The organism is Comamonas testosteroni (assembly GCF_000761245.1).
GTDB lineage: Bacteria > Pseudomonadota > Gammaproteobacteria > Burkholderiales > Burkholderiaceae_C > Comamonas > Comamonas testosteroni_C.
The window spans coordinates 1-57,671 of sequence record NZ_AWOR01000053.1 but is presented as its reverse complement, the minus strand read 5'-3'; the positions used below and the strand labels follow the sequence as shown (position 1 = coordinate 57,671).

Below are 57,671 nucleotides of genomic sequence, written 5' to 3'. Positions count from 1 at the left end.
CGTTGCGGCGTTGCCCAACCGCAGTTGACCCCAATCCTGACTAGAAATGCCTACCCAGCTCGCGCGCGCCCAGAACGGATCAGTCTGCACGTTCACCGGCGGACCGATGGCGTCACTACGACCGGCAGAACCAGTGTCGTTTCGAAAAAAGGCAGAGAGCTCGAAGGCGACGCCGACGCCCCCCCCCAGGTCTTCTCGGCCACGCAGGCCGAAATGGCTGGTTGACATACCGCCACTGTCCGCCTTGGTGATTCGGCGATCCAGCGCGCCCACACCTGTGGCATTCCCCTTGAAACTACCAACGCTGGCGTCGACTAGCCCATACAAGGTAACGTGAGATTGCGCTAGCACCGCGCCACCTGTGGCGGCCAGTAACAAGGCAACTACAAATTGGTTTGTGATTTTCATATTGCCCTTTGTTGTGCTGCTTTGGTCAAATCCGGCCCATGCCCCCTTGTGCTTCCTCCACAGGAGCACGAAATAAGGCGCACGGCTTCCCCTGCCGCTCGATACGTGCGGTTTGGACAAAGAGATATGCGGTGTGGAGGCTGTGCGCTATGGCCTTGCACCATTCCACATGCAGGCCAGCAAGTGAAAGGGCTGCCCATGTGCAGCTCCTTTCATGGAGTCGTCAACGACGCGACTGGATAAGTGGCAGACGCATCAGGTCTTCGCCCACGACAACCTGCCCCTTAAAGGTTTCACGTGCCTGTTCCCAATGGTCACGTGGTGCATCACCCGGCACTAGGTGCGACAGCACTAGGCTATGTACGCCAGCACGCGTGGCGATTTCGCCCACTTCACGTGGTGTGGCGTGCGCTTCCAACAGTTGCTTGGCGAGCGCCTGCTGACGAGCATCCCATGGCTTGGGGCCGACGATGTGGCTCACCCAAGCTGGGTCGATGGCTTCGTGCACAAGCACATCGGCACCACGTGCCAGCTTCACTAGGTTATCGCTGGCCGCTGTATCGCCGGAGAACACAACCGATCCGTGTGCAGTATCGAAACGGTAGGCGAAGTTGGGAAATACCAGGCCATGTGGAACCAGAATGGCGCTAACCTTAACGCGTGCGTCTTCCCATACCTTGAATGGCTCCATGGCCGGTGCCGAATTGGTGTTCGGGTCTACCTCCAGTCCAGCAGGCAAGACAATGTCGTGTACACGAAAGAACTGACGCACATCCGGTACGCCCTCGCTGCGCACCCTGATGTTCAGATCCGACGCCATGCCGGCGAGCATGGCATCGACCAGGTCGACCGTTCCAGCGTTCGGGTTCTCGGGGTGCACAACTACATCACCACTCATGCCATCTGCCAGCGGCGGTAGCACGCCACGACGACCAGGTCCGAAGATCTCCAACTGTGCTTTGGCACGGCGGCGTGCACTTGGGTCATACATGAGAACGCTGGCTAGGTCGATCACATGGTCGGTGTGCAGATGGGTGAAAAACACAGCCGCCTCATCGCCAGGCTTGATGCCCGCACGACGCATCTGGCGATAAGCACCAGACCCCAAGTCGACAATGTATGCCTTGCCATCAACCATCAATGCGGAAGAAATGCCATGAGGCGATTCTTTGCCGTACCAAGTCGGCCCACCGGCCACACCAAGTAGCACCAAACTTGCTGATGACTGTGTGGATGACACAGGCAATTTGTCAGCAGCTTGCGCTTGCCCGGAAACGCAGCCGGCTATCAGCGTCAATGCCACCGCGGCAGCGTTCCAATGCTTGTGCAGACGCATTAAGATCAAAGATGATGTAGTGTTCATAATGACGTGTTTTCCATGATTGCCAGATTGATATGGGCACGTGGTTGTTCGCAGGACATACAACGGGAAATGAGTCTGAACAATCCAAAGTGGCTTTGCTGAAGCGCTCCGCTTATGGGGTCACAGATGAGAGTGACGAATCACGCTCATTGGCCAGGAATGTCGTTGCCTGGACGATATCTAGATCGTTACGGCGGTCTCGCTCGAGATATGGGACGGACTGGCGGAATTTTCGCCAGAACGCCTTTGTACCGTTGCCCAATACTTGTGCAGGCTGCTGTGCTTGGCGCAGATCAACTGCCTGTGCGGCGTGCATCAACTCCACCGCCAACAACGTAGTGAGCTTGTTGATCTGATTGGAAACTCGACGACCAATAAAAGGAGCATTGGTACCGACGTCCTCGATGTTGCCCGTCTGCGGCTGAACATCGGTGATCACCGGCTGTGACAGCGCCCGAACATCCGCGGCGAGCGAAGATACTGTCTTCTGGATCGGTCCGTAACCAATCGCCCCTCCGCCGGGGCTGAGAAAGCGCGGCAGCTTTGTGAAACCTGGATCTGTCAAGCGCAGCGTGCGCTGCGCCGACGATTGCGCAATTTGCGACAGCGCAACCGACATACCCTGCAACGGGAGCGCCCAGGCGCTGGGATCGAAGCCTGCACTAGGTAATACAGCACCTCGCACAGGTCCTTCAGTAACGTAGTACTGCAACTCGTAGGCCTGAGTGCCCTCAAGTGGTCTGACATCCAGGGCAACAGTGGGATTGTCGTCCGAGCTGTTAAGTTGCAACGTGAGTTGACGCTGCAGTAGTTTCAGCATATCGCGCGCTGCGCCGTGAACCTGTGCAGTCGTGCGAAAGCTTAACGGGTCTTGAAGTGCACGTTGCGGATCGGGCTCCCACAATGAACTGCCTCGCAGGAGCTCTGCGATATGACCTGCCGAAACGCGCTGCCCATCAAACGGCCGCTGAGACTGGGTGACTGCCAGTAAGGGGGCCAAGTTACCATTCAGCCCCTCCAGCGACAGCGCTGCCACGGAGTCGGCTTGATCGAGTAACGCTCGGATGTCTTGCACCGCCAGCACAGCCAGGGCCGCCCCGTATGCGTTTGAGCTAACCAGAGATAAGGCATCCTTACCAAACGGACGAACAGAGTCCAGACCTGCCGCATTGAGCGCCTCCGCTGCGAGCATACGCCGCCCGGAGAAATAGACTTCGCCCTCGCCCATCATCGCGAGTCCAATCTGCGGCAGGATGGTAATGTCTGCTTCGCCCACCGACCCCTCCCCAAATAGAACCGGAGTGATCCCCTTATTCAGAAATGCCTCATACTGCCGCAGCACCTCAGTCTGCATACCTGTGCCACCAAATAGCGCGGTATTCAGACGAATGAGCATCGCAGCGCGCACCACATCCAAGGGGGCTTCGTCACCGTAAGCTGCACTGTGCGAGCGCAACAGATTGAGGTTGAATTGCTCTGACAATGCACGCACCTCAGACGAGATATCCCCACCTTGAAAAATGGCTTGATCCTTATTCAGCCCCACACCTCGGTTCAAGCCATAGACTGGTTTATCTGTCTTCGCATAGGCCAATAGGAGTTCAAATGACCGTTTGGCTCGGCGGAGCCCCTCGCCGTCGATCTGCACAGCGCATCCATGACGTGCCACAGCCTCTACTTGAGCCAAGGAGAGTGTTCTGCCATCCAACTTAACTGGCGAACACGCGCGGGCTGCCTGATCTGTACCTACGTTGGGTACCACCTCATGGGCATGTGCCTTGGAGGGCGCTGCTAATGCCCCCGCCAGCAACAACATCGCAGTAACAGCCAGCTCCTTGAGCTTGCTTGCAGAAGGACTAAGTCTCATGGTGTATTTCATCTTTGGCTCCTGTCTCCAAGACCTTCGCAATCTGTCAATACCGTTACAGGTCACTCCCGGTTAGCAGATACTTCAGTCCGCAGCACGCTTAGGCAGAAAGCTGATCGCAATCAACGCGACCACGGCAGCGGCCATCACATACAGCGCCGGTGCATAGGCCACGCCGGTTTTGTAGGTGATCCACGTGAGCAGGGCTGGCGCAAAACCACCGATCACCGTCACCGCCGCGTTGTACGACAGGGACATGCCCGAGGAGCGCACTGCGGTTGGGAAGATCTCGGACAAAGCGGCAGGTGCAGCTCCCACGAACAGAGCTACCATGGAGCACATGGCAGACTGCACGACGATCAGCGCCATCGTGGTGTGATTGCCATGCAGCCAGGCCATCAGCGGGTAGGCACCGACCAGCAGCAGGATGGCACCAAAGCGCAGCATGTTGCGGCGGCCGAAGCGATCGGACAGCGTGCCGGAGATAAGGCAACCGGCCACCAGAAAAATATTGCCAATGAACGCAGCGGTAAATGCCTGCGAACTCTCGAAGCCCATATTCTTCTGCACATAGATGGGCAGGTAGATGATGAGCGCGTAAGGTGCGGCCGCCCACAGCACGGAGAGGCCCAGGCCCGTCAGCAGCTGGCGTGGGCATTCACGCAGCACCTGCAGCATGGGAGTTTTCTTCTCGGCTTCACCAGACGCTGCGGCGCGTTCTGCCTGCTCCTTGAAATGCGGAGTTTCATCCAGCGCGCGGCGCATCCACAGGCCAACGGGGGCAATGGCCAGGCCGATGATGAACGGAATGCGCCAGGCCCAGTCATGCACCTGCTGCGTGGTGAAGAGCATGGTGACAGCGGTGGCCACCAGCGCGGCCATCATATTGCTGATGCCCATGCTGGCCTGCAGCCACGAAGCATAGAGACCACGCTTGGCCGGTGGGGCGTGCTCGACGAGAAACGCGGTGGCGCCGCCCACTTCGCCGCCGGCGGAGAAGCCCTGCAGCACGCGACCCGCCACGATCAACAGCGGCGCGCCGATGCCGATGGCCGTATACGGAGGAGCGATGGCAATGAGCAGTGTGCCTACGGCCATCAGCATGATGGTCAGGGTGAGCGCCGCCTTGCGGCCCTTGCGGTCGCCATAGGAGCCGAGGATGAGCGCTCCCAACGGACGAGCGATATAGCCGATGCCGAACGCGATGAACGATGCCAAGAGCTGTACCGTGGGGTTCTCGTTCTGGAAGAAGTTCTGGCCGATGTAGACGGCGAACAGCGCGTAGACCGTGAAGTCATACCATTCCAGTGCATTGCCGGTGGAGGCAGCAATCACGGCGCGCTTGCTGGAGCGCTCATCATGGGCTGCGTGCTGAGTGGTGCCGACCGAAGCCTTTATGGCTCCTACTTGAGCGGAGGCAGTAGGGTGGGTCATGGTGGTGGGTTGAGGTTAGATTGAAGAGTGGATAGGCCAGAGTCAGCCAGCCACCCAGCCTCCGCACGGCATCGGAATGCATGCGTTGGCATGGGTGCTGTCAGGCCGCTCCCGGGCTGGCCTGGAGCGTCAGGCGTGGGCGGAGGTGTCGATGCGGGCGATGCCCTTCTTCTGCACTTCGTCCAGCGCCTCTTCGTAGCCCGCGTCGGCGTAGCGCAGCACCCCGCTGGCCGTGTCGTTGGTGAGCGAGAGATTCAGTCGCTCATCCGCCTGTGCGGTTCCGTCGGCCACCACGGTGACGCCGGCGCTGGTCATGTAGCCGCTGTAGCCGCCACCACCGGAGTGGATGGCCACCAGGTCGGCGGAGGAAGAGCAAGTCAGCATGGCATTGAGCAGCGGCCAGTCGGCAATTGCGTCGGAGCCATCACGCATGTTCTCCGTCATGATGTTCGGGTGCGCCATAGCTCCCGCATCGAGGTGATCACGCGTAAAGGCGATGGGGCCACTCAGCTCGCCGTCGCGCACCATACGGTTGACCTCAAGCGCCAGCTCCGTACGCTCGCCGTGGCCCAGCCACGCGATGCGCGCCGGCAGGCCTTCGAAGGGCACGTTCTCGCGCGCCAGGCGCACCCAGTTGGCGACGATACGATTGTCCGCAAAGCGGCGCAGCAGGAAGTCGTCGATCTTGCGGATGTCGTCCGGATCGTTGGAAAGGGCAATCCAGCGGAACGGGCCGATGGCGCGTGCGAACAGCGGGCGCAGGAAGGCTTCGGTGAAGACCGGGATCTCGAAGGCGCGCTCCACGCCACCCTGCTTCGCATGCGTACGAATGAGGTTGCCGTTGTCGAACACCACAGAGCCCTTGTCCTGGAAGCCCACCATGGCCGTCACATGGTTCACGATGGATGCGCGGCTGGCGTCCATCAACTTCGTGATATCGGTCTTGCGCAGCGCCGCCACTTCGTCGAGCGTGTAGCCTGCGGGAATATAGCCGTACACCAGATCGTGGGCCGAGGTCTGATCGGTCACGATATCGGGCGTGATGCCACGAGCCAGGATCTCGGGGAAGATCTCGGAGGCGTTGCCCAGCAGGCCCACGGAGATGGGCTCACGCCTGTCCTGCGCTTCGCGGATCATGGCGAGCGCTTCGTCCAGCGTGTCGGCACGTTTTTGCAGGAAGCCGATCTGCATGCGCTTTTCGATGCGCTCGGGGTTGATTTCCACCGTCAGGATCGCCGCGCCCGCCATGGCGCCGGCGAGCGGTTGTGCACCACCCATGCCGCCCAGGCCAGCCGTCAGAATGAAGCGGCCACGCAGATCGTTGTTGAAGTGACGCTCGGCAATGCGCGAGAAGATCTCGTACGTGCCCTGGATCACGCCCTGCGAACCGATGTATTGCCAGTCACCGGCGGTGAGGCCGCCCCAGCAGATCAGGTTGTCCTTCTCCCACTGGTAGAAATTCTCGGCCTTGGCCCACTGGCCCACCATGTTGCAGTTCGCCATGATGACCAGCGGCGCGGCCGCGTGCGTGCGCAGCACACCGATGGGCTTGCCCGACTGCACCAGCAGCGTCTGGTCTTCTTCCAGGTTTCGCAGCGCGTGCACGATAGCGTTGTGCGAAGGCCAGTCGCGCGCGGCGCGGCCGAGGGCCGCATACACGATGAGGTTGTCGGGGTCTTCGCCCACGGCCAGCACGTTCTCCATCAGGCGCAGGAGCGCTTCCTGGCGCCAGCCCTTGCAACGCAGCTCGTTGCCGCCGTGTACCTTGAAATCTTCGCGGCTCATCGTTATTCCCTGCCCAGTGCGTAGTTGCTGATGTTGATGCCCAGGGCCTTCTCTACGGGCGGATACACGGCCGGATCGCTGATGCTGGAAGACAGCGGAATCAGGCTCTTGCCCACGTGGAAGATCAGGATCTCCATGCCTTCGCGCACCTTGCCGGCACTCACCGGGTTGCCGTCGGTATCCAGCGTGGTGATCACGTCCGGATAGGTGGCGATGCGCTGACCATCGGCGTCTTCCACGGCCATGTGCTCGTTCATCACATGGATGCGGCGCTTGTGTGCGCCTTCGCCGATCTCGATCACGCCCACGTCGAACGCCTCATCCGTGTAGCGCAGCGTGTTGGCCGTGACCTTGCCGCTGCCGATGATGCTGCCGCCGGTCTGCTTGCAGATGGCGTCCACGATGGCCGAGCCGCCCTTGCCTTGCGCGGCGATGATGGCCTCGCCCAATGCCAGTGCACGGCTGATGCCACCCAACGCTGCATGCTGGCGCACGTAGGAAGCCCTGATCGGGTTGCGGCAGCTGGCGATGAAGCCGCCGGACATGTCGGAGGCCTTGCGCAGAATCGGCGAGACCTTGGCAGTGGCGCCGCGTACCACCAACTCGATGTACGAGTTGTTGGCGCGCTTACCGCCCACGGCTGCCTGGATCATTGGCTCCGGGCTGCTGGCCAAGCCGAGCGAGCCCATGTCACCGGTGGGGTGTGCACGCAGATCCCCAACAGCATCGATCACCTTGGTGCCTAGCACGGCGGATGGTAGCCAGGCGTTGAGCGTGCTGGACATACCGTTCTGGCCAATGATTAGGCCGTGCAGTGGCGCGCCCAACTCTTCCTGCACCAGTCGGGCGGCCTTGACGTAGTCCATGCCCAGCATTTCCCAGTCGGTCAATCCACCCGGCGCCCCAATGGCAGCCGCTGTGGCGATCCAAGCGTCATCCGCCACTTCGGACATATCCACCAGTTCCGGACGGCCTATGGTCACCGCCATCGTGCCTAGTTCGCGACCATGCTCGGCCCAGCCACCACCACCGCATGCGAAAACGGAACCGCCGCGCACTGCAGATTCCACGTCTTTGAGAGTCAAGATACGTCCCATTGCTACTCCTGATTGATCATTCGAGGACTTTGTCCGTGACGCCTACAGAAACTGCCGGAGGTCACGTCAAAGAGCTATTGAATGCAACGGATGCTAGAGACGACAATCAACAATGTCGCATTACTTTTTATTGCGACAACTTAACATCATGTTAATGAGTAAATTTGGTGCTTCACATCGTTTTTTAGCCAAAGCCTTTGAAACAAAGGAAAAATCGCCTGAAATTCGTTCCGTCAGAGTGCCCTCATGCACCAACTTGGATCAGCTGCGCCCCACCCCGTCTAGGGAAAGTCCCAGGGGCACCAACGGGACCTAGCTCGCTCAGAGCAGGCTCGAGAGTCTGTTTGAGTGCTCAATCAAATCGATGCAAGCAGTTTTAAGCGCAGTTCAGCGCTTGGCCTCATCCAAGGATTTCAGTACTCCAACAAACTCCTGAGCCAAACGCGACATAGGTTGCAAGGCTAGATTGAAGGCATGGATAGGGGCATGAACCATCGGCGCCACTGGAATGGCCACGATGTTGGACCAGGAAGGACCTCGAATGGTGAGCTCGTCGACCAATGCAACCCCCACCCCTGCTTGCACCATGGCACATGCCACGTGAGCCTGCTGAACCTCCACGCGTGCAGATGGCTGGTTCTCCTCGCTGCCAAATATCCGATGCACCAATTGACTGAAAGGGATATCGCTCCCGTAGCCAATGAAGCGCTCTCCATGCAAGTCACGGCTAGATATCTGATCACGCCCAGCAAGCGGGTGGTCTTGCGGCAGTACAGCAACGATGCGGTTTTCGTATAGCGGTTGCATAGCCAAGCTTGGGTGTGGAATTGGCATATAGGTAACGCCAAGCTCGACTTGCTGTGTAAGCAGCGCTTGCAGCATGACATGCGGTATGTGGGTGTGCAGTACCACTCTCACCTCTGGGAAGAGCTGAGTAAACCGAGCCACCGCTCGAGGCATGAGGGACTGCCCAATATTAGGGCTGCATGCGATACGGATATGCCCCTCCCTGTTAAGCGATAGGTTATCCGCTACTTCATTCACTCTCTGCACGTTTTGGTACAGAGCCGTCACTTCCTCGAAAAGCCGGTGCGCCTCTGGTGTTGGATGAAGGCGACCCTTGATGCGCTCGAACAGCTTGAACCCAAGTCGTTGTTCCGTGTAACCAATGAGGCGACTCACTGCAGGCTGAGAGACATAGAGCAACTTGGCTGCCCCACTAATGGATCCGCTGAGCATCATGGCTCGAAATACCTCTATCTGGCGAAGATTCAGCTTCATATCACCAATAACCTAATGTTAATTTCAATGAATATAAAAGCATATGACATTTCTTTATGTGCACTCCTACACTTTTCTCATTTGCAGTGATTAGGAGACTCAAGATGAGTGACTTTGACCTTGTCGTTCAAGGCAATATCGTTGACGCACGTGGCGTTGTGCAGGACGGCTGGCTGGGCGTGCGCGACGGCAAGGTCGCGGCCCGCGGCCAGGGCACAGCCCCGGCAGCCCGTGACAAGGTGGACGCACGCGGTCAGTGGATCGTGCCGGGTGTGGTCGATGGCCAGGTGCACTCGGGCAGCCAGGCCGGCCAAGAAGGACTGGGCTGGGCATCCCGCGCCGCCGCCGCAGGCGGCGTGACCGTGATGGTGGACATGCCCTATGACGATCCGGAGCCCGTCGCTTCGCGCCCGCAGCTGGACGCCAAGATCGCCGAAGTCGAGCGCAACTGCCATGTGGACGTGGCCCTGTTCGGCACGCTCAATGCGCAGCACGGCCTACAGGCTGCCGCTGGCCTCATCGACGGCGGCGTGTGCGCCTTCAAGTTCTCCACCTTCGAAGCCACGCCGGGCCGTTTCCCGCGCGTGGATGAAGACGATCTGTTCGAAGCCTTCAAGCTCATCGCTCCTTCGGGCCTGGTGTGCGGCGTGCACAACCAGATGCAGGAGCTCACCCGCAAGAACATTCGCCGCCTGCAGGAAGCCGGCGACACCGGCTGGGATGCCTTCATGCGTGCCCATACACCATTGATCGAGAACTTAGCGACCGGCATCATCTACGAACTGGGTGCTGAAACCGGCGCCCGAGCGCATGCCGTGCATGTATCCACTTCGCGAGGTTTCGAGCTGTGCGACATGTACCGTCGCAGCGGCAATGCATCCACTATCGAGACATGCATCCAGTACCTCATGCTCAACCATGAGGAACACACCCGTCGCTTTGGTGCCAAGACCAAGCACTATCCCCCCATCCGCCCCAAGGCGGAAGTCGATCTGCTGTGGACGCATATCGCACGCGATGCCTGCACTTTCGTCTCCTCCGACCATGTGAGTTGGGGCCTGGAGCGCAAGGGCAATCCCGATGTCTTCAAGAACTCTTCTGGCGGACCAGGCTTGGAAACCCTGCTGCCCGCATTCTGGACTGGCTGCGAGCAGCACGGCATAGAGCCATCAATGGTAGTACGCCAGCTATCGCGCAACCCAGCGCGCCACTTCCTTCTGGATGACCGCAAAGGAACGTTGGATGTGGGCATGGATGCGGACATCGTCATTCTGAAGCCCGAACGCCATGCGTTCGACCCATCCTCCAGCCTTTCCGCCGTACAGTGGAGTTCGTTCGAAGGCATGGAATTCACCGTGCGCGTGGCAAGCACTTGGTGCCGCGGTCAGCATGTGTACGACGGTGCCAGGGTATTGAACCAGCCAGGCGACGGCCGCTTCCTGCGTCCACATGCAGCAACCGGCGTAGCCCCTTCATACGATGACTGACCCGACTACCCACAGCATGACTTCCCAGCCTCTTCTCCCACCGCTGAATGCCGAGCGTCTATGGCGCCGCATTGAGACCCTATCCACGTTCACGCTACCCGAAGTTCCCTGGACACGCCGAGCCTTTTCACCCGAGTTTGAAAAGGCTCGTGAGTGGCTCGCTAGCGAGTTCAAGGCAGCGGGCATGCAGGTGCACCTCGACGCAGGCGGCAACCTTGTGGGCCGCCTGCCTGCGGCTGCAGGTGCTCCAGAACGATCCCCCATCGTGACTGGATCGCATTGCGACACGGTAATGATGGGTGGCCGCTTCGACGGCATCATCGGAGTGCTTGCAGGCATTGAAGTGGCTCACGCGCTCCACGAAAACGGCATCGCCCTACAGCACCCATTTGAAGTGATCGATTTCCTCTCCGAGGAGCCCAGTGACTACGGCATCTCCTGTATCGGAAGCCGTGCCATCTCTGGCAAGCTTGATGCAGGCATGTTGGCCGCGAAGGATCCTCAGGGTGAAACACTGGCGGAGGGCATGCGCCGCATCGGTGCCAATCCGGATGCACTGAACCAGCCACTGCGTAACAAGGACAGTACGGCAGCCTTCGTTGAACTACACATTGAACAGGGCCCCGTGCTAGAGCAGAAGAAATTGCCGATTGGTGTGGTCACCAATATCGTAGGCATTCGCCGCGTTTCCTTCATCGTGCATGGCCAGGCAGATCATGCAGGAACCACGCCCATGGACATCCGCCACGATGCGCTCGTGGGCGCATCACGCATCATCGATGCAGCCAATCGCAAAGCCTCTGCACTCGCGGGAAAGCCCCATTACGTGGTAGCCACGGTGGGGCGCCTTTCGCTCACGCCCAACGCCTCAAACGCCGTGCCCGGCATGGTGGAGATGATGATGGAAGTGCGCAGCGATGCGCAAGGCGTTCTCGACACCTTTCCCGACGAACTGTTTGCAGAAGTTCAGGCAGGCCTTGCCGAATTGCGCGTGCGCGCCGAAATGAACGATGTAAGTCGCTCCCTGCCCACGGATTGCCAGGAACTGGTGATGAAGGGTATCGAACAGGCTTGCTATAACCTCGCCTACGCCAGCATGCGCATGCCCAGTGGCGCGGGCCACGATGCTGTCTACATGGCGCCAACCGGTCCTATAGGCATGATCTTCATCCCTTGCCTCAATGGCCGCAGTCATGCTCCAGAGGAGTGGATTAATCCTGGTCAATTGCTCGATGGCACACGAATTCTGTACGAAACAGTGCATATTCTTGACAGGTCTCTTGCAAAGAGTCATTTAAACGAGATGCAAGACTGCTAGGTTTCATCGGCTACTTGATGAGAGGGTGTTTGCAGCACTACCATCGCAATAGCCCTCCCCAGGAATCCGAATGGAACTAGATCGCTGTTACGTCTTTACAGAAACTCAGAGCTTCAAACGTACTAGAGATATCTAGGAGGCTAGGCGTCAGATGGTGAGTGCTCAACAGACGAGTCATTGAATCGCTACCGGCAAGCGGACAGCCTCCACCATAAGCACAACGTGCGCCAACGTAAGGATCCTCATCGTGACCTTGCTCGTATGACCGCTATGGAGGACGGATTCAACCGGTCGCGATACGGCTACGAGCAGCAGCAATACGCACAGCTTGCGAACACTACTTTGGCCTCAGACAGGCACGGAGTTGCCTTTCCAGATACCTAAATAAAAAGCGCTTCAACGAAGCGCTTTTTTTAACATCCAAAATGGTTCTGACGAGTTGTGAACCGTCAAGAGGTTATTTGCATGGACATCGGAGCGATGTGATCAATGCCGCTGTGCAGCCTGTGCCAGGAGTAGTAGTGCTGCCAACTCGGGCATGGGTGCGCTTAGCCAACTTCTGGTACCTCCAGCCATGGGCCCACTCTCGTAGCGCTGACTGGATGAACCGCTCAGCCCTTGCCGTTGGTCTGCGGCCGGTACGGTCTGGTGAACTTGTGCTGCACGCCCAAGACTTTACAGGCAGCAGCAAATTCCTTGGAACGGAAGGCTGCCCCGTTGTCAGTCCGCAGGCGGTTGATGCACACACCCAGCCCCGCGTTGTGCACAAACGCGACTGCTTCTTCTCGTCGCGACGCATGGCGGTGAAGGCGATGCGCCCGAGGTCGTCCATAGCCACAAACAATGTTTCCCAGCCTGCCCCCTCGACCGAGTCACGCCGGCTGCCAGTCACTCGATGGCTGGGTCTGACGATGCGCCCGAGCTTCTTACAGCATGTCACCCGGAGCCTCGTGCTCGTAGAGAATCACCGGCTCAGCAAGCTGCAGGTCACTGAGGCGAGACAGGCCAGCACACAAGTTCGTGTGCATCAAATGGCTGAACATGCAGATTTTTGAGAGAACACATTTACACGATGCTTTATCGCAGCGACTGGATTAAGACCTACAGCAAAGCCGAGAGCGACTTTGCGCCTTCCAGTAGGTGGGGCAGCAGCCGTTCCACCATCTGCTCGCGTGTCATACGGCCCGACTGCACGCTGGCCGTCATCGCCACATCAACACGGCCATGGGAATTGGGCACAGGCACGGCGATCGAGCGCAGACCGACCTCGTACTCCTCGTCGCTGATCGCATAACCCTGGGCCCGCGCTTCGTGCACGGCGTCCAGCACGGCGCGCGGCGTGGCCCGGGTATTCGGCGTGAACTGCGTGAGCGGGCTATGTCCGAGCAAGAGCAGAACCTCCGCGTCGCTACGAAAAGCCAGCAGCGCGCGGCCCGCCGACGAACAGTAGGCTGGCAACCTCGTGCCCACGCCGACGGTAGGCGAAAACACTCGCCGGCTCTGCGAGCGCGCAACAAACACGACCGCGGTCTCATCCAGCACCGCGACCGAGGTCACCTCGTCGGTCTGCCAGCCCACGGTATCGAGCACCGGCTGCGCCTTGCGCGGCAGCGGCGCCCCAGACAGCAGGCCATATCCGAGCCGCAGCACTCGCAGGTCTAGCGAGAAGTACTTGCCGTCGTAGTCGGCATAGCCAAGCTTGGCCAGCGTCAGCAGGTAGCGCCGCGCCGCCGCCCGCGTGAGCGAGGTCCGCTGCGCCACCTCGGTCAGCGTGAGACGAGGGTGCTGCGCGTCGAAAGCCTCGATCACGGCCAAGCCGCTTTCTAGCGAGGCTACGAAGTCACGTCTCTCCAGCTTCATACCAGCTCCCCATAAAAGTGCGCATTGCGGACTTTACTAGATTCTGCATTGCGCATGATCAAACATGTACTGATAATTTTTCCAAGCATTCACCGAAATCATTCAAGTTCGCAATGCGCACTTTTTTGAAAACAGGAAATGTCCCCCGCGACAGAGTCGCATCACGAACAAACTTCTGGACCCCATGCAAGAAGCCATCATCGACACCAGCGGCCTCAAGAGCCCGCGCACCTGGCCCGAAGGCGGGCTGACCCGCATTCCGTACTGGATCTACACCGACGAGTCGATACGCCGCCGCGAGGAGGAAAACATCTACCGGGGCGCGACCTGGAACTATCTCTGCCTGGAGGCCGAGCTGCAAAAGGCCGGCGACTACGTCAGCACCTTTGCCGGCGAAACACCGGTGGTGGTCGCAAGAGACCACGATGGCGAGCTCTATGCCTTCGAGAACCGTTGCTCGCACCGCGGCGCGCTGATCTGCCTGGAGAACGCGGGACACGCGGAAAGCTTTGCCTGCGTCTACCACGCCTGGTCCTACGATTTGCAGGGAAACCTCACGGGCGTGGCCTTCGAAAATGGCGTCGGCGGCAAGGGCGGCATGCCCGATGGCTTCTGCAAAGAAGCGCACTCGCCGCGCAAGCTGCGAGTATCTACCGTCTGCGGCCTGGTGTTCGGCAGCTTCAGCGACGATGTGCCGACGATCGAGGACTACATCGGCGAAGCGGTGCTCGGCCGCATACAGCGCGTGCTGCGCGACAAGCCGCTGCAAATCCTGGGCCGCTTCACGCAGGCCCTGCCCAACAACTGGAAGCTGTACTTCGAGAATGTCAAGGACAGCTACCACGCCAGCCTGCTACACCTGTTTCTGACCACGTTCGAGGTGAACCGATTGACACAGCGCGGCGGCCTGATCGTGTCGGAGGACGGTGGCAGCCACGTAAGCTACTCCATCATCGACCAGGAGGCGGAAGCCGGCTCCGAGTACCGCGACCAGGGCCTACGCTCCGATAACGAGCAATACCGCCTCAACGACCCGAGCTTCCTGACCGGCACCGACGAGGTCGGCGACGGAATCACTCTGCAGATTCTCTCGGTGTTCCCAGGCTTCGTGCTGGGCCAGATCTGGAACAGCATCGTGGTGCGCCAGGTGCTGCCGCGAGGCATCGAGGAAACCGCGCTGAACTGGACTTACATCGGCTTCGCCGACGACACGCCCGAGATGCGCTACGCGCGCCTCAAGCAATGCAACCTGATCGGCCCGGCGGGTTTGGTCTCGATGGAGGACGGCTGTGTCGGCGGCTTCGTGCAGCGCGGCACGGTATCTGCGCAGGACGACACGGCCATCGTGCAAATGGGTGGCACAAGCACCGAAACACAGGACACGCGTGCCACCGAGGCTTCGGTGCGCGGCTTCTGGAAAGCCTACCGCAACCACATGGGACTCTGAGACACATGAACCGCTTTGAACTCCACATGGCCGTGAGCCTGCTCAACGCCGCCTACGCGGACTGCATCGACAGCGACCGGCTGGAAGCCTGGCCCGACTTTTTCACGAGCGACTGCTTCTACAGCATCACCACGCAGGAAAACCTCGCGCGCGGCTGGGAAGCCGGCCTGATCTTTGCAGACTCACAGGGCATGCTCAAGGACCGCGTCTCAGGCCTGCGCGAAGCCAACATCTATGAGCGCCACAACTACCGCCACATCGTATCCATGCCGGCGGCCATCGATGCCGACGGCGAAGACACGGTGCGCGCCCGCACCCCCTTCGCGGTCTACCGCGTCATGCGCAACGGCAGCAGCGAGGTCTTCGTGACCGGCTGCTACCAGGACGAACTGCGCGTGCAGGACGACGGAGAGCTGAAGATCGCGCGTCGCGTGGTGGTCTGCGACAGCTCGGTCTTTGACATTCTTCTGGCCATTCCGCTATGAGTGGCACCGTTCACCACATCGTCACCGTCGACGATGGCCTAGCCTTCGAATGCGGACCGCACGAGTCCATCATCGCGGCGGCCGAGCGCGCTGGCTGGGAATTGCCGGCCTCTTGCCGCGCCGGTGTCTGTGGCAGCTGCGAGGGCGATGTGCTCAGCGGCCGCTTCGTGACGCCCTCGCGCCAGGACCTCGGCCCGGAGCGGCAGGGTCCGCTCAGTCAGGTCAAGCTGTGCCGCGTACGGCCCTGTTCCGACCTTCGCATCGCACCACGAGAAATCCGCCGGCGCGACATGTCCAGCCAGAAAGTGATCATCGCAAAGGTCCTGCGCATCGAGCGCCCCGCCCCCGAAGTGGCAGTGCTCAAGCTGCGCTTTCCCGCCGGCGTGCGTGCGAAGTTTCGCGCCGGCCAGTACCTGCGCGTATTGCTCGACGATGGCGAAGAACGCAGTTTTTCCATGGCCAATCCACCGCAGCAAAGCGATGGTGTCGAGTTGCATGTGCGCTACCTGGAAGGCGGCCGCTTTGCCGAACAGCTGTTTCACCAACTGCAGCCTGGCGACAGCGTTCGGCTGCGCTTGCCGCTGGGGGACTTCTATCTGCGCGAGAGCGAAGCGCCGGCTATTTTCATCGCCGCAGGAACGGGCTTTGCTCCCGTGCAGTCCATTCTCGAGGAACTGCTGAAAAAGGGAACGCAGCGCCCGCTGCACCTCTATGTGGGCGCGCGCACTCCCGAGCTGCTGTACCGCCACACGCTAGCCCAGCGCTGGGCGGATGCCGGCCGGCTGAGATACGTGCCCGTGGTCTCCTCGGCCGGCGCCGGCTGCGGCTGGATCGGGCGCAGCGGCCGCGTGCACGAGGCCGTGCTCGAAGACATGCCGGACTTGAGTGGCCACGAGGTCTATGCCTGCGGATCCCCGGGCATGGTGGCGGCGGCGCGCGCGACCTTCGAACAACACGGCCTGTCTCCAGCGCACTTCTTCTGCGACGCCTTCGCGCCATCCCAGGAGGTGTCCACCTAGCCCACGACCTCCCTTGCCCGGCAGGCCGCAGCGCCTGCCGGGCACCCGCTCCCTGCCCACGATACGCACCTACAACAACGGAGACAAACATGAAACAGTCCCTCATCCGCATCGCGCTGTGCGGTGCCGCCCTGCTGCCCATCACCATGCCCGGCGCGGCGCAGACCCCATACCCGAACAAGCTCATCAACATCGTCGTGCCTTTCCCGGCCGCGGGCACGACCGACTCAATCGCGCGCATTGTCGGTGACAAGCTGCGTACCCGCGTACACCAGTCCGTGATCATCGACAACAAGCCCGGTGCCGGCGGCAACATCGGCGCCGCCGCCGTGGCGCGTGCCGCACCCGACGGCTACACCCTGTTCGCCAGCCCCCCGGGGCCGCTGACGATCAACTTCAACCTCTACAAGAACATCAGCTACGACGCACGCAAATTCGTTCCAATCACCACCATCGCCAACATGCCGAACGTGCTGGTGGTCGGCCCGTCGGTGAAGGCGCGCACACTCCAGGAGCTGATCGACTACGCAAGAGCCAACCCGGGCAAGCTCAGCTTTGCCTCGCAAGGCAACGGCACCACCTCGCACCTGACCACGCTGTATCTCGAGAACCAACTGGGCATCAAGATGGTGCATGTGCCTTACCGCGGCTCGGCACCGGCGCTGAGCGACCTGATGGCGGGCACCGTCGACCTGATGTTCGACAACCTCACCACCACCCTACCCTTCCACCAGAGCAAGCGGGTGCGCATCCTGGCCTCGGCAACCAAGGAACGCGTGGCCACGATTGCGGACGTACCGACCATGCACGAAGCCGGGGTGCGGAACTTCGAGTCGAGCACCTGGGTCACGCTGGCGGCACCGGCAGGCACTCCCGCGACGGTGGTGCAGATGCTGGCCAGGGAGGTGAGCGACATCGTGAAGATGCCCGACGTCATCAGCCAGTTCGCCACGCTCGGCGCCGATCCGGTGGGCAGCACGCCCGAGGCGACTGCGGCCATGCTGCGCGAAGAAACGGCGCGCTGGAAGACGGTTATCAACGCAGCCCAGATCACGCTCGACTGAGCTATCCGCGCAAGGCATACCAATGACCCAAGCTTTGCGGGCTGACGCCCACTCCACGGTTCGCACCGAGTCCGTCGCCGAGGCTTTCCTCGTGCTGCTCAAGGACCGCGGCGTCGACTACTTCTACGTCGGTGCCGGCACCGACACCGCACCGGTGATCGAAGCCTATGCACGCGCCGCCAGCGCCGGGCTGGCGCTGCCCGAGCCGATACTGATCGCGCATGAAAACCTGGCCATAGGCATGGCCCACGGCTTCTATATGGTGGCACGCCGCCCCCAGGCCGTGATGCTCCATGTGAGCGTGGGAACGGCTAATGCCGTATGCGGCCTGTTCAACGCGATCCGTGCCCAGGTGCCGCTGCTGCTGGCGGCGGGCCGAACTCCTTGGTTCGAGCACGGCCGCACCGGCTCACGCACGCATGAAGTCCATTGGGCGCAGGAGATGTTCGACCAGGGCGCGATGGTGCGGGAACTCGTCAAATGGGACTACGAACTGCGCGACGGCATGCAGGTCGCCGACGTGGTCGACCGTGCGCTCGGCGTCGCCACCACCGAGCCGCGCGGCCCGGTCTATGTGACGCTGCCACGCGAAGTGCTGGCCCAGCCCAAGGACAGCTGCCCCGTCGGCCACAACGTGCCCATTGCCTCCTCCGCCCATCCCGATCCATCGGCGGTGCAAAAGCTGGCGCGGGCGCTGGCGTCGGCCGAACTGCCGGTCGTCGTCTGTACCAGCAGCGGCGCAGACCCGCAAACCGTCGCTCAGCTGACCGAGCTCGCCGACCGCTTTGGCATTGGAGTGGCAGAGAACCGGCCCCGCTACGTGAGCTTTCCGTCATCGCACCCGCTGCACCTGGGCTATGACATGGGCACGGTGCTGCCACAGGCCGATGCGCTGCTGTTCCTCGAAACCGACGTGCCGTGGATACCGACCGCCATGGAGCCCCGGGCCGGAGCCTTTGTCGCGCTGGCCGGCAGCGACCCGCTGTTCGCGCGCTATCCGATGCGCAACTTTGCTTCCGACCTCTGCATCACGAGCAACGCCAGCGCCCTGCTCGCCGCGCTGATCCCGGCACTGGAGGCCGTAGGCGCGCAGCGCGGCGCGCAAGCGCGCAGCCTGCGCGCCCAGGCTATGAGCAAGGCCGTCCGCGCCGGCGTCGCGGAACGAGCACAGCGCGACGAGGCCCGTGGTGGCGCCATCAGCAAGCTGTTCCTTTCCCGCTGCCTAGAGGCCGTGCGACCGCGCGACGCCATCGTGATCAACGAGTACTCCGCCATGCGCGAGCAGATGGATTTTGAAGAGGCCGGCGGCTTCTTCCAGCTCCCCTCCTCCGGTGGGCTAGGCTGGGGTCTGCCTGCCGCGCTGGGCGCCCAGCAGGCGGCCCCCGGCCGCACCGTGATCTGCGTGCTCGGCGACGGCGCCTACCTCTTCGCCAACCCCGCCGCCTGCCATCATGCGGCCGCGATGCACCATCTGCCGGTGCTCACGGTGGTATTCAATAACGAAGCCTGGGAGGGGGTGCAGAAGGCCGCCACCGGCATGTACCCGCAAGGCCATGCCGCGCATCAAGCCCGGGAGCGCCAAGCCCAGCCATTGTCATCGCTCAGGCCAGTGCCCGACTTCGAAAGGTATTGCGAGGCCTCGGGCGGCTACGGCGAGCGCGTCACCCACCGCGAAGACTTGCTACCGGCGCTGCGCCGCGCCTTGCATGCGGTGCAGGCCGAAGGCCGCCAGGCCCTGCTCAACGTCATCGGCGAGTAGATCCCCTCCTGCGGGGCTCCAGCCCCGCCCCCCAACTGAAAGGATTCCCCATGGAGCACCTGACGCGTGCGGATGCGCTGCGCGCGCTACGCCTTGACGCATCGCCCCCGATGCTGTCCATCGACGGCCGCGCCATTGACGGCGCCGGCCGATATGAGGTCATCGACCCTGCCACCGGCGAAGCTTTTGGGACCGCGCCCGAAGCCTCGCCGGCCCAGCTGGACCAGGCCGTCGCCGCAGCAAGGCAGGCCCAGCCGGCTTGGGCCTCGCGGTCCTGGGCCGAACGGCGCCACAGCCTGCTGCGGCTCGCCGATCTGCTGCAGCAAGACCTGGATCCACTGGCCGCGTTGATCACCCTGGAACAGGGCAAGCCGCTGGCGCGGGCACGCGACGAGGTGTTGCGCGCCGCCACGCAGTTGCAAAACCTGGTCGCAGTCGAGGTGCCGATGGAAGTACTGCGCCATGACGCCGACGGCCGCGTCGAGCTGCACCACCGGCCGCTGGGCGTGGTCGGCGCGATCACGCCCTGGAACATGCCCTTGGTGCTGTGCCTCCCGAAGATCACGCACGCGCTGCTCACCGGCAACACCATCGTCGTCAAGCCTTCCCCCTACACGCCGCTGAGCGCACTGCGCTTTGCGCAAAGGGCGCAGTCCGTGCTGCCCCGCGGCGTGCTGAACATGGTCTCGGGAGGCAACGCGCTGGGCCGGGCGCTGGCCGAGCATCGCGACATCGACAAAATCAGCTTCACAGGCTCAGGCGCCACCGGCAAGAAAGTCATGGCCAGCAGCGCGGGCACGCTCAAGCGGCTGACACTGGAGCTCGGTGGCAACGACGCCGCCATCGTACTCGCAGATGCCGACCCCGAGGCGATCGCGCCACAACTGTTCCATGCGGCCTTCGCCAACAGCGGCCAGATCTGCATGGCGATCAAGCGCCTCTACGTGCACGACAGCCTGCACGCTGCGTTCTGCACCGCCCTGGCGCGCCTAGCGCAAGCCGCGCCGGTGGGCCACGGCTTCGAAGCCGGCGTGGCCCTGGGACCGGTGCAGAACGCGGCGCAGTACCGCATCGTGCTGGACATCCTCGCCGATGCGCGAGCGCGCGGCGCCCGCTTCCATTGTGGCGGGCATGCAATCGAACGCCCAGGCTACTTCATCGCCCCCACCGTCGTTAGCGACATCGCCGAAGACAGCCGCCTCGTGGCCGAAGAGCCGTTCGGCCCCGTACTGCCCGTGCTGAGCTTCTCCGACATCGACGAGGTGGTCCAGCGCGCCAATGCCAGCCCCTACGGGCTGACGGGTTCGGTCTGGGGCCGCGACACCCAGGCCGCGGCGCGCATCGCGGCGCGCCTCGACGTAGGCACCGCCAGCGTCAACCGCCATCTGTGGCTGGACGCGCAGATTCCTTTTGGTGGAGCCAAGCAGTCCGGCCTGGGCAGCGAGTATGCCGCGCAAGGCCTCAAGCACTACATGCAGGCGCATGTGCTGAAAGTACCGGCATGAGGCGGACACATTCATCGGCCACCACAAGGCGATCACCCTCCCACCAACGCACAACCATCCGGAGACACATCCACATGAGCTTCACGAAACTCAGCGCCATGCCCCTGGCCCTGCTTCCCTTGATCACGGCCGCGCAGACATCCGGCGTCGAGCTGTACGGGCGCATCGACCTGAGCCTCAACGCCATCAAGTACCAGGGCGAAGCCGGGACGCGCAACACCTTAAGCAGCGATACCTCGCTATTCGGCCTGCGCGGCACCGAACAACTCGGTGGCGGCCTCACCGCCTATTTCAAGCTCGAGAACGGCTTCCAGGCCGACACCGGCATGCAGACCAACCCCACCACCTTCTTCAACCGCGAAGCCTACGTCGGCCTGCGCGACAACTCGCTCGGTTCCGTCCAGCTCGGCGCCCAATGGAGCCCCTTCATCTTCATCACCGGTAAAAGCGATCCGTTCGCGCGCTCGCAAACCGGTGCCCAGTTGTCGATGCTGCAAGGCAATGCGGTACGCGGCTACACCGCGCAGCTACCCAACGCGGTGCAATACCTCTCGCCGACGCTGTTCGGCGGCCTGAACATACGCCTGCTGGCGCAGATGCGCGAAGGTACGGCAAACAAGAACATCGCCGCGAGCGCCGAGTACACGGCCGATCGCCTCTACATCGGCCTGGCGATGGACCGCATCGAAGCCGCCGTCGGCGCCATCGGTGCCCAGGGCACGGGTTCCGTGTCCAGCCAGACCACCGGCCTCGGTGCCACCTACCGCTTTGATCATTTCAAGCTGTTTGGCTACCTGCAGCACAACAAGGCTGACTCCCTGGAATCGGCCAAAGGCTACCTGGTGGGCGCCACCGTGCCCCTCGGAGCAGGAGAGTTCCGCGCTTCCTGGATCCAGAACAAGCGCAGCCTCGGCGACGCATCGCTGTTCGCCGTCGGCTATGCCTACAACCTGTCAAAGCGCACCATGCTGTATACCTCGGCCGCCTTGCTCAGCAACAAAGGGAGCAGCCGCATCGCCATGTTTCCCTCCAGCCAGGACATGGGTACGCGCGCACCGGCCCTTGGCCAGGACCTGCGCGGCATACAACTCGGCATGCGACATACTTTCTAAGAGTCCAAAGCACGGCGACGGCACAACAGCACAGCCAGGTTATGCGGATCCCGCCTTCTGTGACGCGGGCCTGGCGTTACGTACCTCAACGCGCCGTGGCGATGCTCTTCGTTGTGCCAATCCACAAAGCACAGCACCCATCGCCTGGCCTGCTGCACGCTGTCGAAGGGACGCTCGGCCAAAGCGGCCAGCATTTGGCCGTGCGGAACAGGGCCTCGGCGTAGGCGTGTCGTTACTGACCCGAGGCCGGCTGTATGACGGAACCACGCCCAGGGCCTGCATTGCCATCAGCAGATCCGAGCCATTGCCCGAGTCAGGTACCAGCGGGCGACCTGCCGTTTGCTCACGCAGGCAGGCCTTGTGCAGCAGTTGCGATGCCTGCTGCGAAGCTTCGGCTTCGTGCACTTCGTTGGCCACCAGCTTTCTGCTGTACATGTCCTTGCCCATGTAGCAGTAGAAGAAGCAGCCTTTGACGGGCAGGTACGCATGACCGCCTTGGCGAGCTGCTTCGCGCCACGTACGCAGGGTGAAGGCGGTGATACTGGTTTCTTTAGTCAACTCAACCACGGTCCGGCTCAGAGGTGGCTTCATTTGCTCGAGGGACCAGAGTTTCTGCTCTGAGATGTAACGGATCTGATTCATCTTGTGCTCTATGGTGCCGCCTGCTTTGCTAAGGAAGGTCCGCACAACACACGCATGACCGAGCAAATACGCTGACCCATTGATCCACAATACGGACGAAGCATGTTCCTTCTCAGTTCACGTGCCTGCAGCACCGGATTAGCGAACCGCCCAAGCCCAAGCGTGCTGCTTCATGCTGCGTATCGTCTCAGTGCTTCACGACGATGCCAAGCAGGTCGTCAGGCGTTCTATGCAGACCTTCCCTAACGGATGATTGAACAAGGCGCAAAAACCGGAGGCAGTAGAAAAATAGCAAGCAGCGACGGTCCGGAATGGCGTGAGCGGCTTTAAGGTGAGGTGTTGCTCCAAGTACGTCGCCTGCTCATTCCAGTATCAGTCGTCCCCAATCAGGATTCCCTGACAAGGATCAATCCATATCCCCGAGCAAGCTCAGTAACGGTGCAGTCTCAGCTTTGAAGGCGGCCCCCTTCCGCACTGAATCAACCTAACAGGTGTACCAGACGAAGCGGGAGCAACTCTCAGATCAAATCAGAGCTTCTACATGTCAGCCTACACGCTGATGCAACGCAAGCACATTGGCCTCGCCATTACGCAGTCGATCAAGGTAATCAGCCCACTGCTGAACCTGATCAAAGCGCTTTGCCAAGTACTTGGTGCGGTTGTAGCTACGTCCATTGGCATCCTTGACGGCATGTGCCAGATTGGCCTCGATGGCCAGAGGATCCAGATCTAGCTGATCGACCAACATGGTTCTGGCACTGGCCCGAAAACCATGCCAGCTTTGCTCATCGCCAAACCCGAGGCTATACAAGGCTGTACGCACAGAGTTATCTGACATGGGCCGGTCATGGTCTCGCTGGCCAGGGAAAACATAACGGCCACGCCCACTGAGAGGCTTCAACTCACGAAGCATTGCTACCGCCTGTTTGGGCAACGGCACAACATGCGGCTCGCCGTTTTCCTTCTCTTGCACAGAACGCTTCATTTTTGCGCTAGGAATCGTCCACAGTTGCCCATCCAAATCAAGCTCTTCCCACTCCATCATCCGCAGATTGCCTGGGCGCTGATAAAGCAGCGGCGCCAGCAAAAGTGCCGTTCGCACAAACGGGCCGCCTTTGTAGGCATACATCGCCCTCAAAAGTTCGCCAAAGCGCTCCGGCTCCACGATCGCTGGGAAATTACTTCCACGATAAGGGGTCAACCGTGCCTTCAACCCCTCTGTGATGTCACGCTGAGTATTGCTGGCCGTTGGTAGCCAATAGCGCCAGACCTGCCGAGCTAGCATCAAAGCACGGTCTGCAGTCTCAATCGCACCACGCTCCTCCACCTTTTGAAGCACCGCCAAAAGCTCCATGGGCTGAATCTGTGACATTTCCCTATCACCAATCCAGGGGAACAAGTCGCGCTCCAACTGCCGAAGTGTGCGCTCGGCATGCCCTGGACTCCAGCGAGTGACCTGCCGTCCATGCCATTCCAAAGCCACTGATTTGAAAGAATTGTCAAACCCAGTCGGATTAACCAGCTTTTCAACCTTGCGCGCTTTAGCAGGGTCAATGCCTTCAGACTTTTGCAGCCGAGCAATGTCTCGCGCTTTGCGCGCAGCTGACAAGCTGACCTGCGGGTAACTTCCCAGTGCCAAACGACCTTCTTTGCCATCTTTACGGTACTTCCAGAACCAACGCCGTGATCCTGCGGGACTGACCTCCAAGTACAAGCCTCCAGAGTCAGAAAAACGCTCTCTCTTCGCGCCGGGGGAACAAGTGGCATTTCTGCACTGAGCATCGGTCAACATGGGGGAACAAACCTCTCAAAAATCACCTTCCCCAGAGGGAGGAGGGGGAACAATGGAGGTAAATCTACCATTTCAATCGTCTGTTCCCCCATCCGTTCCCCCTCTCGTTATTGGCAGAAGTGGAATCTCTTTAGACTCAATTGCACTCTAAGTCATTGATTTCTAAAAATAAAAAGGGGTTCAATGAATTTCATTGAACCCCTTTGGATGGGTGGATGGTGGAGCTGGCGGGAATTGAACCCGCGTCCGTAAGCCTTCGCCGGACAGATCTACATGTTTAGTGCTCTGTTTTAAATCTCGCCACCCAAACCCCGCAGGCACACGCTGCTTGGGTAGCCAGCTCCCTAAAATCTCGCCAAATACCAAGAAGCCCGGTATCCAGCCAGCTAATGTAAATTCCCTTGCAGCCGGGAGGTATTGCTACCCCCTTGCCCAGCCCACTAGCGTGCTGTTGCAAGGCTCACCGGATTAAGCGGCGAGTGCGAAACGTTCGTCGTTTGCAGTTAGTTTTTTGAATGGAGATTTACGAGCATCACTCAAGCTCGACATGCACCGCACCGGTCCCGAACCCACGTCGAAACCAGGACAGCCCCTTAGTTGCCTATTCTAGCCTCATCCCAGCAACTTCAACAACTCAAGCGGTGAATTGATATGCGCATCAGCCCCCCAATGAACCGTATCTGCTGTCGCCCCCAGGTAGCCATAGCGTGCAGCTACAGTTTTCATACCCGCTGCGGCACCCGCCTGAATATCACGCTCGTCATCTCCGACATAAATGCAATGCTCGGGAGCAATCTGCATACGTCGGGCAGCCTCAAACAGAGGTTCGGGATGAGGCTTGGCATGCGGCGTCGTATCCCCGCTCACCACAGCTGCAGCCTGTGCAAACAAGGGCATTTGCCGTGTCAAAGGGTCAGTGAAGCGCATGGACTTGTTGGTCACCACGCCCCATAGAAGCGGGCCGGCCTCCAATGCCCGGATCAACTCGGGCACGCCATCAAAAGCATAGGTACGCTCGGTCATGCATTGTTCGTAGTTGCGAAAGAACTCCTCCCGCATTTCCGCAAAGCCGGCAGACTCAGGCGTCATACCGAACGCAATACCCAGCATTCCGCGCGCCCCAGCCCCGGCCATATGGCGGTAGGCATTGAGCGGCAGCGACGGCATGCCGCGATCCACACGCATTTTGTCCGCTGCAGCACCCAGATCAGGAGCGCTGTCAATCAAAGTGCCATCCAGATCAAAAAGAACGGCTCTAACGTGCTTCCACATGGCTGTCACTCCTGCGGGCGGCGTGTTGCCAGCATGTAATTGACCGAGGTGTCATTGCTGAGCCAATAGCGGCCCGAGATCGGGTTGTGCTCCATGCCTTTGCTGCCTTGCACATCCAGGCCGGCTTCGCGCGCAAAGCGAGCCAACTCGCTTGGGCGCAGCAACTTGGCGTACTCATGAGTGCCTTTGGGAATCATCTTGAGCATGTATTCGGCAGCCACGATCGCCAGCGCAAAAGCCTTGGCATTGCGATTGATGGTGGAAAAAAACACCCAGCCACCAGGCTTGACCAGCTGGGCACACGCCCGCACGATGGATGCAGGATCGGGCACATGCTCCAGCATTTCCATGCAGGTGACCACATCAAAGCTGGCCGGCTGCTCCTGCGCCAGCTGCTCGACGCTGACCTCATGGTATTGAATATTGGGCGTTCCTGCCTCCAGAGCATGCAACTGCGCGACGCGCAAAGCCTTGGTTGCCAGATCGATACCCACCACCTTGGCCCCTTTGCGCGCCATGGAGTCCGCCAAAATGCCTCCGCCACAGCCCACATCCAGCACACGCTGGTTCGCCAATGGCGCCTGGGCGTTGATCCAGTCCAGTCTCAGAGGGTTGATCTGATGCAGTGGCTTGAATTCACTCTCGGGATCCCACCAGCGATGGGCCAGGCTGGAGAATTTTTCCAGTTCTGCCGGGTCGGCATTGATAGTGTTGCTCATGATGCAATTGTCCGCGATTACCGCAATGGATCAGGCATAAAAAAAGCCCCGTTACCGGGGCTTTTTGTGTAGCAATCGAAAGATTACTGAGCAGCCTTGGTGCCCACAACTTCGATTTCCACGCGACGGTTTTGAGCGCGACCAGCAGCAGTCTTATTGTCTGCCACGGGTTGCTTCTTGCCCTTGCCTTCGGTGTACACGCGGCTCTTTTCGATGCCCTTGGACACCAGATAAGCCTTCACAGCTTCAGCGCGACGCACCGACAGCTTCTGGTTGTAAGCATCGGAGCCGATGGAGTCAGTGTGACCCACGGCGATGATGACTTCCAGGTTGATGTCCTTGATCTTGCCGGTCAGGTCATCCAGCTTAGCCTTGCCTGCGGGCTTCAGCACGGACTTGTCGAAGTCGAAGAAAGCGTCAGCAGAGTAGGTAACCTTAGATGCCACTGCAGGCTGGGGAGCCACAGGAGCGGGAGGCACAACGGCGGGAGCGGGAGCAGCAACCTGGGCCTTCAGAGCACCGTCGCAATCAACAGCGGCAGTAGCAGGAGTCCAGTTGGCATCGCGCCAGCACAGTTCGTTCGTGCCGTTCTTCCACACCAGTTCGCTGGTGCCGTTTTGCCAGTTGTCGATAGTCTTGCCACCGTCAGCAGCCTTCACTTGTGCGCCAGCGGCTGTCACGAGGGCAGCAGAGGCAAACAACATCGCCACTTTGTTCAGTTTCTTCATGGTTCTCCTCTTGGGGAAAAAGCCGCAGCAGGGCTGCGAATCTGTGGACGTCATCAGTGACCATCACCAAAAACGTTGAAATGATTGTGCCATACGTAACATGCAAGAGTGTTGTCAACTAGGCACCAACAAGTAGGACAGCTATGTAATTCCTCAGTTATGTTGCTCTGCTGCCACACGCCATTCGACCTAAAATGGCTGTTTTCCAGCCGTCAAAGTATCACTAGACATGACCCAGTTTGCTAAAGAAACTCTGCCCATCAGCCTTGAAGAGGAGATGCGTCGCAGTTATCTCGATTACGCCATGAGCGTGATCGTGGGCCGGGCGCTTCCTGATGCGCGTGATGGCCTCAAGCCCGTGCACCGCCGCGTTCTGTACGCCATGCACGAACTCAATAACGACTGGAACCGCCCTTATAAGAAGTCGGCGCGTATCGTCGGTGACGTGATCGGTAAATACCACCCTCACGGCGACAGCGCGGTCTACGACACCATCGTGCGTATGGCGCAGGACTTCTCGCTGCGCCACATGCTGGTCGATGGTCAGGGCAACTTCGGCTCGGTGGACGGCGACAGCGCCGCTGCCATGCGTTACACGGAAATCCGCCTCTCCAAGATCGCTCATGAAATGCTGGGCGACATCGACAAGGAGACCGTGGACTTCGGCCCCAACTACGACGGCTCCGAGAGCGAGCCACTGGTGCTGCCAAGCCGCCTGCCCAACCTGCTGGTCAACGGCTCCTCGGGTATTGCCGTGGGCATGGCCACGAATATCCCGCCGCACAACCTCAATGAGGTAGTGGACGGCTGCCTGCATTTGCTGCAGAACCCCGAAGCCTCCATCGACGAGCTGATGGAGATCATTCCCGCGCCCGACTTCCCCACGGCCGGCATCATCTACGGCATCAACGGCGTCAAGGAAGGCTATCGCACCGGCCGTGGCCGCGTGGTGATGCGTGCCAAGTGCCACTTCGAGGACATCGACAAGGGCCAGCGCCAATCCATCATCGTTGACGAGCTGCCCTACCAGGTCAACAAGAAGACGCTGCAGGAGCGCATGGCCGAGCTGGTGCACGAAAAGAAGATCGAGGGCATCAGCCATATCCAGGACGAGTCGGACAAGTCCGGCATGCGCCTGGTGATCGAATTGAAGCGCGGCGAAGTGCCCGAGGTGGTGCTCAACAACCTCTACAAGCTGACCCAGCTGCAAGACACCTTCGGCATGAACATGGTGGCACTGGTCAACGGCCAGCCCAAGCTGTGCAACCTGAAGGATCTGATCCAGGTCTTCCTGGAGCACCGCCGCGAAGTGGTGACCCGCCGCACCGTGTTTGAGCTGCGCAAGGCGCGCGACCGCGGCCATGTGCTGGAAGGCCTGGCCGTCGCACTGGCCAATATCGACGACTTCATCGCCATCATCCGCAACGCTCCCACACCTCCCGTGGCCAAGGCCGCGCTGATGGAAAAATCCTGGGACAGCACGCTGGTGCGCGAGATGCTCACCCGCACGCGCACCGATGGCGGCGTGGTCAATGCCGACGACTATCGCCCCGAGGGCCTGGAAGTCGAATTCGGCATGCAGCAAAACGGTCAGTACCGCCTGTCCGAAACCCAGGCCCAGGAAATTCTGCAGATGCGTCTGCAGCGCCTGACGGGCCTTGAGCAAGACAAGATCGTGGCCGAGTACAAGGACATCATGTCGGTCATCGAAGACCTGCTGGACATCCTGGCCAAGCCCGAGCGCGTCTCCATCATCATTGGCGAAGAACTCAACGCCGTGAAGGCCGAGTTCGGTCAGTCCAAGAAGGGCGAGCGTCGTTCCACCGTCGAGTACAGCGCGCAAGATCTGTCCACCGAAGACCTGATCACGCCCACCGACATGGTGGTGACTCTCTCGCACACCGGCTACATCAAGAGCCAGCCCCTGTCCGAATACCGCGCCCAGAAGCGCGGCGGCCGCGGCAAACAGGCCACTGCGACCAAGGAAGACGACTGGATCGACCAGCTCTTCATCGCCAACACGCACGACTACCTGCTGTGCTTCTCCAACCGTGGCCGCATGTACTGGCTCAAGGTCTGGGAAGTGCCCTCGGGCTCGCGCGGCTCGCGTGGTCGCCCCATCGTCAACATGTTCCCGCTGCAGGACGGCGAGAAGATCAACGTGGTGCTGCCGCTGACCGGCGACAACCGCAGCTTCCCCGAAGATCACTTCGTCTTCATGGCCACCAGCATGGGCACCGTCAAGAAGACGCCGCTGACCGAGTTCAGCAACCCGCGCAAGGCCGGCATCATTGCCGTGGGCCTGGACGAAGGCGATGTGCTGATCGGCGCAGCACTGACCGACAGCGAACACGACGTGATGCTGTTCAGCGACGGCGGCAAGGCGGTTCGCTTTGACGAAAACGATGTGCGCCCCATGGGCCGTAATGCACGTGGCGTGCGCGGTATGAACATCGAAGAGCAGCAACGCGTGATCGCGATGCTGGTCGCCGAGCAACACCCCACAGAAGTCGCAGCAAGAAAAGCCAAGGACACCCTGGAGCAGCTGCAAGCGCGCACCAAGGAAGCACAGGACGCCAATGCCAGCGCAACAGAGCTGGACGACTTGAATCAGCAGGTTGAGGCCGCACGCGCAGCCGCAGATGATGCGGAAAAGCTCGCTCAGGAAACGATTGCTCAGCTGCCACGTGAAACACTGCACAGCGTTTTGACGGCCACCGAAAACGGCTACGGCAAGCGCACCTCCATCGTGGAATACACGCGCCACGGCCGCGGCACCAAGGGCATGATTGCGATTCAGCAATCCGAGCGCAACGGCAAGGTCGTGGCCGCCACCCTGGTCGCACCGGAAGACGAGATCATGCTGATCACCGATACCGGCGTGCTGGTGCGCACCCGCGTGGCTGAAATCCGTGAACTGGGCCGCGCCACGCAGGGCGTGACGCTGATCAATCTGGACGAAGGCGCCAAGCTCATCGGCCTGCAGCGCATCGTGGAAAATGATGCCAACGACAGTGCCAGCGAGGACAGCGAAGCCGATGACTCCGGCAGCGCCGGCGCCGAAGGCACAGCCGAGTCCGGCGACGCCTCCTGATCGACCAGCCCCAGGCTGACCCGGTCCGCACCGGATGCCACGGGCATGGCCCCATGCCCGTGGCCCAATTTTTGATCGCTGAAAGCGCAGGCTAGGCAAGCGCTTTCACATGTTTTGAGCGTAAATCTGATGAACCGCCCTTTTAACTTCTCCGCAGGCCCCGCCGCCATCCCTGAAGAAGTGCTGCAGATCGCAGCCGCCGAAATGCTGGACTGGCACGGCTCCGGCATGGGGGTGATGGAAATGAGCCACCGCGGCAAGGAATTCATCAGCATCTACGAAGCCGCCGAAGCCGATCTGCGCGAGCTGCTGGCCGTGCCCGCCCACTTCAAGATCCTGTTCATGCAGGGCGGCGGCATTGCCGAAAACGCCATCGTACCCATGAATCTGTCGCGCGCCGGCGTGGTGGACTTTGTGGTGACCGGCAGCTGGAGCCAGAAGTCGGCCAAGGAAGCGGCCAAGTACGCCAGCGATGCCAATGTGGCCGCCAGCGCCAAGGACAGCAACTACACCACGATTCCCGCCGCCAGCAGCTGGAACCTGAGCCGCGGCGCCAGCTATGTGCACATCTGCAGCAATGAGACCATTCACGGCGTGGAGTTCCATGAGCTGCCCGACCTCCAGGCCCTGGGCTCGGATGCACCGCTGATCATCGACTTTTCCTCGCACGTGGCCTCGCGCTCCATCGACTGGAGCCGCGTGGGCCTGGCCTTTGGCGGCGCGCAGAAGAACATCGGCCCCGCGGGCCTGACCATCGTCATCGTGCGCGAAGACCTGCTGGGCCATGCCCTGCCCGTCTGCCCCTCGGCGTTTGATTACAAAACCGTGGCCGACAACGGCAGCATGTACAACACGCCTCCCACCTGGGGCATCTACATGGCCGGCCTGACCTTCCAGTGGCTCAAGCGCCAGACCGAAGGCAATCTGAGCGGCGTGGCAGCCATGGAAGCGCGCAACATCGCCAAGGCCAAGCTGTTCTATGACTATGTGGACCAGTCCTCGTTCTATGTGAACAAGGTGGCCGCGAACTGCCGCTCGCGCATGAACATTCCGTTCTTCCTTCATGATGAGTCGCGCAACGACGCCTTCCTGGCCGGCGCCAAGCAAGCCGGCCTGCTGCAGCTCAAGGGCCACAAGTCCGTGGGCGGCATGCGCGCCAGCATCTACAACGCCATGCCCATTGAAGGCGTGCAGGCGCTGGTCGACTACATGCGGGACTTCGAGCAACGTCAGGCCTGAGCCCCACCTTTAGCCTTGTAAAAAGATGAGCTGCCAGCGCTTTATCTGCAAGTACTTCACCAAGGTTTTAGTCTGAAATCCTTGTGCAGCTTGCGCCAGCAGCTACGAAATTTGAGAGATTCATGAGCCAAGAACCCCAAGCCAGCCCCGAGCTGTTGTCGCTGCGCAACCAGATCGACTCCCTGGACCGCCAGTTGCTGGAGCTGGTCAACCAGCGCGCCCATGTGGCCGAGCAGGTGGGCGAGCTCAAGAAAAAGGAAGGCTCGGCCTTCTTCCGCCCGGACCGCGTGGCCCAGGTGATCGAGAAGATCAAGTCCAACAACCCTGGCCCGCTCAAGGGCGCGCATGTGGCCGCCATCTGGCGCGAGATCATGTCGGCCTGCCTGGCGCTGGAATCCCCCCAGCGCGTGGCCGTGCTCGGCCCGGCCGGCACCTTCTGCGAAGAAGCCGCGATCCAGTACTTCGGCGGCGCGGCCGACCTGATGTACTGCAACAGCTTCGAGGAAGTCTTTCATGCCACGGCCGCCGGCAGCGCCCAGTACGGCGTGGTGGGCGTGGAGAACTCCAACGAGGGCGTGGTCACGCGATCGCTGGACATGTTTCTGCACACGCCCTGCCATGTGGTGGGCGAGGTCAGCATGCTGATCCGCCACAACCTGATGCGCACCAGCAACACGCTGGACGGCATCGAGGTCGTGGCCGCCCACCCCCAGGCTCTGGCCCAGTGCCAGGGCTGGCTGTCCAAGCATCTGCCTCATGCCGAACGCCGCCCCGTGGAGAGCAATGCCGAAGGCGCACGCCTGGCGGCCCTGCACCCCAACTGGGCCGGCATTGCCGGTGAGCGCGCCGCCCAGCAGTTCGGCCTGCACATCGTCAGCCATGCGATTCAGGACGATGCCTACAACCGCACCCGTTTTGCCGTCATCTGCCTGCCGCACACGCTGGCCACGGCCGCGCCCAGCGGCAGCGACTGCACCAGCCTGGTGGTCTCGGTGCCCAACACGGCCGGCGCCGTGCATGACCTGCTGGTGCCGCTGAAGAAGCATGGCGTCTCGATGACGCGCTTCGAGTCGCGCCCGGCCCGCACGGGCCAATGGGAGTATTACTTCTACATCGACATCGAAGGCCACCCGGCCCAGGCCAATGTGGCCGCCGCCCTGCAGGAGCTGCAGGGCCTGTGCGCGTTCTACAAGGTGCTGGGCACCTACCCGGTGAGCAAGTGATGGCGACTCAGGAATTGCAGCCGTTCGAGCAGCTTGGCTTGATCGGCTGCGGATTGATGGGCGGCTCCTTCGCCCTGGCACTCAAGAAGGCCGGCCTGGTCAAGCGCGTGGTGGGCTACAGCAAATCGCCTTCGACCACCGAGCGCGCCCGCCAGATGGGCGTGATCGATGTGGAAGCTCCCTCCGCCCTGCTGGCGGCGGCCGGCGCCGACCTAGTGCTGCTGGCCGTGCCCGTGGCGGCCACCGAGGCCACGCTCAAGTCCATCAAGCATCTGGTCACGCCCCAGATGATGATCATGGACGTGGGCTCCACCAAGGTCGATGTGGTGCAGGCCGCACGTTCGGCGCTGCGCGACCAGATCGGCAGCTTTGTGCCCGCCCACCCCATCACCGGCAAGGAAGTGGCCGGCGTGGAGCACGCCGACGTCAAGCTCTACCAGGGCGCCCAGGTCGTGCTGACCCCTACGGAGCGCACGCTGACCGCGCATCTGGCCAAGGCCCAGGCGCTGTGGCAGGCCCTGGGCTGCAAGGTCACGGCCATGTCGCCCGAGGCCCATGACTGCGCGCTCGCCACCGTCAGCCACCTGCCCCATCTGCTGGCGTTCGCCATGATGCAAAGCGTGCTGAACCAGCCCGGCGCCGACGATATGCTGGCGCTGGCCGGGCCAGGCTTTCGCGATTTCACCCGCATAGGCGCGGGCGATCCCAAGCTCTGGCGCGACGTGCTGCTGGCCAACCGCGATCAGGTGCTGGCCCAGTCGCGCCAGTTCCGCCAGGCGCTGGAGCAGCTCGAAGGGCTGATGCAGGCCAACGACGGACAGGGCCTGCAGGACCGCCTGACCCTGGCCAGCGCCGCTCGCGCCGAATGGACCTTGGGCGGCAAGCGAGGCTCTTAAACTAGCGGCGTCGATCTATTCACCCAACCGCCACGGACACCGGGCCAAGCCCGCCGCGCAGCCCCGGTGTCCAAGCAGCCAGACTGCGCAGGGGGTTACGAGAGTTTTATGTTCACCACCGAATTTCTGGATCTGCCCGCACTGGACTCCGCCAACGGCACCGTCAGCCTGCCCGGCTCCAAAAGCATCTCCAATCGCGTGCTGCTGCTGGCCGCGCTGAGCCAGGGCACCACCACCATTCACGACCTGCTGGATTCGGACGACACCCGCGTCATGCTGGCCGGACTCAAGCAACTGGGCTGCAGCATCAGCCCCGACGCCGTCACACCCGGCCAGGCCATTGAGGTCACCGGCATCGGCGGGCAGCTGCCGGCCGGCACTGCGGCCACACTGTTCCTGGGCAATGCCGGCACGGCCATGCGCCCGCTGACTGCGGCGCTGTCGGTACTGGGCGGCGACTTCGAGATGACGGGCGTTCCCCGCATGTACGAACGCCCTATCGGCGACCTGGTCGATGCGCTGCGCCAGCTGGGCTGCAAGATCGACTATCTGAAGGATGAAGGCTTTCCGCCCCTGAAGATCGGCCAGCCCGACTTCAGCCAGCTGGGCAGCGAATCCATCAAGGTGCGCGGAGATGTCTCAAGCCAGTTCCTGACCTCGCTGCTGATGGCCCTGCCCCTGCTGGCCAATGTCCCCGGGGCACAGCGCGACATCGTCATCGAAGTGGTGGGCGAGCTGATCTCCAAGCCCTATATCCACATCACGCTGGAGCTGCTGGCACGCTTCGGCATTGCCGTGAAAAACGACAACTGGCAACGTTTCGTGATCCCCGCAGGCTGCCGCTTCCAGTCGCCCGGCGCCATCCATGTGGAGGCAGATGCCTCTTCGGCCAGTTACTTCATCGCGCTGGGCGCGATTGCCACCGGCACCACCGATGACGCGGATGCAGACAATGCAACGCAGCGCAAGAGCATCCGCATTCTGGGCGTGGGCCAGGACTCGATCCAGGGCGATATCCGCTTCATCGAGGCTGCCCAGGCCATGGGTGCACAGATCGAAAGCGGCCCCAACTGGCTGCAGGTCAGCCGTGGCAGCTGGCCTCTGAAGGCCATCGACCTCGATTGCAACCATATCCCCGACGCGGCCATGACGCTGGGCACCATGGCGCTGTATGCCGACGGCGTGACCACGCTGCGCAATATCGCCAGCTGGCGCGTCAAGGAAACCGACCGCATTGCCGCCATGGCGATCGAGCTGCGCAAACTGGGTGCTTCCGTGGAAGAAGGTGCGGACTACATCCGCATCACCCCCCCTGCCGGCAAGACCGCCTGGAAAGCAGCCAGCATCCACACCTATGACGACCACCGCGTCGCCATGTGCTTCTCCCTGGCGGCCTTCAACCCGGCCAAGCTGCCCGTGCGCATCGAAGACCCCAAATGCGTGGCCAAGACCTTCCCCGACTATTTCGAGGCGCTGTTCTCCGTCAGCGAAGCCGAGCGCGAGCATATTCCCGTGATCTGCATCGACGGGCCCACAGCCTCCGGCAAGGGCACGATTGCCGCAGAAGTCGCAAGAGCACTGGGCTACCAGTTGCTGGACTCCGGCGCGCTCTATCGCATCACCGGCCTGGCCGCATCGCGTGCAGGCATGACGCTTGATGAATCGAACGAGGAAACCATTGCCGAGATGGCGCTGGACATGCCCGTGCGCTTCGATGCGCAGCAGCGCGTCTGGCTGGGCGAGGAGGACATCAGCCTGGCCATTCGCAGCGAAGAAGCCGGCATGAATGCCTCGCGCGTATCGGCCCTGCCCGCCGTGCGCACCGCGCTGGTGGATCTGCAGCTGTCCTTCCAGGCACTGCCCGGGCTGGTTGCCGATGGCCGCGACATGGGTACGGTCATCTTCCCTCGCGCCCCGCTGAAGGTCTATTTGTGGGCGTCTGCCCAGTGCCGCGCCGAGCGCCGATATAAACAGTTGATTTCCAAAGGAATTTCAGCTAATATGTCCACCCTTTTGGCAGACCTTGAGGCGCGCGACGCCCGCGACATGAATCGCGCCACCGCTCCGCTCAAGCCCGCCGAGGATTCTTTGCAGCTCGACAGCTCCGAGATGACCATTGAAGAAGTGGTTGCCCAGGTGCTGTCGTGGTGGCAGGAACGCCAGCCGTTCGGCCGTCCTTGAAATTTCAGCTTGAAGTTTCAAGGGCAGCCCTGCATCTGGCTTGTTGGCCCTTGATGCCAGGCTCTCGCAGACCGCGGACCGGCAGCAAGGTTGTTAACCTTTAACCCCGTGGGCCTCAAACCCACAACCTCCGCAATCAGCCTTAAAAACGCTTGGCAATGGTGCCGACGGAAACCTGGTTGCGGGCAAGGAACTACATGTCTGAATCTTTTGCCGCCCTTTTTGAAGAGTCGTTGACACGCACCGAAATGCGTCCTGGCGAAGTTATCACCGCTGAAGTCGTGCGCGTTGAGCACAACTTCGTGGTGGTGAACGCCGGCCTGAAGTCGGAAGCCTACGTGCCCCTCGACGAGTTCAAGAACGACCAGGGCGAAGTCGAAGTCCAAGTGGGTGACTTCGTGTCCGTGGCCATCGGCTCCATCGAAAACGGCTACGGCGACACCATCCTGTCCCGTGACACCGCCAAGCGTCTGGCTTCCTGGCTGTCGCTGGAAAAGGCTCTGGAATCCGGCGAATTCGTGACCGGCACCACTTCCGGCAAGGTCAAGGGCGGCCTGACCGTTCTGGTCAACGGCATCCGCGCTTTCCTGCCCGGTTCGCTGATCGACACACGTCCCATCAAGGACCTGACCCCCTACGAAAACAAGACCCTGGAATTCAAGGTCATCAAGCTGGACCGCAAGCGCAACAACGTGGTGCTGTCGCGCCGCGCTGTGGTGGAAGCCTCCATGGGCGAAGAGCGCGCCAAGCTGATGGAAACCCTGAAGGAAGGCGCTATCGTTCAGGGCGTGGTCAAGAACATCACCGAATACGGTGCGTTCGTGGACCTGGGCGGTATCGACGGCCTGCTGCACATCACCGACATGGCATGGCGCCGTGTGCGTCACCCCTCCGAAGTGGTGACTGCCGGCCAGGAAATCACTGCCAAGATCCTGAAGTTCGACACCGAAAAGAACCGCGTGTCCCTGGGTCTGAAGCAAATGGGCGACGATCCCTGGATGGGCGTGGCTCGCCGCTACCCCTCCGCTACCCGTCTGTTCGGCAAGGTCACCAACATTGCCGACTACGGCGCATTCGTGGAACTGGAACCCGGCATCGAAGGCCTGGTGCACGTTTCCGAAATGGACTGGACCAACAAGAACATCGCTCCCACCAAGCTCGTGTCCCTGGGCGACGAAGTGGAAGTCATGGTTCTGGAAATCGACGAAGACAAGCGTCGCATCTCCCTGGGCATGAAGCAGTGCAAGGCTAACCCCTGGCAAGAATTCGCCCAGAACACCAAGCGCGGCGACCGCGTGAAGGGCCCCATCAAGTCCATCACCGACTTCGGCGTGTTCGTGGGTCTGGCTGCCGGTATCGACGGCCTGGTGCACCTGTCTGACCTGTCGTGGAACGAAGCCGGCGAAGCCGCTGTTCGTAACTACAAGAAGGGTCAAGAAGTCGAAGCCATCGTGCTGGCCGTGGACGTTGAGCGCGAGCGCATCTCCCTGGGCATCAAGCAGCTGGACAGCGATCCCTTCACGACCTTCGTGACCGTGAACGACAAGGGCCAGATTGTGACCGGCAAGGTCAAGACCGTGGATGCCAAGGGCGCTGAAATCGACCTGGGTGAAGACATCATCGGCTACCTGCGCGCTTCCGAAATCTCGCAAGACCGCGTGGAAGATGCTCGTTCCGTCCTGAAGGAAGGCGACGAAGTGACTGCCGTGGTGGTGAACGTGGATCGCAAGAGCCGCAACATCCAGCTGTCCATCAAGCAAAAGGATCACGCTGAACAGCAAGTCGCCATGGCTTCCCTGTCGGCTCAGTCCTCCAAGGAAAACGCTGGTACCACCAGCCTGGGCGCTCTGCTGCGCGCCAAGCTGGACGCTGACAAGTAAATCTTGCATCAGCCGGTCAGCCAGCTCGTCTGACTGACCGCTAAGCGTCAAAGACAACGGGCGCCCTGTGCGCCCGTTGTTGTTTTCAACCTAGAGCCTCCGCCACCCGATGACCCGATCCGATCTCGTCGAAGAACTTGCCGCCCAATTTGGCCAACTCAACCAACGTGATGCCGAGCAGGCCGTCAAAACCATTCTGGATGCCGTCAGCGATGCCCTGGTGCGCGGTCACCGTATTGAAATTCGCGGCTTTGGCAGCTTTGCCATCAATCACCGTCAGCCCCGCATAGGCCGCAACCCCCGCTCTGGCGAGTCCGTTCAGGTTCCTTCCAAGCGCGTTCCTCATTTCAAGCCCGGCAAGGCCTTGCGCGAAGCCGTGGACAATCTCAAGACCGAAGACTCCGCTGCCCAGCAGCCGCAGACCGCCTGAAGTCCATGGGCACCGTCAGCCATCTCAGGACTGACCATGCCGTCCGTTTGCCAGTCCGAGCATAGGCTGGCCTAAAATCTTCCCGTCACACAAGGCGCATAAAGGGAAGCATGAAATACCTGCTGTGGCTGCTCAAGGCAGCCATTTTTTTCACTCTGTTCGCATTCGCACTCAACAACCAGCAAGACGCCACCGTGCATTTCTTCTTTGGCACGGCCTGGACGGCACCTCTGGTACTGGTGGTTCTGGCGGCTTTTGCGCTGGGTCTTTTTGTCGGAGTGCTGGGCATGGTGCCGCGCTGGCTCAAGCATCGCAGCGCAGCGCGCGAGGCACAGGCCACGCAACAGACACCGAACACCGCAGCCAACGCCACCAGTGCAGCACCTGCGGTGAAGGAACAGAACTCTTCTTCGATCATTGCGCCGGGCGACGTGCATGGAATTTAATCTGACTTGGATTTTGCTGGGCCTGCCTGCCGCCTTTGTGCTGGGCTGGCTGGCTTCCCGCTGGGATTTGCGCCAGGTGCGTGCCGACAACCGCCAGGCTCCCAAGGCGTACTTCAAAGGCCTGAACTTTCTGCTCAACGAGCAGCAGGACAAGGCCATCGATGCCTTTATCGAGGCCGTACAGAACGACCCCGACACCACCGAGCTGCACTTTGCACTGGGCAATCTTTTTCGCCGCCGCGGCGAATACAACCGTGCGGTGCGCGTCCACGAGCATCTGCTCAGCCGCGCCGACCTCACCCGTCCGGACCGGGACCGTGCCCAGCATGCACTGGCACAGGACTTTCTCAAGGCCGGCCTGCTGGACCGAGCAGAAGAGGCTCTGAACCGCCTGGAAGGCACGCAGTACGAAGGCGAGGCGCGCCTGGCACTGCTGGCCATTTACGAGCGCTCGCGCGACTGGACCCAGGCAGCGGCCATCGTGCGCAAGATGCAGGCCGCCGGTCAGGGGGACTTCAGCACCCGGCTGGCCCACTACCTTTGCGAAGACGCGCAATCGCAGGTGGCCCATGGCCAGCTCGACAAGGCTTTTGCACAGCTCAGGCAGGCTCTGGAGACTGCCCCGCAAGCTCCGCGCCCCAGGCTGGAGCTGGCCCAGCTCCAGCATCGACAGGGCCAGTCTGCACAGGCTTTGTCAAGCCTTCAGGCGCTGGCACAGAACAGCCCCGCAGCCCTGCCCCTGGCGGCCAGCCTGTTGGTGGAGGTGGCCGAGGCAACGGGTGCGCTGGGCGAGGCCCACAATCTGCTGCTCAAGCACTATGAACAGGCACCGTCTTTGGATCTGCTGCAGGCACTGGTCGCAGTCGATCAGAAAAGCGGTGATGCGGCAGCGCCCGGCCGCCAGCGCCTGGTGAAGCATCTGGAGCATGAGTCGTCCCTGGTAGCGGCCGCCCAATGGCTGGAAGGCGAGACCCTGACCGAAGAGCAGTACCATGCCACCGTGCAGAAGGCACTGAACCATGCCACCAAACCCCTGACCCGCTACCGCTGTGCGGCCTGTGGCTTTGAAGCCCGCACCCATTTCTGGCATTGCCCGGGCTGCCAGAGCTGGGACAGCTACCCGGCACGCAGAGTCGAAGAGCTGTAAGCTCTTCCCAAAGAAAAAAGAGCGCCCAGGGCGCTCTTTTTTAATGCACGTGACCAACCCGGTTAATGGCCGCCCCACTCATCCGTCGGCATATCCTGCTTACCGATCAGCCAGGGCAGGCGCGAGGACACTCCGACCAGCACCCCCACCGCCCAGAACAGGGCCGAGACTCCTACCACCGTGCCAAGCGAGCCGAACAGCACCGGCATCAGCACGCTGGAGCCGTTGATGGCCATCATGCGCAGACCTAACGCTTCGCCATGGCGCTCGGGTGGGGTGATCTGATGAATCATGCTCATCACCATGGGCTGCACCGATCCCAGCACCACGCCCAACAAGACCGAACAGGCGCCCATGGCCCAGGCACCGGGCATGAAGGGGTAGGCAATGAACAAGGCGCAGGCAGCAACCATGGCGCCCAGCACCACTTGCGATTCGGCCAGATGGCGCGTGATGATGGGCATCAGCATGCGAATCACGGCCGCTGCAATCGCAAACGCACCCAGGATGCTGCCGATCACCGAGGCAGGCAGTCCGCGCTCGTGACCCAGAATTGGCACGACAAAGGTATGCACATCCCAGCAAGAGGAAAGCGCCCAATTCAGCAGCAACAAGCGCCTGAAACCCCGGTTCTGCACCAGATCCCAGGCCGTTGCCCTCTGGTTCGCGCTCTCGGTCTGCAGCGCCGGCAGCTCCTGCACCGTTCTTGCCCAGAACCAGGCCGCCAGAGGCATCAGGGTCAGCAGCAGGAAGGCGGCCCTGAAACCCGTGGTGCTGGCCGCTTCACCGCCTGCATAGTCGATCAGCAGCCCGGCCGCAAACGGCCCCAGAAAATTGGAAATGGCCGGGCCAATCGCCAGCCAGCTGAAGACCTTGCGCAACTCGTCCTTGTTGTGCGCCATGCGTCCCACATGGCGTTGCAGGGCGATGAGCGCCATGCCGGCTGCGCCGCCCGTCAGCAAAGCGCTCAGGCACAGCACCGGGTAAATCGGGAACAGCACGGCCACTCCCGCTCCGGAACTGGCGGCCACCACACTGATGATGAGGGGGCGCTTGAGCCCGTGACGGTCCGCATAGCGCCCCGCGGGCAGCGACAGAAACACCTGGGTCAGTGCAAACAGCGCCAGCAGCATGCCGACCGCGGCCGCGCTATAGCCCTCCTTGAGCGCCAGCAGCGGCGTGGCCATGCGCATTCCGGTCATGGTGCCGTGGATACAGACTTGCGCGAGGATCAGGCGCACCAGGGCCGCATTCATTCTTCGTCCTCGCTGGCTGTCTGATCACCGCCAGGCGATGCGGCCGGAAACAGGGGCTGCTCCTGCCCTGCCCCATTCGGCAGCTCCTGCACATTGCGCAAATGGCGCTGAATGGCGCGCGTGCGTACTCCTACCTGATCGAACTTGCGTGCAGCGGCATCGATGGACTTGCGCGTGGCCTCGACCACCTCGCCGAACTTGCCGAACTCCGTCTTGACCTGACCGAGCACGCCCCAGACTTCGGAGGAGCGCTTCTCGATCGCCAGCGTCTTGAAGCCCATTTGCAGGCTGCTGAGCATGGCGGCCAGATTCGCGGGACCGGTAATCACGATGCGATGCTCGTTCTGCAGCGCCTCGACCAGCCCTGGACGGCGCAGCACCTCGGCAAACAGGCCCTCGCTGGGCAGATACATGACGGCGAAGTCCGTGGTGTGCGGCGGCGCGACGTACTTGCTCGCAATCTTTCTGGCTTCACCGCGAATCGATGTCTCGAAGGCATTGCCTGCCGCAACAATGCCCACGCGATCCGCGCTGTCCTGCGCATCCTGCAGGCGCTGGTAATGCTCGACCGGATATTTGGCGTCGATGGGCAGCCAGACGGGATGCTCGTCGTTGCGCCCCGGCAGCCGGATGGCGAACTCGACCAGCTCATCGCTGTCAGGCACGGTCTTGACATTTCTGGCGTACTGCTCGGGCGTGAGCACATTGTCGATGATGCTGCCCAGTTGCAGCTCGCCCCAGGTGCCGCGTGACTTCACGTTGGTCATCACCCGCTTGAGATCTCCTACGCTGCCCGCCAGCGTCTGCATCTCGCCCAGCCCCTTGTGCACCTGCTCCAGCCGGTCGCTGACCAGCTTGAAGGACTCGCCCAGACGCTGCTCCAGCGTGGCATGCAGCTTTTCATCGACGGTGCGGCGCATCTCGTCGAGCTTGAGGGCGTTGTCGCTCTGAATCGTGGCCAGTCGTTCGTTGAGCGTCGCGCGCAGTTGCTCCGCCGTGGTCTGCTGGCCCTGTGCCAGGGCACCCAGCTGCTGGCTCACCGCATCCTGCAGCACGGCAAACTGATGGCGCAGTTGCTCGCCATTGCTGCCCAGCTGATCCTTGAGCGCAGCCCCCATATTGGTACTCATATGCGTGAGCTGCTGCTGGATATCGCCCTTGAGCGAGTCCAGCGTGCCGCGCGTCGTCTCGGCCAGGGCCTCGAAGCGCTGCTGGATATGGACTGCCTGCTCTGCACTGCTTTGGGCCAGTGCCGCGCGGGCTTGCTGGCTGTCGCCCGTCAGCCGCTGCGCAAGCTGGGCAACTTCTTCACGAAAGGACGCCAGCGCCGCCGCCTGCTCGCGTCTGGCGGCCAGTGCATCCTGCTGAGCCTGGGTCAACTGGGTCTGTACATGCTGGGTGACACGATCCAGAGCGCCATCGCTCTTGGCCACCGTCATCTGCGTACTCTGGCTGCTACGCTCGAGCTGCTGCAGCCTGACATCCAGCGCCTGCAACCCCTGCAACAGCTGGGCTTGCAGCCTCAAAGCATCAGGACCAAGAGCAAGCTCCGTCTGACGGCGCAGCCCCTGTAGCCGCCACAGCAGCATCAGAAGCAGGCCCACCATCAATACGGCCAGCGCCGCCAACCCAAGCCACCACGTAGTCACTGTCTTGCCACGCCTTTCGCACTCTTTTTTTCATAGCTGCAAGCGCTTATCAGAAAAGCGTTACAGGACTATCCATTGAATTTACGCCTGGGGTATTACAGACCGAAGTTTGCAAGCACTAGCGCGCAGGCAAATTATCAGTCCTCAGAGCCACGAAAAATTCAATGCGGTCAAAAGTGCCGCTTCCGGTTGCAGCCTTGGCGACAGCGAGGCTGCAACCGGTTGACGCAAGAATCAGGCGTCGGGGCCGACCTGCTGGGCAATGGCCATGGCGAACTTGCCGCCGCCCACCGACCAGTCGGAGTAGTCGTTTTCGTGCGTGAAGATGAACACATCGCTGGGTGCCACGCCCGCCTCTTTTTCCAGATTGGCGGCGATATTGGCGTAGAGGGCACGCTTCATGGCGTCGCTGCGGCCACGGCGCATGGTGATCTCCACCACCACCACACGGTCCGAGCGCTGGTAGCCGTTGAAGGTGCGGCTGAAGAAGAACTTCTGCTCGTCATAGTCGTCAACCATGTTGAACAACTCATCGGCAGGCATGCCGATGCCATCGATCAAGGCCTGATGAATCCCGTTGACGATGGCCTGACGTTGGGCGGGCGTGGTGTCCTTGTGGACGCTGGTGCGGATAAAAGGCATTGCTGTCTCGCTTGAAATAAGAAAAGCCCGCTGTGCGCCAAAACGCCAGACGGGCAGAAATTATCAAAGCCGAAAAAGCGCTCAGATCACGCATCCACCCTCAAACTGATGTGACGAGAGCCGACCTAATGGAGGTGCCTCAGACAAGCTGATTGACGGGTGTCAGCGGCCCCTTGCCGGCAAAGAAGGAGATCAGATTGTCTGCCGCCAGCGCCGCCATGGCCGTGCGCGTGCCCTTGGTGGCGCTGGCTATATGGGGGGTAAGCACCACATTCGGCACGGTCAGCAGATCGGGATGCACGGCTGGCTCGCCCTCGAACACATCCAGCCCCGCTGCGGCAATGCGCCGGTCTTTCAGCGCCTGGGCAAGAGCCGCATCATCCACGATGCCGCCGCGTGCAATATTGATCAGCGTGGCCGTGGGCTTCATCCGGGCAATTTCTGCCCCGCCTATGGTGTGGCGGTTCTCGGGGGTGAATGGCAGCACCAGCATCAGGTGGTCTGCACGTTCGAGCAACTCCTGCTTGCCGACATAGCTGGCCTTGCACTCGGCTTCCAGTGCAGCATCCAGACGCGAGCGGTTGTGATAGATCACCTCCATGCCAAAGCCGTAAGCCGCACGACGCGCAATCGCCTGACCGATGCGGCCCATGCCCAGGATGCCAAGCGTGCTGCCATGCACCTCGGCACCGGCAAATAGGTCGTAGTGCCAGTCCTTCCAGAGCCCGGCACGCAGATAGTGCTCGCTCTCGGTAATGCGGCGCGCCGTGGCCATCAGCAGGGCAAAGCCGAAATCGGCCGTGGTCTCGGTCAGCACATCGGGGGCATTCGTGCCCTGCACGCCTGCGGCCGTCATCGCGGGCACGTCGAAGTTGTTGTAGCCCACCGCCATATTGGCCACGATCTTGAGCTGCGGACAGGCGGCCAGCAACTCGGCATCGATGCGCTGCGAACCCGTGGTCAGCACGCCCTCCTTGCCCTGCAACTGCTGCGCCAACTCCACCGGAGACCAGACCACATCGTCCTGATTGGACTGCACTTCAAAGTGCTGCTGCAGCCGTTGCACCACCTCGGGTGAAATGGCTCGGGCGATCAGGATGCGAGGCTTGTTGCTCATCGTAGTTTCCTCTTCAAGTTATGGATGATGGCGGCGCACCGCAGCCCGGAAAGCCATGCGTGGCTTACAGGAACCAAATCCAGGTAATCAAAGCCAGCAGCGGCACCAGCACGCAGACCGACCAGATCATGTAGCCGAAAAAGCCCGGCATCTTCACGCCACGATCTTCGGCAATCGCCTTCACCATGAGGTTAGGCGCATTGCCAATATATGTGTTCGCCCCCATGAACACGGCACCGGCAGAAATGGCGGTCAGCGTCAGCGCCATATCGGTCATCAGATGCCCGGGGTCTCCACCAGCGGTATTGAAGAACACCAAATAGGTCGGCGCATTGTCTAGGAAGGAGGACAGCAGACCCGTAGCCCAGAAATACATGGCCGGGTTGGGCGTGCCATCGGCATTGGTAACTGCTCGCACCACGGCGCCGAACGGGCCATCGACACCGGCCTTGAGCATGGCGATGACGGGAATGATGGTCAGGAAAATACCTGCAAACAGCTTGGCCACTTCCTGCATGGGCCCCCAGCCGAACTCATTGGCCTGATGCACACGGGCGGGTGTGAGCTTGAGCGAAAGCAGAACCACGGCAAGCAAACCCAGATCGCGCAAAAGACCTGGCAAGCCCACATGCGTCCCGGCGATCTCGATACCCACAGGAGTACGCCAGATGCCGCTGACCAGCACCAGCGCCACCACCACTGCCAGCAGAACAAAGTTCACACGGCCATCAAAGCCCAGACGGCTGGGTGCACCGGTCACGTCCATGCTGGGCGTGGGATCGGGCAGATCGGTCTCACCCTTTTCCCCCATCAGCTTGCGGTCTATCGCATAAAAAACGGCCAGCAGCGCCAGCGTGAGAAACAGCATGGAGCCCCAGATATGGCGCACGGTCCAGAAGAAATCCACCCCCTTCAGAAAGCCCAGAAACAGCGGCGGATCACCTAATGGCGTCAGTGCGCCCCCGGCGTTAGAGACGATAAAGATGAAGAACACCACCACATGGGCCTGATGACGACGGTTGTCGTTGGCGCGCAGCAGCGGACGGATCAGCAGCATGGAAGCCCCTGTCGTGCCCATGAAGCTGGCCAGCACCGCACCGATGGCCAGGATGGCGGTGTTCAGCCCAGGCGAGCCGCGCAGATTGCCACGCACATAGATGCCGCCAGCCACCGTGTACAAGGCGGTCAGCAGGATCACGAACGGCAGATACTCGGCCAGCAAGGCATGGACCAGATTCACGCCCGCCGCGCCCAAGCCGTAGACCAGCGCAAAAGGCAGCAGGAAGGCCAGCGCCCAGCCGGCGGTGACCTTGCCGAAATGGTGATGCCAGAACTGCGGCAACAGCAGCGGCATCAGCGCAATCGACAGTAGCATGCCCACAAACGGCAGGCCCCAGGCCACGGACATGGCTGCGCCGTCAATGTCTGCGGCCTGCGCGGTGGCCGCTGCCAGCGTCAGCAGCGTGGCCGCAGCGACTTTCATACAAGATTTGCTGTTCAAACGCCCATCCTCTCTGCTCTTTGCCCTGCAATAGGCACAACTCCCGCCAATGTTTCTTTGATTTCTATGCCTGCGAAACCGGCTCCGGCGGTGCAATGCTGAACACCTGGCGCAGATAGGCCAGGTATTTCTCATCGTCACACATGCTCTTGCCCGGTGTGTCCGATAGCTTTGCCACGGGCTGGCCGTTGCAGCGCGTCATCTTGATCACGATCTGCAAGGGCACATGCTCGGGGGGATTGCCCAGATCGTTGGTCAAATTGGTGCCGATGCCAAAAGCCAACTGGCAGCGACCGTTGAAGCGTTCGAACAGCCCGATGGTTTTAGGGATGGTCAGTCCATCGCTGAAGATCAACACCTTGCTCAGCGGATCGATCTTGTTGGCCTTGTAATGCGCAATCAGACGCTCACCCCAGTCAAACGGGTCGCCGCTGTCATGGCGCGCACCGTCAAACAGCTTGCAGAAGTACAGATCGAAATCACGCAGAAAAGCCGACATGCCATAGACGTCGGACAGCGCAATACCCAGATCGCCCCGGTACTCGCGCGCCCAGGACTCGAAGCCGAAGATCTGGCTGTCGCGCAGGCGCGGGCCCAGCGACTGACAGGCCTGCAGATACTCATGGGCCAAGGTTCCCAGCGGGATCAGGCCCAGCTTCATCGCATACAGCACATTGCTGGTACCCGCCAGCTGCCCCTTGCGCTGACCATTGACGCGCGCCGCACCCGAGTGACCCAGCCTGGCGCAAAGCACGCGCAGCACCTCTTCATGCCAGGCCCTGGAAAAGCGCCTGCGAGTGCCGTAATCGGCAATCTTGAGCGACTCAAGGCCGGGCGCCTGCAGCAGCTCGATCTTCTCGTCCAGGCGCTTGCGCCCTTCCAGGAAGTTGGGCACGGGCTGGGTATTGCGGAAATACACCTCGTTGACGATGGCCAGCACCGGGATCTCGAACAAGATGGTGTGCAGCCAAGGACCCTGGATGGTGATGTCGATCTCGCCGCTGGCCAGGGGCGTGACCGTGATGTATTTGTCGTTGAGCTGGAACAGGCTCAGGAAATCGACAAAATCGCTCTTGATGAAACGCAGCGAACTCAGATAGGCCAGCTCGGCATCCTGAAAGCGCAGCTTGCACAGAGAACGGATCTCTTCGCGGATTTCATTGACGTACGGAGCCAGCTGCACGCCAGGGTTGCGACATTTGAAGCGGTACTCGACCTGCGCGCCCGGAAACTGATGCAGCACCACCTGCATCATCGTGAATTTGTACAGGTCGGTGTCTAGCAGACTGGTGATGATCATGGACGACGGTGGGCCTGGCGGTCCGTTCAGTCATGGAACAAGGCTGGCTCAAAACACAGGCTAAGCCGGCCTCAACAGAGACTGACGAGTGTAGGCGATTCCACACCCTGCACCATACTCACTGCCCCTTGGCGCTTCTTGCAAATGCCGGCTTCGGAATTGCCGTCAGGCATATCACGGAAATCGACGTTAAACCCTTGATATTCATAAGCAATAAGCTATCGTTTTTTATTGATCAGCCAGCTCTGCGCGCAGCAGTGGCTGCAGTGCCATACGTAAGGGCTCGGGCAAAGGCACAGGCCGACGCGTCTGCCTGTCGACATAGACGTGCACAAAATGCCCTGCTGCAGCCGACTGGCTCGCACCCTTGGCAAACAGACCCACTTCGTAGCGCACGCTGGAGCTGCCCAGATGGGCCACGCGAATACCCGCTTCCACGGTTTGCGGGAAAGCCAGCGAGGCAAAGTAATTGCACTGGGTCTCTATCACCAGGCCAATCGTCTGCCCAGCATGGATGTCCAACGCGCCCTGCTCTATCAGATACGCATTGACCGCAGTATCAAACCAGCTGTAGTAGATGACGTTGTTCACATGGCCGTAGACATCGTTGTCCGACCAGCGGGTGCTGATTTCACGAAACACGGGATAGGAGTCACGCGCCTGTGGCTGGGCGCGCAGAGGTTTGCCATGAGATAACGATGCAGTCATGCTGCCATTGTGCAAAGCTGCCCAGGCGCCGCCAGCACCACCGCGACAGGGCCTGGAAGTCACCGCTCGCCAACGCATGACGCAGCGCATCAAAAAAGCACATTCATGCATTTTTTTGTCAGTTATCAGACATAACAAAGTTTTAAAAATCAAATACTTATCGAAAAAAAAGAGTCATTAATCTTTTTGCTGCAACGCAACAAATTAAAGCTTGCATTGCTGCAAATTCTCTTCCACAATGCACCCATGCTGCACTGCAACATAGAACTAGCTCAGAGCTAGCGGCCATGTCAGGGCAGAGTTTCCTCCGGTCCGATCCCTTTGTTAGATCCGTAATTTTGGAGAATTGCCATGAGCCTGACCCCTGACCAAATCCTGAGCGCACAAAAAGCCCACTTCGAAACGCTGTTCGGCCTGACCAGCAAAGCTTTTGAAGGCGTGGAAAAGCTGGTGGAACTGAACGTCACCGCTTCGCGCGCCGCCCTGACCGAAGCTGCCCAGCACACCCAAGCCGTGCTCAGCGTCAAGGACGCCCAGGAACTGCTGACTCTGCAAGCCGGCCTGTTCCAGCCTCTGGCCGAGAAGACTGCTTCCTACAGCCGCCATCTGTATGACATCGCCAGCAACACTGCCGGCGAATTCAACAAGGCTCTGGAAGTGCAATCCACCGAAGCCCGCAAGAGCTTCAACTCCCTGCTGGATAACTCCACCAAGAATGCGCCTGCCGGCTCCGAATCCGCTGTGGCCATGGTCAAGAGCGCCGTCTCTGCCGCCAACAACGCTTTCGAATCCGTGCAAAAGGCAGTGAAGCAAGCCTCCGACATGGCCGAAGCCAATTTCAACGCGGCCACCAAGACAGCAACCGAAGCTGTCAAGGCCACGACCACTGCCAAGCGTTAAGCACATGGTTATTGGCGTGCTTGGCAAACTGCTAGGGTTTACCCTATAATTGCCAGCATGTCAGGTCGGCATGCATCGATGTGGATGCCGACCTTGCGCAAGTTGTCTCCTTGGATCCTCCTGAAACCCCCGTTTCATGGATCCCTTCAAAGCCCAATCTTTCCGATTGGGCTTTTTTTTATGCGCGCTTTCCTCAGGTCTCCACCTCCTCCGCTCTGTGCATAATTGACGTTTACGTCAACGTCAACAGACATCAAACAAGGAGACAGTTCATGCAGATTCAGGATCGCGTATTCATCGTGACTGGTGGTGCTTCGGGCTTGGGTGAAGGCACGGCGCGCATGCTGGCCGCCAATGGCGGAAAGGTCGTAATTGCCGACATGAATGCAGAGCGCGGCGAGGCCGTGGCCAGCGAAATCGGCGGCGTCTATCTGCGCTGCGATGTCAGCAATGAGGCCGATGGTCAAGCTGTGGTCGCCAAAGCCACAAGTCTGGGCAAACTCGCCGGCCTGATCAACTGCGCCGGCATTGCACCGGCCGAGAAAACCGTAGGCAAGAGCGGCCCGCACAGCCTGGCCGTCTATACCAAGACCATCATGGTCAACCTGGTCGGCACTTTCAACATGATTCGACTGGCGGCGGACGCCATGAGCAAGAATGAACCAGAGCCTACTGGCGAGCGCGGTGTTCTGATTTCCACCGCCAGCGTCGCTGCCTATGACGGTCAGATCGGACAGGCAGCCTACTCTGCATCCAAGGGCGGCGTGGTCGGCATGACGCTGCCCATTGCTCGCGACCTGGCTCGCAGCGGCATTCGCAATATGACGATTGCACCCGGCATCTTCGGCACCCCCATGCTTTTCACCATGCCGCAGGAAGTTCAGGATGCACTGGCCGCCAGCGTCCCTTTCCCCAGTCGCCTGGGCAAGCCCGAGGACTACGCCAAGCTGGTCAAGCAGATCCTGGAAAACGACATGCTCAATGGTGAAGTCATCCGCCTGGACGGCGCCATTCGCATGGCCCCGAAATAACGGATAAATCAAAGGCCTTGCCGCAAGGCCTTTTCTCCGGATCCCGGGCAAAGAAAAAGCCGCAATCAATTGCTTGATTGCGGCTTTTTAAATCTGGCGGAGTGGACGGGACTCGAACCCGCGACCCCCGGCGTGACAGGCCGGTATTCTAACCAACTGAACTACCACTCCTGGCAGGAAGCTTTGCTACATATTATATAGCTACAAGCGCTTCAAACTTGGCGACCCTACGGGGATTCGAACCCCGGTACTCACCGTGAAAGGGTGATGTCCTAGGCCTCTAGACGATAGGGTCAATCCTAGAACGATTCGAGTCTTGCGACTCGCCGTCAAAATTTTGGTGGAGGTAAACGGGATCGAACCGATGACCTCTTGCATGCCATGCAAGCGCTCTCCCAGCTGAGCTATACCCCCTGAAGCAATGAAACAGTGTTTCTCTGCTGCAATGCAAAAATTGTAGCACAGGGTTTTCGCCAGTTTTTTCAAACTTCCAAGATTTTGTCGAAAGCATGAAAAAAGGGATGCAGAGCGCATCCCTTTTTCTTTCAGTGCCAAACCTGCATCAGCTCACGGCGCCGCCGTCACGGATGCGATGCATCTCGCCGATATCCACTGTCCAGACCAGACCGTCGCCAATCTGCCCGGTGCGGCAGGCCGCGACGATTGCTTCACGAATCGGCTCCACCATGGACTCTTCCACGATCACGCAGACCATGAGCTTGTCCGAAAAATCGGTCAGCTCATCCTTGACCGTACGCTTGTCCACTGCCGCGGGGGCCGTAAAGCCCTCGGCCTTGAAAATCGTCACGCCGGGAAAATTCGGAATCGCACGCAGCTCGGTGCGCAGACGCTCCAGCCGGCTGGGACGCACGATGGCGCGGATTTCTTTCATCGTCATCGGATCACTCCTTTCTCAAATCAAGCCTCGGTCGGCTTCTCGTCAAACCAGCGGTACAGCGTAGGCAGCACCACCAGCGTCAACAAAGTCGAGGTAATCAAACCACCGATCACCACAATAGCCAAGGGACGCTGAACCTCGGAGCCGGGACCTGTCGCAAACAGGAATGGCACCAGTCCCAGCAAAGCCACGGTTGCGGTCATCATCACAGGGCGGAAGCGCTGAGTACAGCCTTCGCGCACGGCTTCGGCCACGTCCATGCCGTCCTGGCGCAGTTGGCGAATGCTGGATACAAGTACCACGCCGTTCAGCACAGCAATACCCCACAGGGCAATAAAGCCCACCGATGCCGGCACACTCACATATTCACCCGTGACAAACAGACCAATCAGGCCGCCAATCGAAGCAAAGGGCAGCACCAGAATGATCAGGCTTGCCAGCTTGATGGAATTGAACAGCAGGAACAGCAGGAAGAAGATGGCCACGATGGTCAGCGGCACGATCACCTGCAGCGTGCCCATGGCGCGCTCCATGTTTTCGAACTGACCGCCGAACTTGAAGTAATAGCCGTCGGGCAGTTTCACCTCCTTGTCCAGGCGCTGCTCGACCTCGGCCACAAAGCCAGCCAGGTCACGCCCTTCCACGTTCGCGCCCACCACCACGCGGCGCTTGCCACCTTCGCGGCTGATCTGCGCAGGGCCATCGACCAGTTCGATCTTGGCCAGGCTGCTCAGCGGCACTTGCGCGCCAGCCGCCGTGGTCAGCAGAGTTGCGCCAATGGCTTCGGGCGATCCACGATAGGACTCGGGGAAACGCACCACCACCGAGTAACGACGCTCGCCCTCATACAAGGTCGTCACGTCCCTGCCGCCAATGGCGGACTCCAGCAGACTTTGCACATCGGCAACGTTCAGACCGTGGCGGGCAATCGCCTTACGGTCGATATCCACCGTCAGAGCCTGCTGACCCGAGAGTCGCTCGATACGGATGTCCGTACTGCCGGAGACGCTCTTTAGAATGCGCGCCACCTGCTCGGAGACTTCCTTGAGGTCTTCCAGCTCGTCCCCGAACACCTTCACAGCCAGTTGCGAGCGCACGCCAGTCACCATTTCATCCACACGCTCGGAGATAGGCTGGGACAGCACAATCTGCACGCCGGGAATCTTGGACAGGCGCTGACGAATCTCTTCGTCGATCTCATCCTGGGTACGCTCGGACTCGGGGTCCAGCAGCACGATGGGGTCAGACTCATTGGGGCCAGCAGGATCGGCCGGCGATTCGCCACGCCCCAGCTTGGAGACCACGGACTTAACGCCAGGCACCTGTGCCACTTCCTTCATGGCAGCCATTTCCATGCGAATGGATTCATCCAGGGAAATGCTGGGCACGCGGTTGATCTGCGGTGTCAGCGCACCTTCCTTCATGGTCGGCATGAAAGACTTACCCAAGAACGGGAACAGGCCCAGCGATCCGATCAGCAAAGCCACGGCCACAGCCAGTGTCAGGCGGTTGCGCGCAGTCGCACCGTCGAGCAAACGCAGATAGTGGCGCTTGAGGAAGCCAATCAGCTTGGTATCGTGATCGGCGCCGCCCTTGAGGAAGTAGGAGCACAGCACGGGCGACAGGAACAGCGACACAGCCAGCGAGATCGCCAGAGCCATGGCGATGGTCAGCGCCAGCGGGCCGAACATCTTGCCTTCGATGCCTTGCAGCGTCATCAGAGGCAGGAACACCAAGATGATGATGGCAATGCCGAATATGGTGGGTGTAGCCACTTCCACGGTGGCAGACAGCACGGTGCGAATGCGCTCGCCGCGCGAATTACCCGCCTGCCCCAGTTTGTGGAACACGTTTTCCACCACCACCACGGTCGCGTCCACCATCAGGCCGATGGCAATCGCCAACCCTCCCAAGGACATCAGGTTGGCCGAAATGCCGTATTTGTTCATCAGTATGAAGGTCGTCAGCGGCGTGATGATCAGCGTCGCCACAACGATCAGACTGGATCGCACATCGCCGAGGAAGATGAACAACACCACCACCACCAGGAAGATGCCTTCAATCAGCACCTTGCCCACGGTCCACAGGGCGGAATCGACCAGATCGGTACGGTCGTAGTAGGGAACGATCTGCAGACCGCCAGGCAGCATACCCTTGGCGTTGATCTCCGCCACGCGCTCCTTCACGCGGGTCACTACCTCCTTGGCATTGCCTCCGCGCATCATCAGCACGATGCCGGAGACGCTTTCGGTATAGCCGCCCTTGATGATGGCACCCTGTCGCACCTCGGCATCGATCTGCACCTTGGCCACATCACGCACATAGACCGGCACTCCTCCCTGCTCCTTGAGCACGATGTTGCCGATATCGTCCAGCGTCCGGATCATGCCCACGCCGCGAATCAGATACTGCTCGGTCACCTGCGGCAGGATGCCGCCACTGGCATTGGCATTGTTGTCCGCCACGGCTTGCACCACCTGGCGCACGCTCAGGTTGTAGTGACGCAGGCGAGCAGGATCAACCAGCACCTGGTACTGCTTGACATAGCCGCCCTGGGAGTTGATTTCAGCCACGCCGGGAATGGAGCGCAGCAAGGGCCGCGCCACCCAGTCCTGGATGGTGCGGCGCTCCGTCAGCTCCGCCTGGGTCAGCTCACGCTTGCCATCATCGGGGTGGTCCAGCGTGTACTGATAGACCTCGCCCAGGCCCGTGGATACCGGTCCCAGCACCGGCACGATGCCTTCGGGCATGCGCGGCGTGACTTCGATCAGACGCTCCGTCACCAGTTGGCGGGCAAAATACACATCGGTCGCATCGGTGAACACCAGCGTGATGATGGACAGACCACTCTTGTTGAGCGAGCGCATCTCGGCCAGACCGGGCAAGCCCGTCATGGCGATTTCCAGAGGCACGGTGACAAATCGCTCGATCTCTTCGGGCGAGCGGCCGGGAGCTTCGGTGGCCACCTGAACCTGCACATTGGTCACATCGGGGAAGGCGTCCACCGACAGATTCATGGCAGCACGCAGGCCGAATCCACACATCACCAGCGCCAGCACGACCACCACCAGCCGCTGCGATAGCGCGGCACGAATCATGGAGGCAATCATGGGCTTACTCCAGTTCTGCGCGCTTGCGCTCGTTGTTCAGGTGGAACGCACCTTCGACCACGATCTGCGTGCCTTCGCTCAGCCCCTTGATCAAAGGTCGCAGACCAGCGCTGGTCGCACCCAGCTCCACCGGAGTCAGGCGGTAGTGGTTTTCGGCCTTCTTGACGTAGACATGGTCCTTGTCGTTCTCGCGGACCACGGCCAGCGCAGGGATCGCAAGAGTTTTCTCCATCGCGCCTTGAATCTTCATGGTGGCCAGCATCTGGGGCTTGAGCGCCAGATCCTTGTTGTCCACCTGCGTACGGATGGTCACGGTGCGGGTTTCGGGGGACACTGTGTCACCCACGTAGATGATCTTGCCCGAGATGGGTGTCTCCTCGACGGTCAGTCCCAGCGCCGGCACATCGACCTGCACGCTCTGCCCAGTCTGCACGCTGCGCGCGATCTGCTCGGGCAAGGCGCCCACCACCCAGACGTTGGAGAGATCAGCCACGGTGAACAGAGGGTCTCCAGGCTGTGCCACCTGACCCTGACTGACCTGGCGCTCGATCACGATGCCGGCGGCAGAAGCCGTGATGGCGGCATTCGGTGCCACACTGCCCTTGGCTCGCAAACTGCTCAGCGCATCGGCAGACAGCCCCATCAGCTTGAGTTGATCGCCTGCTGCCCGCAGCTCTGCGCGCGCAATCTGTACTTCGGATTCACGGCGCAGCAGTTCTGCAGAGCCAATCACGTCGGCAGCAATCAGCTGACGTGCCCGCTCTACGGAGCGCTCGGCCAAAGTCGCCGTGGCACTGGCTCGCATATAGGCCAGCTGAGCCGTGGTCAGCTCGGGGCTGGCGACGCGCGCCAGGGTCTGACCCGTTTTGACGCGATCGCCGGTTTCGGCCAGCACCTCGGTCACACGGCCTGTCACGGCCGCACCGATGCGGGTGACCTTGCGCTCGTTGGCTTCAATGCGACCGGCAATTTCCTGCACCGATGCAACCTCGGCCTGCGCTACCGCAGCGGTCTTGAAGTTGCTTGCCATTTCGGCCGAGACCACCACTTCCATGGGGTCCAGTTCAGCCTTGGTATCGGCAGCAGCAACTGCAGCAGTCGCCTGCTCGTCCTTGCCGCAGGCGGTCAGGGTCAACGTTGTCAGCCCGGCCAGCGCCAGTGCCAGAACCAGAGAGGCAGGACGCGCAGTCCTTGAATGATGATGAGAAGACATAAAGCGAATTCAAAAAATACGAAAACGTGGTCTTGACTTTGAAGGTTCAAAGCGAGGAAGGCTCGGCATAGCGACCGGCCAGAAAGTCCAGCTCGATCCGTGCCGACTGCAGCTGATAGCGGGCCTCCAGCAAATCGGCGCGCACCGTGCGCAGCACGCGCTGGGCATCCAGCACATCGAGAATGCCTCGCTCGCCGTAGCGGTAAGCCGCCTCGGCCACGCGCAGTGCCGATTCAGCCTCGCGCACCGACCCTTCGCTCAGGGCCTTGATGCGAACCTGCGCCATCTCCATGACCTTCCAGGCCTGCAGCATCTGCTGCTCCAGCTCGGCCCTGCGGCCATCCATGCGCAGACGTGCGCGCTCGGCTTCCGATGCGGCCTCGTCAATCGGGCCACGGCGCTGGTCGAACAGCGGAATCTGCATGCTCACGCCGATGGTGTTGTTGCGGATATCGGGCTCGCGGGTCTGCGCATAACGCAGCTCAAGACCCGGCCATCGGCTGGCTTTGGCACCGTTCTTCTGTGCTTCGGCCTTGTCCACCTCGGACTGCAGCTGCAGCAGTTCCGGATGGGACTGCCAATTGATGTTCTTCAACTGGGCTTGCGCCACCGGATCCTGCAAGGACAGGGCCAGGTCAAAGCGGCCGGGCAACTGGCCTGCAGCCAGACGATTGAGCGTGAGCTGGGATTGCTCGGCCAGCAAACGGGCAGACTGCTCCTGCTGACGCGCGTTGATCAGTTCGGCATCGGCCTTGATGATTTCGTAGCGCGCCGCCTCACCACTGGAAACACGCACCCGCACCCGCTCATGAGCCTGCTCCAGCAGCTTGACGGCGTCATAGGCGGCCTGTGCCTGTGCCTGCCGCAGCACCACCTCATAGGCCTTGAGCTTGACCTGTGCAATGAGCGCATTGCGCGATGCGGCAATCTGGTGCACCGATGCTCTCTGCCCGGCTTCTGCGGCTTCTATGCGCGCAGCACGTACGGAAGGCATTTCGATGGGGACCGAGATCCCCATTGTCTGCACATTGCCAGGGGTGGCCGATGCCAGGCGCGCCTTGTTGTCACCGCGGCTCCACTCCAGCTTGGGGTTGGGCAGAGCACCGGCGCTGACCACAGCCGCCTGAGCTGTGACGCTCGACTGCTGAACGGAGCGCAGTTCAGGGTTGTTGTCCAGCACGGTCTGTAGCAGTTGCGTCAGGGTCAGCTTGGGCTGCACCTGATCGGAAATCGTGCTGCTGATTTGTGGTGCGCTGCTGGCATTCTGGGCATGCGCAGCCAGAGCGGCAGCAAGGCACAGTCCGAAGACGGCCGAGCGCTTGAGGCTGCGCAATGGTGCATGGCCAGAAGAATTCTGGCTGGCCTTGGCCGGGAAAGAAGCCGGCACTCTCGATCTATTGAACATAGAACACAGCTGCCTTCTTGAGGGCAGATAAAGTGAGGAAAGGGTCGAAATCCCGTCATGCACATGCGGCAGCCGCCGCATGCAATGCAGGATCAGTTACACCTGAGCAGGTGAAGCCACCCCAGACCTGTCTCAGAGCCAAGCTTTGCAGACAAGCACATTCCAGGCCAGCAGGCGCTGGAATGACGGGCGGCAGGTATCGGGGTCTAAAAAGCCCAGCTCAAACGTTCTGACGTGATGACGTCAGCTGAACTGGAGCTAGCCTGCCAGCGGCAGGCCGAGACTTGGCGGACGCAACATGCTTTCCGGCCAGGGATAAGTCGGGTGCACCACATGCCCCTGAGGAGGCACCCGGACATCGGCCACACCTACAGCTACCGCTTCGGGAGGGCCAAACAATTCATTGCGATCATCTTGCGCCGGATTGAGTTCGGCAGTGCGATGCGGACGGTGAATGGAAAATTCCACCGTGTCCTCTTCCACATCGTCCTCGAACTCCTGCAGCACATCGACACCGTATTCGTGCGGCTCTGCATCGAGTACATAAGCCATGGCCACCACATCTTGCGAACCCGCGGGCCACATGGCGATGAGTTGCACCCCGATGATGGAGGCAAACATCAGCAGCGACAGCAGAAAGGAAGACGCCGGGCGCATGGATCGAAAGAGCTGTGGTTAAACGAACAACAATGAAGGAATGAGACAGTCACCGGGAAGCAGGCCCAATGGTGACAAGATGGTGTACCGATTGGCAGCAAAAGTTCCCGTATGAAAAACTTTTGTCAACATCTGTAAGGGTGAACGATAGCGTATCGCCATAGCACTTGCATGGCAAGGGTATCTTGCTAGAAAGTCAGGAGCACATCAACTCTGCCAGAGAGTCACAGACAAGAAAAAAGCCGCAACCAATTCCTTGATTGCGGCTTTTTGAATCTGGCGGAGTGGACGGGACTCGAACCCG

45 protein-coding genes, 3 tRNA genes, 1 other RNA gene and 1 pseudogene (1 of these 50 running past the window's edge) are annotated in these 57,671 nt (G+C 60.9%); 20 read left to right on the top strand and 30 right to left on the bottom strand.

What is annotated here, in order from left to right:
• The 7 genes from P353_RS15980 to P353_RS15950 all read right to left on the bottom strand — a co-directional run.
• Positions 1-408 carry the 5' end (the start) of a porin gene (locus P353_RS15980; RefSeq protein WP_034371414.1) on the bottom strand. Its footprint begins 711 nt before the window's first position, so only the first 408 of its 1,119 coding nucleotides appear in the window; it begins with the start codon at positions 406-408; its stop codon lies beyond the left edge, outside the window.
• A gap of 223 nt (positions 409-631) precedes the next feature.
• On the bottom strand, positions 632-1,771 hold the full coding sequence (locus P353_RS15975) for an MBL fold metallo-hydrolase (RefSeq protein ID WP_232776569.1): 1,140 nt from the start codon (positions 1,769-1,771) through the stop codon (positions 632-634).
• Positions 1,772-1,883: 112 nt separating this feature from the next.
• Positions 1,884-3,650 (bottom strand): HAL/PAL/TAL family ammonia-lyase, encoded by a 1,767-nt coding sequence (locus P353_RS15970; protein ID WP_232776568.1) that lies wholly within the window; start codon positions 3,648-3,650, stop codon positions 1,884-1,886.
• Positions 3,651-3,722: 72 nt separating this feature from the next.
• A complete protein-coding gene (locus P353_RS15965) occupies positions 3,723-5,072 on the bottom strand; it encodes an MFS transporter (RefSeq protein WP_080750571.1) in 1,350 nt (449 codons plus the stop codon).
• Between the two features lie 129 nt (positions 5,073-5,201).
• A complete protein-coding gene (locus P353_RS15960) occupies positions 5,202-6,857 on the bottom strand; it encodes a urocanate hydratase (protein WP_034371408.1) in 1,656 nt (551 codons plus the stop codon).
• Between the two features lie 2 nt (positions 6,858-6,859).
• Entirely contained in the window at positions 6,860-7,954 is a 1,095-nt protein-coding gene (locus tag P353_RS15955; protein WP_034371405.1) for a DUF917 domain-containing protein, read from the bottom strand.
• A 387-nt stretch (positions 7,955-8,341) separates the two neighbouring features.
• Positions 8,342-9,235: a LysR substrate-binding domain-containing protein gene (locus tag P353_RS15950; protein WP_034371402.1), complete on the bottom strand. Its 894-nt coding sequence runs from the start codon at positions 9,233-9,235 to the stop codon at positions 8,342-8,344.
• A gap of 104 nt (positions 9,236-9,339) precedes the next feature.
• Between P353_RS15950 and P353_RS15945 the strand changes: the two genes are divergently transcribed.
• Positions 9,340-10,722 (top strand): dihydroorotase, encoded by a 1,383-nt coding sequence (locus tag P353_RS15945; RefSeq protein ID WP_034371399.1) that lies wholly within the window; start codon positions 9,340-9,342, stop codon positions 10,720-10,722.
• Positions 10,723-10,738: 16 nt separating this feature from the next.
• Entirely contained in the window at positions 10,739-12,040 is a 1,302-nt protein-coding gene (locus tag P353_RS15940) for a Zn-dependent hydrolase (RefSeq protein ID WP_034371396.1), read from the top strand.
• 396 nt (positions 12,041-12,436) lie between these two features.
• Here the strand turns inward: P353_RS15940 and P353_RS28235 are convergent.
• Both P353_RS28235 and P353_RS15930 read right to left on the bottom strand, forming a co-directional pair.
• Positions 12,437-13,050: pseudogene (locus tag P353_RS28235) on the bottom strand (integrase core domain-containing protein); the annotation flags it as partial.
• A gap of 91 nt (positions 13,051-13,141) precedes the next feature.
• The gene (locus P353_RS15930; protein WP_034371393.1) at positions 13,142-13,900 is read right to left on the bottom strand and encodes an IclR family transcriptional regulator domain-containing protein; all 759 of its coding nucleotides are present in this window, start codon (positions 13,898-13,900) and stop codon (positions 13,142-13,144) included.
• 184 nt (positions 13,901-14,084) lie between these two features.
• Here P353_RS15930 and P353_RS15925 point away from each other — a divergent pair, with 184 nt between their 5' ends.
• The 7 genes from P353_RS15925 (at position 14,085) to P353_RS15895 (ending at position 22,291) form a co-directional block, all read left to right on the top strand.
• Positions 14,085-15,347, top strand: coding sequence for an aromatic ring-hydroxylating dioxygenase subunit alpha (locus tag P353_RS15925; RefSeq protein ID WP_034371390.1), 1,263 nt, complete (start codon positions 14,085-14,087; stop codon positions 15,345-15,347).
• A gap of 5 nt (positions 15,348-15,352) precedes the next feature.
• The gene (locus P353_RS15920; RefSeq protein ID WP_034371387.1) at positions 15,353-15,832 is read left to right on the top strand and encodes an aromatic-ring-hydroxylating dioxygenase subunit beta; all 480 of its coding nucleotides are present in this window, start codon (positions 15,353-15,355) and stop codon (positions 15,830-15,832) included.
• Positions 15,829-16,851: a 2Fe-2S iron-sulfur cluster-binding protein gene (locus P353_RS15915; protein WP_080750570.1), complete on the top strand. Its 1,023-nt coding sequence runs from the start codon at positions 15,829-15,831 to the stop codon at positions 16,849-16,851. The genes P353_RS15920 and P353_RS15915 overlap by 4 nt, the downstream gene beginning before the upstream one ends.
• A gap of 89 nt (positions 16,852-16,940) precedes the next feature.
• Positions 16,941-17,915 (top strand): Bug family tripartite tricarboxylate transporter substrate binding protein, encoded by a 975-nt coding sequence (locus P353_RS15910; RefSeq protein WP_034371384.1) that lies wholly within the window; start codon positions 16,941-16,943, stop codon positions 17,913-17,915.
• A 22-nt stretch (positions 17,916-17,937) separates the two neighbouring features.
• Positions 17,938-19,674 (top strand): thiamine pyrophosphate-requiring protein, encoded by a 1,737-nt coding sequence (locus P353_RS15905; RefSeq protein ID WP_052084884.1) that lies wholly within the window; start codon positions 17,938-17,940, stop codon positions 19,672-19,674.
• 50 nt (positions 19,675-19,724) lie between these two features.
• Positions 19,725-21,179: an aldehyde dehydrogenase family protein gene (locus P353_RS15900; RefSeq protein ID WP_080750569.1), complete on the top strand. Its 1,455-nt coding sequence runs from the start codon at positions 19,725-19,727 to the stop codon at positions 21,177-21,179.
• 74 nt (positions 21,180-21,253) lie between these two features.
• Complete coding sequence (locus P353_RS15895; protein ID WP_034371380.1) at positions 21,254-22,291, top strand: porin; 1,038 nt, start codon at positions 21,254-21,256, stop codon at positions 22,289-22,291.
• On the opposite strand, the gene P353_RS30330 is transcribed toward P353_RS15895, so the two are convergent.
• From P353_RS30330 to ompA, 6 genes are all read right to left on the bottom strand, one after another.
• Positions 22,288-22,485: an integrase core domain-containing protein gene (locus tag P353_RS30330; RefSeq protein WP_080750567.1), complete on the bottom strand. Its 198-nt coding sequence runs from the start codon at positions 22,483-22,485 to the stop codon at positions 22,288-22,290. The two genes, P353_RS15895 and P353_RS30330, sit on opposite strands and share 4 nt — an antisense overlap.
• A 992-nt stretch (positions 22,486-23,477) precedes the next feature.
• Positions 23,478-24,725 (bottom strand): tyrosine-type recombinase/integrase, encoded by a 1,248-nt coding sequence (locus tag P353_RS15885; protein WP_034371378.1) that lies wholly within the window; start codon positions 24,723-24,725, stop codon positions 23,478-23,480.
• A 216-nt stretch (positions 24,726-24,941) separates the two neighbouring features.
• Positions 24,942-25,318: a transfer-messenger RNA gene (gene ssrA, locus P353_RS28225) on the bottom strand.
• A 19-nt stretch (positions 25,319-25,337) separates the two neighbouring features.
• Positions 25,338-25,997, bottom strand: a complete 660-nt coding sequence (locus P353_RS15880) for an HAD-IA family hydrolase (protein WP_034371375.1) — start codon at positions 25,995-25,997, stop codon at positions 25,338-25,340.
• A gap of 5 nt (positions 25,998-26,002) precedes the next feature.
• A complete protein-coding gene (gene ubiG / locus P353_RS15875) occupies positions 26,003-26,716 on the bottom strand; it encodes a bifunctional 2-polyprenyl-6-hydroxyphenol methylase/3-demethylubiquinol 3-O-methyltransferase UbiG (protein ID WP_003067659.1) in 714 nt (237 codons plus the stop codon).
• A gap of 83 nt (positions 26,717-26,799) precedes the next feature.
• Positions 26,800-27,444 (bottom strand): outer membrane protein OmpA, encoded by a 645-nt coding sequence (gene ompA, locus P353_RS15870; RefSeq protein ID WP_003077020.1) that lies wholly within the window; start codon positions 27,442-27,444, stop codon positions 26,800-26,802.
• Between the two features lie 229 nt (positions 27,445-27,673).
• On the opposite strand from ompA, the gene gyrA reads away from it, so the two are divergent.
• From gyrA to lapB, 9 genes are all read left to right on the top strand, one after another.
• Positions 27,674-30,538, top strand: coding sequence for a DNA gyrase subunit A (gyrA, locus tag P353_RS15865; RefSeq protein WP_034371373.1), 2,865 nt, complete (start codon positions 27,674-27,676; stop codon positions 30,536-30,538).
• Positions 30,539-30,667: 129 nt separating this feature from the next.
• Entirely contained in the window at positions 30,668-31,777 is a 1,110-nt protein-coding gene (serC, locus tag P353_RS15860; RefSeq protein WP_034371370.1) for a 3-phosphoserine/phosphohydroxythreonine transaminase, read from the top strand.
• A gap of 122 nt (positions 31,778-31,899) precedes the next feature.
• Positions 31,900-33,000 (top strand): prephenate dehydratase, encoded by a 1,101-nt coding sequence (pheA, locus tag P353_RS15855; RefSeq protein ID WP_003067663.1) that lies wholly within the window; start codon positions 31,900-31,902, stop codon positions 32,998-33,000.
• Positions 33,000-33,896 (top strand): prephenate dehydrogenase, encoded by an 897-nt coding sequence (locus tag P353_RS15850; protein WP_034371367.1) that lies wholly within the window; start codon positions 33,000-33,002, stop codon positions 33,894-33,896. Before pheA ends, P353_RS15850 begins: the two co-directional genes overlap by 1 nt.
• A gap of 108 nt (positions 33,897-34,004) precedes the next feature.
• On the top strand, positions 34,005-36,077 hold the full coding sequence (locus P353_RS15845) for a bifunctional 3-phosphoshikimate 1-carboxyvinyltransferase/cytidylate kinase (RefSeq protein WP_034371364.1): 2,073 nt from the start codon (positions 34,005-34,007) through the stop codon (positions 36,075-36,077).
• 197 nt (positions 36,078-36,274) lie between these two features.
• Positions 36,275-37,957, top strand: coding sequence for a 30S ribosomal protein S1 (gene rpsA, locus P353_RS15840; RefSeq protein WP_034371361.1), 1,683 nt, complete (start codon positions 36,275-36,277; stop codon positions 37,955-37,957).
• A 109-nt stretch (positions 37,958-38,066) separates the two neighbouring features.
• Complete coding sequence (locus tag P353_RS15835) at positions 38,067-38,387, top strand: integration host factor subunit beta (RefSeq protein ID WP_034371359.1); 321 nt, start codon at positions 38,067-38,069, stop codon at positions 38,385-38,387.
• 110 nt (positions 38,388-38,497) lie between these two features.
• Positions 38,498-38,833 carry a LapA family protein gene (locus P353_RS15830; protein WP_034371356.1) on the top strand — a complete coding sequence of 112 codons (336 nt, stop codon included), beginning with the start codon at positions 38,498-38,500 and terminating at the stop codon, positions 38,831-38,833.
• Positions 38,823-39,980 carry a lipopolysaccharide assembly protein LapB gene (gene lapB / locus P353_RS15825; protein WP_034371353.1) on the top strand — a complete coding sequence of 386 codons (1,158 nt, stop codon included), beginning with the start codon at positions 38,823-38,825 and terminating at the stop codon, positions 39,978-39,980. The genes P353_RS15830 and lapB overlap by 11 nt, the downstream gene beginning before the upstream one ends.
• Positions 39,981-40,042: 62 nt before the next feature.
• On the opposite strand, the gene P353_RS15820 is transcribed toward lapB, so the two are convergent.
• The 7 genes from P353_RS15820 to P353_RS15790 form a co-directional block, all read right to left on the bottom strand.
• A complete protein-coding gene (locus P353_RS15820; protein WP_034371350.1) occupies positions 40,043-41,236 on the bottom strand; it encodes an MFS transporter in 1,194 nt (397 codons plus the stop codon).
• On the bottom strand, positions 41,233-42,843 hold the full coding sequence (rmuC, locus tag P353_RS15815) for a DNA recombination protein RmuC (protein ID WP_034371426.1): 1,611 nt from the start codon (positions 42,841-42,843) through the stop codon (positions 41,233-41,235). Before rmuC ends, P353_RS15820 begins: the two co-directional genes overlap by 4 nt.
• A 276-nt stretch (positions 42,844-43,119) precedes the next feature.
• A complete protein-coding gene (locus tag P353_RS15810) occupies positions 43,120-43,527 on the bottom strand; it encodes a tautomerase family protein (protein ID WP_034371348.1) in 408 nt (135 codons plus the stop codon).
• A 139-nt stretch (positions 43,528-43,666) separates the two neighbouring features.
• A complete protein-coding gene (locus tag P353_RS15805) occupies positions 43,667-44,644 on the bottom strand; it encodes a 2-hydroxyacid dehydrogenase (protein WP_034371345.1) in 978 nt (325 codons plus the stop codon).
• Positions 44,645-44,708: 64 nt separating this feature from the next.
• Positions 44,709-46,127, bottom strand: coding sequence for a sodium:proton antiporter (locus P353_RS15800; RefSeq protein ID WP_034371343.1), 1,419 nt, complete (start codon positions 46,125-46,127; stop codon positions 44,709-44,711).
• 82 nt (positions 46,128-46,209) lie between these two features.
• Entirely contained in the window at positions 46,210-47,445 is a 1,236-nt protein-coding gene (gene pncB, locus P353_RS15795; RefSeq protein ID WP_034371341.1) for a nicotinate phosphoribosyltransferase, read from the bottom strand.
• A 228-nt stretch (positions 47,446-47,673) separates the two neighbouring features.
• Complete coding sequence (locus tag P353_RS15790; RefSeq protein WP_034371423.1) at positions 47,674-48,153, bottom strand: acyl-CoA thioesterase; 480 nt, start codon at positions 48,151-48,153, stop codon at positions 47,674-47,676.
• 351 nt (positions 48,154-48,504) lie between these two features.
• Between P353_RS15790 and P353_RS15785 the strand changes: the two genes are divergently transcribed.
• A complete protein-coding gene (locus P353_RS15785; RefSeq protein WP_003057161.1) occupies positions 48,505-49,053 on the top strand; it encodes a phasin family protein in 549 nt (182 codons plus the stop codon).
• Between the two features lie 272 nt (positions 49,054-49,325).
• On the top strand, positions 49,326-50,084 hold the full coding sequence (locus tag P353_RS15780; RefSeq protein WP_003057163.1) for a 3-hydroxyacyl-CoA dehydrogenase: 759 nt from the start codon (positions 49,326-49,328) through the stop codon (positions 50,082-50,084).
• Between the two features lie 94 nt (positions 50,085-50,178).
• Here the strand turns inward: P353_RS15780 and P353_RS15775 are convergent.
• The 8 genes from P353_RS15775 to P353_RS15740 form a co-directional block, all read right to left on the bottom strand.
• Positions 50,179-50,255, bottom strand: a tRNA-Asp gene (locus tag P353_RS15775).
• Positions 50,256-50,303: 48 nt separating this feature from the next.
• Positions 50,304-50,379: transfer RNA gene (locus tag P353_RS15770), tRNA-Glu, on the bottom strand.
• A 43-nt stretch (positions 50,380-50,422) separates the two neighbouring features.
• Positions 50,423-50,498, bottom strand: a tRNA-Ala gene (locus P353_RS15765).
• A 148-nt stretch (positions 50,499-50,646) separates the two neighbouring features.
• Positions 50,647-50,982 carry a P-II family nitrogen regulator gene (locus P353_RS15760; RefSeq protein WP_034371339.1) on the bottom strand — a complete coding sequence of 112 codons (336 nt, stop codon included), beginning with the start codon at positions 50,980-50,982 and terminating at the stop codon, positions 50,647-50,649.
• Positions 50,983-51,002: 20 nt separating this feature from the next.
• On the bottom strand, positions 51,003-54,092 hold the full coding sequence (locus P353_RS15755) for an efflux RND transporter permease subunit (RefSeq protein ID WP_034371337.1): 3,090 nt from the start codon (positions 54,090-54,092) through the stop codon (positions 51,003-51,005).
• Positions 54,093-54,096: 4 nt separating this feature from the next.
• Positions 54,097-55,305, bottom strand: coding sequence for an efflux RND transporter periplasmic adaptor subunit (locus P353_RS15750; RefSeq protein ID WP_034371335.1), 1,209 nt, complete (start codon positions 55,303-55,305; stop codon positions 54,097-54,099).
• Positions 55,306-55,351: 46 nt separating this feature from the next.
• Positions 55,352-56,638, bottom strand: a complete 1,287-nt coding sequence (locus P353_RS15745) for a TolC family protein (RefSeq protein ID WP_034371420.1) — start codon at positions 56,636-56,638, stop codon at positions 55,352-55,354.
• A 330-nt stretch (positions 56,639-56,968) separates the two neighbouring features.
• Positions 56,969-57,367 (bottom strand): hypothetical protein, encoded by a 399-nt coding sequence (locus tag P353_RS15740; protein WP_003080339.1) that lies wholly within the window; start codon positions 57,365-57,367, stop codon positions 56,969-56,971.
• Positions 57,368-57,671 lie beyond the last annotated feature (304 nt).

Coding starts and splice junctions, on each gene's coding strand:
- P353_RS15975 (WP_232776569.1), bottom strand. CDS start 1,771: ATGAACACTACATCATCTTTGATCTTAATGCGTCTGCACAAGCATTGG.
- P353_RS15970 (WP_232776568.1), bottom strand. CDS start 3,650: ATGAAATACACCATGAGACTTAGTCCTTCTGCAAGCAAGCTCAAGGAG.
- P353_RS15965 (WP_080750571.1), bottom strand. CDS start 5,072: ATGACCCACCCTACTGCCTCCGCTCAAGTAGGAGCCATAAAGGCTTCG.
- P353_RS15960 (WP_034371408.1), bottom strand. CDS start 6,857: ATGAGCCGCGAAGATTTCAAGGTACACGGCGGCAACGAGCTGCGTTGC.
- P353_RS15955 (WP_034371405.1), bottom strand. CDS start 7,954: ATGGGACGTATCTTGACTCTCAAAGACGTGGAATCTGCAGTGCGCGGC.
- P353_RS15950 (WP_034371402.1), bottom strand. CDS start 9,235: ATGAAGCTGAATCTTCGCCAGATAGAGGTATTTCGAGCCATGATGCTC.
- P353_RS15945 (WP_034371399.1), top strand. CDS start 9,340: ATGAGTGACTTTGACCTTGTCGTTCAAGGCAATATCGTTGACGCACGT.
- P353_RS15940 (WP_034371396.1), top strand. CDS start 10,739: ATGACTTCCCAGCCTCTTCTCCCACCGCTGAATGCCGAGCGTCTATGG.
- P353_RS15930 (WP_034371393.1), bottom strand. CDS start 13,900: ATGAAGCTGGAGAGACGTGACTTCGTAGCCTCGCTAGAAAGCGGCTTG.
- P353_RS15925 (WP_034371390.1), top strand. CDS start 14,085: ATGCAAGAAGCCATCATCGACACCAGCGGCCTCAAGAGCCCGCGCACC.
- P353_RS15920 (WP_034371387.1), top strand. CDS start 15,353: ATGAACCGCTTTGAACTCCACATGGCCGTGAGCCTGCTCAACGCCGCC.
- P353_RS15915 (WP_080750570.1), top strand. CDS start 15,829: ATGAGTGGCACCGTTCACCACATCGTCACCGTCGACGATGGCCTAGCC.
- P353_RS15910 (WP_034371384.1), top strand. CDS start 16,941: ATGAAACAGTCCCTCATCCGCATCGCGCTGTGCGGTGCCGCCCTGCTG.
- P353_RS15905 (WP_052084884.1), top strand. CDS start 17,938: ATGACCCAAGCTTTGCGGGCTGACGCCCACTCCACGGTTCGCACCGAG.
- P353_RS15900 (WP_080750569.1), top strand. CDS start 19,725: ATGGAGCACCTGACGCGTGCGGATGCGCTGCGCGCGCTACGCCTTGAC.
- P353_RS15895 (WP_034371380.1), top strand. CDS start 21,254: ATGAGCTTCACGAAACTCAGCGCCATGCCCCTGGCCCTGCTTCCCTTG.
- P353_RS30330 (WP_080750567.1), bottom strand. CDS start 22,485: ATGCTGGCCGCTTTGGCCGAGCGTCCCTTCGACAGCGTGCAGCAGGCC.
- P353_RS15885 (WP_034371378.1), bottom strand. CDS start 24,725: ATGTTGACCGATGCTCAGTGCAGAAATGCCACTTGTTCCCCCGGCGCG.
- P353_RS15880 (WP_034371375.1), bottom strand. CDS start 25,997: ATGTGGAAGCACGTTAGAGCCGTTCTTTTTGATCTGGATGGCACTTTG.
- ubiG (WP_003067659.1), bottom strand. CDS start 26,716: ATGAGCAACACTATCAATGCCGACCCGGCAGAACTGGAAAAATTCTCC.
- ompA (WP_003077020.1), bottom strand. CDS start 27,444: ATGAAGAAACTGAACAAAGTGGCGATGTTGTTTGCCTCTGCTGCCCTC.
- gyrA (WP_034371373.1), top strand. CDS start 27,674: ATGACCCAGTTTGCTAAAGAAACTCTGCCCATCAGCCTTGAAGAGGAG.
- serC (WP_034371370.1), top strand. CDS start 30,668: ATGAACCGCCCTTTTAACTTCTCCGCAGGCCCCGCCGCCATCCCTGAA.
- pheA (WP_003067663.1), top strand. CDS start 31,900: ATGAGCCAAGAACCCCAAGCCAGCCCCGAGCTGTTGTCGCTGCGCAAC.
- P353_RS15850 (WP_034371367.1), top strand. CDS start 33,000: ATGGCGACTCAGGAATTGCAGCCGTTCGAGCAGCTTGGCTTGATCGGC.
- P353_RS15845 (WP_034371364.1), top strand. CDS start 34,005: ATGTTCACCACCGAATTTCTGGATCTGCCCGCACTGGACTCCGCCAAC.
- rpsA (WP_034371361.1), top strand. CDS start 36,275: ATGTCTGAATCTTTTGCCGCCCTTTTTGAAGAGTCGTTGACACGCACC.
- P353_RS15835 (WP_034371359.1), top strand. CDS start 38,067: ATGACCCGATCCGATCTCGTCGAAGAACTTGCCGCCCAATTTGGCCAA.
- P353_RS15830 (WP_034371356.1), top strand. CDS start 38,498: ATGAAATACCTGCTGTGGCTGCTCAAGGCAGCCATTTTTTTCACTCTG.
- lapB (WP_034371353.1), top strand. CDS start 38,823: ATGGAATTTAATCTGACTTGGATTTTGCTGGGCCTGCCTGCCGCCTTT.
- P353_RS15820 (WP_034371350.1), bottom strand. CDS start 41,236: ATGAATGCGGCCCTGGTGCGCCTGATCCTCGCGCAAGTCTGTATCCAC.
- rmuC (WP_034371426.1), bottom strand. CDS start 42,843: ATGGTGGGCCTGCTTCTGATGCTGCTGTGGCGGCTACAGGGGCTGCGC.
- P353_RS15810 (WP_034371348.1), bottom strand. CDS start 43,527: ATGCCTTTTATCCGCACCAGCGTCCACAAGGACACCACGCCCGCCCAA.
- P353_RS15805 (WP_034371345.1), bottom strand. CDS start 44,644: ATGAGCAACAAGCCTCGCATCCTGATCGCCCGAGCCATTTCACCCGAG.
- P353_RS15800 (WP_034371343.1), bottom strand. CDS start 46,127: ATGAAAGTCGCTGCGGCCACGCTGCTGACGCTGGCAGCGGCCACCGCG.
- pncB (WP_034371341.1), bottom strand. CDS start 47,445: ATGATCATCACCAGTCTGCTAGACACCGACCTGTACAAATTCACGATG.
- P353_RS15790 (WP_034371423.1), bottom strand. CDS start 48,153: ATGACTGCATCGTTATCTCATGGCAAACCTCTGCGCGCCCAGCCACAG.
- P353_RS15785 (WP_003057161.1), top strand. CDS start 48,505: ATGAGCCTGACCCCTGACCAAATCCTGAGCGCACAAAAAGCCCACTTC.
- P353_RS15780 (WP_003057163.1), top strand. CDS start 49,326: ATGCAGATTCAGGATCGCGTATTCATCGTGACTGGTGGTGCTTCGGGC.
- P353_RS15760 (WP_034371339.1), bottom strand. CDS start 50,982: ATGACGATGAAAGAAATCCGCGCCATCGTGCGTCCCAGCCGGCTGGAG.
- P353_RS15755 (WP_034371337.1), bottom strand. CDS start 54,092: ATGATTGCCTCCATGATTCGTGCCGCGCTATCGCAGCGGCTGGTGGTG.
- P353_RS15750 (WP_034371335.1), bottom strand. CDS start 55,305: ATGTCTTCTCATCATCATTCAAGGACTGCGCGTCCTGCCTCTCTGGTT.
- P353_RS15740 (WP_003080339.1), bottom strand. CDS start 57,367: ATGCGCCCGGCGTCTTCCTTTCTGCTGTCGCTGCTGATGTTTGCCTCC.